Below are 56,520 nucleotides of genomic sequence, written 5' to 3'. Positions count from 1 at the left end.
CTCCGAGTCTGCCTGATGGCAGACTTCTACGCTCAAGAGTCGCCGGATTCCCGCTGCGATCAGGAAATTCCCGGACAGGATCACAATGAACCAAAACAGCGTCTTCCCCGGCGTTTGCTCCCGGATCTTGAGAAAGGAGTAGGGACCGTCCACGAGTCCGATCCCGTTCAGTACGAGGATCGGAAGGCCGTAGAGCAGGGTGAGAAGCAGGGCGAGAAGCGGCATGCTTTTCGGGATCTCTCCTCCCCTCTCAAAGAGCAGGAGAGAGAAGAGGGAGAGAAGCGGCGCGATAAGGTGACTCAGGCTCTTCGTACCCTCCGTGAACTCATAGAGATAGCCCTTCTCCGGGGCCAGAACGAAAAGCACTACGAAGAAGGTCAGCATCAGGCAGCAGCTTGCGAGATAGCGGAGGGAGAGGAGCCAGCCGGGGATGCCGGAGCTTCCTCCCTTCCCGGACAGGGCCCTGGCGAGCACCCCCTTCCCGCTCTGATTCAATTTCCGGAGCGAGAAAAAGCAATAGAGAAGCGAGACCGCACCCGAGAACAGATTGGAATCCGTCGTATAGAAGCGGAGCGTCCTGAGCCCCTCTGAGTGAAAGGCGGAGTTTGCCACGATCAGCTCCGCCAAAAGCAAAAGCAGGTTGCAAAAAAGTGCCGCTCTCTCTCTTCTCTTCGGACTCATCCCTTCGACCGCCTCCCAAGCCCTATCCGGGCGCAGTATACCATCACCATCTCCCATAGAGCCTTTCTCGGCATATAGGGATGACAAAAGCACGGATCCGATATCCTGCCTTCGATCCGCTCCTACAGCAGACAATCCCTTCACGGCAGGAAATCCGTTCGATCATTTTATACCGAGCTCCGGAAAAAAATCAAGGCCATGCCTTTCGACACGGCCTTCCTCTGGAGCCTCTCGCCCCAAATGGCGGGAATCAAAGCACCCTCTCTCCGTTGATTCTGTCCAGCTCCGCCCGGTATGTCCTTAAAATCGTGCTCTGAAGCAGCTCTCTCGTGGAGGAGCGGATCGGATGCGCGATGTCGCGGTACTCCCCATCTGTTGTCTTCCTGGAGGGCATGGCGATGAAAAGCCCCTTCTCGCCCTCGATCACCTTGATATCATGGATGACAAATTCCTCATCAAAGGTGATGGACGCGACCGCCTTCATCTTCCCCTCTTTCTCCACACGGCGAACCCGTACATCCGTAACCTGCATACTTATCCTCCTATCCTTTCCTACCACGCTTCGGATATCAAAGGTGATTTCGCATGCTCCCGCTGCTCCGCCATCCTCAGATCTCATCCCGTCACATGATATATCTTTCGTTTTTTTCAATTACTATTCTGATGTCATCCGGAGTCCCTATGTAAGTCGTATTTGCCCGGATGGTGTCCCGGCTCTCCACAATACAGTTTTCAATGACGCTGTTGTCTCCGATATAAACATCATTTAAAATGACGGAATTTCGGATAATGCAGTTGTTTCCGACATAAACCTTTCGGCAGAGAACAGAATTCTCCACCATACCGTTGATGATGCACCCGCTCGCCACGATCGCATTATGGACACTGCACCCCGGATTATACTTCGCGGGCGGATTATCCGCAAGTCTTGTGTAAACCCCCGGGGCCTCCTTGAAGAAATGATCCCGGATCTCTCTTTTCAGGAAGTCCATATTGGTCCTGTAATAGGACGGAAGCGATGCGATATTGCTCCAGTAGCCATTCATCCGGTAGCCGTAGATATGCTTCAGCTTTTTGTAGCGCACCAGGATGTCCTTCACAAAATCATAGCGGTCCTCATCGTTGGACTTCTCCAAAAGCTCGATCAGCTGCCGCCTTCGGATCACATAGACTCCGCAGGAGATCGTGGTCGCATCCGTCGCCACAGGCTTCTCCTCAAATTCCACGATGCGGTTGTCCTCGTTCATCTTGATGCAGCCAAAGCGGGAGACATCGTCCGCGGGATTGAGCGCGGTGCACACCACCGTGATATCCGCCTTCTTCTCGATGTGGTACTCCAGGACCCTGTTGTAGTCGAGCTTGTAGATGCCGTCCCCCGCGGCGATGATGACATAGGGCTCGTGGGAGGATTTCAAAAAGACGAGGTTTTGGTAGAGGGCGTCCGCCGTGCCGCGGAACCAGTCCCCGTGCTCCGCCGTGATCGTGGGCGTATAGACGTAGAGCCCGCCCTGCTTTCGCCCGAAGTCCCACCACTTCGAGGAGGAGAGGTGCTGGTTCAGAGAGCGCGAATTGTACTGCGTGAGCACCGCCACCTTCTGCACGTGGGAATTCGACATGTTGGAGAGCGCGAAGTCGATGGCCCGAAAGGTGCCCGCCACCGGCATCGCGGAGATCGCCCGCTTGTTGGACAATTCTTTCATCCGCTTGTTGTTGCCGCCCGCAAGGATAATTCCTATCGCTCTCATATTCTGTCGTCCTCCTTGATGATCGCGCCGCCGCTTCGAAGCACAGCGTCCGGGTAATCCTCCGGTGCAGTCTTCCCATAGACCGCCGTGTTCCTCCCGATCGAGACCTGATCCGGAATCACGGAATTCTCTCCGATCAATGCAAGTTCCGAGCAATAGACCCTTTTGTCATAGACGGAATCCGCATACTCTCCGGTCCCGATCACGCAGCCTTTGCCGATGCTGACATTCTGGGCGATAATGGCCTTATTGATCCGGCTGCCCTCCCGGATCACCGAATTGTCCATAATGATGGAATCCGAGATGACCGCGCCGCCCTCCACGGTCACACCGGCCCCGATCACCGAATTGTAGACCTCTCCGTAGATCTCGCAGCCCTCGGAGATGATGGAGCGCTCCACATGGGAGTCTCCGGAAATGTACTGGGGAGCGGGATTGTCCGTCTGCGTATAAATCTTCCAGTACTCCTCGTAGAGATTGAACTCCGGGATGAGCGCGACCAGCTCCATATTGGATTCCCAGTAGGACTGCAGTGTGCCGACATCCTTCCAGTAGCCATTGAATTCATAGGCGTAGATCGGGGCATCCCGATGGAAGAGGTAGGGGATGATATGCTTTCCGAAATCGCAGCCCGGCACATCCCGGTTTTTCAAGAGCGCATCCCGAAGCAGCTTCCAGCTGAAGATATAGATCCCCATGGACGCCAGATTGCTCTTCGGCTCCTGGGGCTTCTCCTGAAAGTCGATGATGCGGTTCTGCTCATCCGTCACGGTGATCCCGAAGCGGCTCGCCTCCTCCATCGGCACCGGCATCGCCGCGATGGTGAGCCCCGCGTTCATCGCCTTGTGATACTCCAGCATGACCTCATAATCCATCTTGTAGATATGGTCCCCCGAGAGGATCAGCACATAGTCCGGGTCATAGTTATCGATATAGGCGATATTTTGGAAGATCGCATTCGCCGTGCCGGAATAAAATCCGGTGTCATCCTGGGACTCATAGGGCTGCAGTACCGTCACCCCTCCCCGGTTCCGGTCCAGATCCCAGGGGATGCCGATGCCGATATGGGCATTCAGGCGAAGAGGCTGGTACTGCGTCAGTACTCCGACCGTATCCACGCCGGAATTGATACAATTACTGAGTGGGAAGTCGATAATAGAATACTTTCCGCCAAAGGAAACAGCGGGTTTTGCGACATTCTTCGTGAGAATACCAAGGCGGGAACCCTGGCCGCCAGCCAAAAGCATGGCAATCATTTCCTTCTTAATCACATCATCACCCCTCTGGTCATCGAGTTTAGCGTCACAGCTGCTGCGGGGAGAACTCCCCTCCCTTCCTCCGGTTCAGAGATAATGCGAAGATCTCCGGCCCTTTGCTCCCGGGGCGATGGACCGGTAAATGCGGACAAAGATACCGCCCTTCCCCTGCGGGAGAGCAGCGTATCTTCTGATGCAGTTCGCCCGAAGCCTTTCGATCTTCAGCGTCATGACTGCTCCGATTGCCTCTATTATAGCACCCAAAGGGAAATAATGAAATACAAATCGGCGGAATAATCCCCAATAACTGTATAAATTTCCATCTTTTCTGCCGTTTTGCCCGCCCGGAACAGGGCAGCTCTCTCAGGCCGCCCTGTCTCGCAGCGCGGGGAGCTATCTTTCATTGAAAAGCCTCTTTTCATCTAGTATAATAATCAGGTCATCAAAGGCTGATCTTGCATGGGGGAGTCCATGCGGCCTCTTTTTCGCATTTTCGCGGGCCTTTCCCCGCCTTATGCTCATAAGGGGCGTATCACATATCCCGCCGCTTTACCGGCGGCGGGACTTCGAAGGCGGAGGCATATCGGGATTCCGCTTTCGGAGCTTTTCGGAAACGCAGGGGGAGGAAGCATGAATTTAAGCAGTTTGCGCGAGCTTTTCAGAGACAGCGCCGCCTACTATGACAGAGAAATCACGGTCGGAGGATGGGTCCGGAGCAACCGGGATAGTAAGTCCTTCGGCTTTCTCGTGATTTCCGACGGGAGCTTTTTTACGCCGCTTCAGGTCGTCTATCACGAGAATCTGGAGAACTTCCCCGAGATCGCAAAGCTCGGCGTCGGCGCGGCCGTCATCGTAAAGGGAAGGCTTGTCGCGACGCCGGAGGCGAAGCAGCCCTTTGAGCTGCAGGCGGAAAGCGTCACCATCGAGGGGCCGAGCAGTCCGGACTATCCTCTCCAGAAAAAGCGCCATACCCTGGAATATCTCCGGAGCATCCCCCACCTTCGCCCGAGGACCAATACTCTTCAGGCCGTCTTTCGCATCCGCTCCCTGATCGCCTTTGCGATCCACCGCTTCTTTCAAGAGCGCGGCTTCGTCTATGTCCACACGCCGATCATCACCGCCTCTGACGCAGAGGGCGCCGGAGAGATGTTTCAGGTGACGACGCTCGACCTCGATCAGCTTCCGAGGACGGCGGAGGGCGTCGACTACGGGGCGGACTTTTTCGGAAAGAAGACCTCTCTCACCGTCTCCGGTCAGCTGAACGGAGAGAGCTTCGCCCAGGCCTTTCGGAATATCTATACCTTCGGTCCGACCTTCCGCGCGGAGAATTCGAATACGCAGAGGCATGCGGCGGAGTTTTGGATGATCGAGCCGGAGATGGCCTTCGCGGAGCTTTCCGACATCATGGACACCGCGGAGGAGATGCTGAAGTTCATCATCCGCCATGTCCTTACGGAGGCTCCGGAGGAAATGGAGTTTTTGAACAGCTTTGTGGACAAGGGTCTTCTCGAAAGGATGCGCTGCATCCTCGACTCCGACTTCGGCCGGATCAGCTATACGGAGGCCGTCGAGATCCTCGAAAAGCACAATGCGGACTTCGAGTACAAGCTTTCCTGGGGGGCGGATCTCCAGACAGAGCACGAGCGCTATCTGACGGAGAAGATCTTTCAGCGCCCGGTCTTCATCACGGACTATCCGAAGGAGATCAAGGCCTTCTACATGAAGCAGAATTCGGACGGAAGGACCGTCGCCGCTGTGGACTGTCTGGTGCCCGGCATCGGGGAAATCATCGGCGGCTCCCAGAGGGAGGAGGACTACGACAGGCTCCTCTCCCGGATGGAGGAGCTCGGCATGGACATCGAGTCCTACCGCTTCTATCTGGACCTTCGGAGATTCGGCACGACCCGGCACGGCGGCTTCGGCCTCGGCTTTGAGCGCGCCGTCATGTATCTCACCGGAATGCAGAATATCCGCGATGTTCTCCCCTTCCCCCGCACGGTAGGAAACTGCGAGATCTAGCCATGAAATTCATTCACACTGCCGATGTGCACTGGGGCATGACGCCGGATCCGGATATGCCCTGGGCCAAGGAGAGGGAGGAGGAGATCCGGGAGAGCTTCCGGCATATCGTATCTCTCTGCAAAGACTTCGGCGCGGACTGCCTCCTGATCGCCGGAAATCTCTTCCATCAGCAGCCCTTAAAGCGGGAGCTCTCCGAGCTGGACAGTCTCTTTCGGACGATACCGAAAACCCATGTCGTCCTCCTGCCCGGAGAGAGCGACCGCATTACGAAAAGCTCCGCCCTCTTAAGCTTTTCCTTTTCCGACAATGTAAGCTGTCTCCTGGAGCCCTCCGGGAGCTTTTTCTTCGATGAGATCCGAACGGAAATCTGCGCCCTCTCCTGCCCGGAGGGAAGCTGGGAGGAGGCGATCCGCGCCTTCCCCCGCTGCCGCGATGAGAGCTCCCGGATTTTACTTGCAAGCTGCTCTAAGAAAAATCCCTTCCCGGAGGATATCTCCTTCCTCAGCTCCCTCCCCTTTTGCTACGCCGCGCTCGGCGGCTCGGAAAGGAGGAGAGAAATGGGGGAGCGGAGAATCGTCTTTCCCGCCTCTCCCGAACCGCTCTCACCGAGGGAAAGCGGGGAGCACGGCGTCTATCTCGGAGAGCTGGATCCCGGCACGGGAGATCTCATGAAGCTTCGCTTCCTCCCGATCGCCAGGCGGCGCTACGTTCCCCTCCAGGTCACAGTGAACCAAAGAACCCGCGAAGAAGCTCTGCTCCGTCTCCTCTCCGAGCGGATGGGGGAGCACGGAAAGGAGCGGATCTATCGGATCCGCATCCGCGGAAAGAGAAATCCGGAGCAGAGCTTTTCCCTCGACTCCCTCCGGGAGCGCTTCCCCATCGCGGAGCTTCTCGATGAATCGAAGCCGGACTACGACCTCGGGGCGCTCTGCCGGGAGCATTCCTCCGATCTCATCGGCTTCTATATTCGGAGCTTTCTCATGGAGGATAAGGAGGAAAGAAGCGAGGAGGAAGAGGAGGCACTCCTCCTTGGGATCCGCGCACTCCTTTTTTCGGAAGAGGAGGAGGAAGGATGAAGCTCATCGAATTGAGGATCCACGGCTTTGGAAAGTTCCATGACTATAAGCTTCCGCTCTCGGACGGCCTGAACCTGATCTATGGAAGGAATGAAGCCGGAAAGTCCACGCTCCATCATTTTCTCCGCAGCATGTTCTACGGTCTTCCAAGCGGAGGAAGCCTCCCCGCCCGGGAATTCCGACTCCATATCCGCCCCTGGAAGAATCCGGAGCGCTTCGGCGGCGAGCTCCTCGTCTCCTATCTGGGGGAGCGCTACCTCATCCAAAGAGATTTTTCCGCTCCGGATGAGGGGCTTTCCATCCTCTCCGAAAAATCGGGAATCCCTCTGGAGGAGCCCGGGCGCTTCCTCTCGGAGCTTCTCTGTCATCTCACGGAGAAGGGCTACCGAAATACCGTATCCATCGCTCAGCTTCACGCAAAAACCGACCGGGAAATGGCCGGAGAGCTCCGGCGCTACGTGAAAAATATGCAGGAGAGCAAAAGCTCCTCCATCTCCGGGGAGCGGGCCCTCCGTTTCCTGGACGAGGAGGAGGGAAGGCTCCGGGAGCTTCTCGACGGCGGCGCGGTAAAGGAGCTCTCCCTCCTTACCGGTGAGATCCGAAATCTGGAGAGAGAACTCGAAAATCCACGCTATGAAAACCGGATCCGCCGCTTTGCCGCTCTCCGGGAGGAGGCCAGGGAAAATCTCACAGAGCTGCAGAGAAGGAAGGAGGAGCTTCTCCGGAGAAACTCGGGGAAGGAGGAGATCCTCCGTCTCTCCGGTCTGAGCGATCAGGAGGAGATCGAAAAAGAGGAGGGAAGGGCCGAGGGGCTCTACCGCGCGCTGCAAGAGGAAAAGAAAAGCTCTGTCCTAAGGCTCCTCCTCTATCCGCTTTCCCGAAGGAGAAAGAGAGAGGAAGCAGAGCGAAGAGAAGCGCTCCGCGCTGTCCTCTCCGCCCGGATCGGAGGAGTGGAGATCGGGGAGGAGAGCATGGAAAGGCTTCGCTCCCGCTACCGGGAGCTCCGAGGGATCCTTACGGAGCTTTGGGAGGGGAGAAGAGCGCTCAATGCCGTTCTCTCCGAGCTGGAGGAGAAGGAGAACGCCGAAAAGGGCTATGACGAGGAGCTTCTACGGCAGCATGAGCTCCAGACCGAGCTTGAGGGAAAGCTGGAGCGTCTCTCGCAGCTTCGAACGAGGGAGCTTCGTCTTCTCTCCTCCGTCCGGGAAAATGAGCGGATAGAGCGGCATCTCGATGCCCTATCTCTCGCAAGAGAGCGCATTTCCGAGCTCTCCCTCCGGATCTCGGAGAGCTTCGGCCGGCATCTCAATGAAAAGGCGGGACGCATGCTCTCCGAGATTACCGGCGGACGCTACCGCTCCCTCTTCGTCGATGACAGCCTGGAGCTCTTCATCGGAAGCGGGGAGCGCATGCTGAAGCTGAAGGAGCTCTCGCTCGGAACCATGGATCAGGTCTATCTCGCCCTCCGTCTCGCCGTATCCTCCCTCATGCAGGAGGAGGCGCCGGAGCGGCTGCCGCTCTTTCTCGACGAAAGCTTCGCGCTCTATGACGAGGAGCGGCTGAAGAGCTGTCTTCATTTTCTCTCTGATATGCCGGGGGAGCAGATCCTCCTCTTCAGCTGTCACAAAAGGGAGGAGGAGCTTCTCACAGCGGAGCAGCTCCCCTTCCGAAAGATCGAGCTTCTCCCGGAGGAGGCGGAGGAAAGGGAGCCGCGATAATTTAGCCGCGCTCTTCCACCTCCTTCTCCGTCCCCCTCTCTGCCTGCTTCCTCAGGGCTTATCCCTTCCCCTCAAGCTTCGTCACGGCATCGATCAGCGAGGAGGCCTCCCCACTTTGAATGAGCTCATAAAGGCGGTCAATCTCCTCCTCCTTCATATGCGCCTTTCCGAGAAGCTGCTCATAGCGAAGGGAGAGCTCCTGCTCCCCGAGCTTTTCCTTCTTTTCCAGCTCCGACCTCCTCCGGCTCGACTCCGCGAGCTGGTCGGACAGCTGATCCAGCTCCGCCTGAGCGGCGCTGTCCATCTCTCCCGTGATGATATTCTTCGTCACCTTCTCAAAGGTGTCCTGCGCACTTTGCATCTCGCGGATCGTCTGCTCCCTCTCCTGCTCGGCCTTCTCGATCTCGGAATCATAGTCCTCCAGATGATAGGGCTCCTCGCTGGAGTCCGAGCGGATTCCGCGCGCGATGTTCCGGATCCTCTTCCGGTTTTTGCGCATCTCATTCAGAAATCCTCTGCCCTCCCGGATCGCTTCCCCGTGCTTTCCCTTCGTCTGATTGCCGATCAGGACATAGAGCCCGCCAAAGATCAGAATATCGAGGAGGTAGACCGCGATCAGATATAGGGTCCTTCTCTCCGGAAGGAGAAGATAGACCCCGATCGGGATCAGCAGGAAGAAGAGCAAAAAGGCGAAAAAGAGCCCCAGGAACTCAGAAAAGCCGCTCGGCTGAAAGAGCATGTAATAAAGCCTCGTCCTGCAGAAAAACGGCGCCTTATCCTTCCGAAGCACTGCCTTGAAGCGGCGCCAGAGCTCCTGATTCTCCTCGTTTACAGGCTCCGTCTCCGTCTCAATCCGTCCCTTCACCCCGAGATTCTTTGCCCTCTCCCTCTGGGAGCGGGCCTTCTTTAAAGCGCCGTCGATCTGTTCGATCTGCCTTTCATAGGTCTTTTTGATCTCCTCGCTCCGGTTCTTTAAGGTCCTTTCCTTCCTCTCCGAGAGCTCCTTACGTGCGCTCTCCAGCGCTCTCGTCGCGCTCTCCTCCTGCTCCCTGGCCTCCCGCAAGGATTCCGACAGCGCTCTTTGATCCAGGAGCGCCTGCTTCGCCTGGTTCAAAAACTCCAAGGGCTTCTCCGTTTCCAGTCCCATATCTCTCCTCCATCTTCTGTATCGCTCTCACTTTGACTTCCTCCCCTCTGAAAGGTATAATGCATGCCCGGAGCACTCTGATCCCGGAGGGAAGAGCAGGCGGTAGAATCCGCCCTGATCCGCCCGTATCCCAAAAAGCAGAGCGCTATAAGGGATCAGGGATCCGAATAGGCAGAGGAAGAAAGGAGCCAAGCATGTTTCGAATGAGCGGAAGCATCCAAAGGGAGGGGCGAACTCTGAGAAGCTGCGTCTCCCGGCAGGAAGATGAGTCCCTATCCCGGACACGCCATGTGATGGAAGCGCTCCGGGAGATCAGCGAGCATCTGGATCTCCCGGTCCCGATCTGGCTTTCCAAAAATATCCGCGAATTCCAGAGGAAAAGCCGGACTGACTTCCGACAGGACAGCTTTCTCGAGCACATCCCCTTCGATGCCCTTCATATCGAGGTTATCGAGGAATAGCGTCCCCCTTGAGTCTCTCCCCGAGCTCCCGGGAGAGCTCCTCATAGCCCGGCTTTCCGAGCAGAGCAAACATATTTTTCTTATAGCTCTCCACCCCCGGCTGGTTGAAGGGGTTCACCCCGTTTAAGTATCCGGAGACGCCGCAGGCGAACTCGAAAAAGTAGAACAGCTCTCCGAGGGAAAAGGCATCCTGGCGCGGGATCGTCACCACGAAGTTCGGGACATTCCCATCGGTATGCGCGAGAATCGTGCCGTTCATCGCGGACTTATTGACAAAGTCCACCGTCCTTCCCGCGAGATAATTCATGCCGTCGATGTCCTCCTTCTCCTCTCTGAGAGAGAGTGTATCGGGGCATTCCTCCACATTCAGAACCGTCTCGAAGAGATTTCGCGAGCCATCCTGGATAAACTGTCCCATGGAATGAAGATCCGTCGTGAGATCGACAGAGGCCGGGAAAATCCCCCTCTGATCCTTGCCCTCGGATTCCCCCATGAGCTGCTTCCACCACTCCGAGATATAGTGGAGAGAGGGCTCATAATTCGCGACGATCTCGATCGCCTTTCCCTTCCGGAGCATAATATTCCTGGCCGCCGCATAGAGAAGGGCTGCATTCTTCTCATAGGGATCCTCGAGGCAGCGCTCCCGCATCGCGGCGGCTCCGCGCATGAGCGCCCCGATGTCCGCCCCGGAGGAGGCGATCGGGAGAAGTCCCACCGCGGTGAGGACGGAGAATCTCCCGCCGACGTCATCCGGGACGACGAAGCTCTCATAGCCCTCCTCGTCCGAGAGCTTCTTCAGCGCCCCCTTTGCGCGGTCTGTCGTCGCATAGATCCGCTTCGCCGCCCCCTCCTTCCCGTATTTTTGCTCGAGGAGCTCCTTAAAGATCCGAAATGCCACCGAGGGCTCCGTCGTCGTTCCGGATTTCGAGATGATATTCAGGGAGAAATCCCTTCCCTCCAGGAGCTCCCGAAGCCCGCAGAGGTACTTCGAGGAGAGATTGTTTCCGCAGTAGTAGATCTCCGGTCCTCCCCTCTTCTCTCTCGGGAGCTCATTATAGAAGCAGGGATTCAGAAACTCATTTGCCGCCCGCGCTCCCAGATAGGAGCCGCCGATCCCGATCACAAGAAGCAGCTCGGAATCCCCGCGGATCTTCTCCGCCGCCCTCTCAATCCGGGAAAACTCCTCCCTGTCATAATTCAGGGGGAGATCCAGCCAGCCCAGAAAATCATTGCCGGCTCCGCTCCCCGTGAGAAGCGTCTTCTCCGCAGAAAGCACCTGCTCCCTGAAATTGGAAAGCTCCTCATCGGAGATAAATCTCTTCGCCCTCGTGAGATCAAACCGTAATCCGCTCATTTCCTTTCCTTCCTTCCTCTCCGCCCCGAAAAACCGGGGCGGGACTCCTTCCTCCAAGCTCTCTAAAGGCACTGCTTCCAGCAGACCCCCCGTTGTACCTCCTTGCTCACCTTACGGTATCGTCTGCCGATCGACTGCTCCAACGAAGGACGCTCTCGCTCCGACTGCCGCGGCCAGCGGACGCATAAGCGATTTTGAAGTACCAAATCGCTAAGCGCCGGGGCGGCAGACGGCCTCCTTATGGAGCAGTCGATCGGCAGACGGAGCCTCCCTCTCACTTTGCCTGCCTGTGCCCCGCTTTTCCGCCGCCCCTTATATCCTTTGCACCATCGCTCTCACGAGCCGGACCGAGTGCATAATCGCCTCCTTTTCAAAGGCCGGGTAATCCAAAATCGCGGACTGATCCGCCTTATCGGAGATCGCGCGGACGATCAGAAAGGGGCAGGAATTCTGCCAGGCGATCTGCGCGATCGCCGCGCCCTCCATCTCACAGCACTTTCCCTGAAACTGCTCCCGGATCCAGCGCTTTGTCTCCGGATCCGATACGAAGCGGTCCCCGCTGCACACCCTTCCCGCGATCCCGCGTATCTCCGGATTCGCCTGCCGGTTCTCCTCCATCGCAATCTCCAGAAGTCTCCTGCTCGCGGGAAAGGAGAGCCTGCCGCTCCTGGGAATCTCACCGAGACGGTAACCGAAATGGGTCGCGTCCACATCATACTGCACCGCGTCCTCGGAGAGAACGATGTCTCCGATATTGATCTCATTGTCCAGGGAACCGGCGATCCCCGTATTGATGATGCAGTCGGGATGACAGAGATCCAGAAGGAGCTGGGTGCAGGCCCCCGCATTGACCTTTCCGATCCCCGAGCGGACGACCGCAAGCTCTTTTCCGAAGATCCTTCCGTAGGAGAAGAGAAGGCCTCCTCTCTCCTCGTCTTTCCTCTCCGAAAGTTCCTTCCGGAGAAGCTTTACCTCCTCCTCCATCGCCCCGATAATCCCTATCATTCTCTCCTCCCTTTCGCCTTTCCGCTCTCCGCCGTCTCGATCAGCACCCTGAGCACGGCATCGAGCCCGCTCGTCTTCTCCGCCTTCTCCATGGAGGCGATATAGCGCGCCCGGTCCCTGTAGAGCTCCTGCACAGAGGAGAGGAGCTTTCTCTCATCCTTTTCGATCTCATGCTGATCCAAAACCATGCTGAAGCCCTGTCTCTCAAAGGACTCGGCATTCAATATCTGATCTCCCCTCGAGGCGTCCCTGGGGAGGGGGACTAAAATATTCGGTTTTTTCAGGGCGAGAAGCTCACAGATCACATTGGCGCCCGCCCGGGAGATCACGAGATCTGCGAGCGCATAGAGATCCCGAAGCCCGTCTGTGAGATACTCATACTGCCGGTATCCCTCTCTCCCCTCCAGAGCGGGATCCGCATTCCCCTTCCCGCAGATATGGACGAGATCGAAGCTCTCCGAAAACTCCGGAAGAAGCTTCCGGAAGGCCCGGTTCAGCGCGAGCGAGCCGAGACTTCCGCCGATTGCCATAAGCACCGGCTTCTCCCCGGAAAAACCCGTCATCGCAAGGCCGGCCTCCCGGCTCCCCTTTAGGAGCTTCTCCCGGATCGGAGACCCTGTGAGCACTGCCTTCCCCCGGGGAAGCTTCGCGACGGTCTCCGGAAAATTACAGCAGATCCTTCTCGCGCAGCGGAGCGTCAGACGGTTTGCGAGGCCCGGCGTCATATCGGACTCGTGGCTCACCACAGGGATTCCCCGGAGATAGGCCGCCCAGACGATCGGCACCGCGACGAATCCCCCCTTTGAGAAGAGGATGTCCGGCTCTATCCTTTTCAGAATCCTCCCCGCCTCGAAAAAGCCCCGTATCACATGGAAGGGGTCCGTCAGGTTCCGGAGGTCCCGGTAGCGCCGGAGCTTCCCCGTATCCACACCATAGTAGGGGACTCCCTCCTTTTCCATGAGCCTCCGCTCGATGCCGTCGTAGGAGCCGAGATAGCTGACCTCCGCTCCCATTTCACGAAGCCTCGGAAGGAGCGCGAGATTTGCCGTGACATGTCCGGCAGTGCCTCCCCCCGTCAATACGATGCGGCCTATGCTCATTGAAGCTTCTCCCCGATCCTCCTGCAAAGCTCCGCTCTCTCCTCCTCCGTGCACTCCCCCGGTTTCCAGAGGAGGAGCTCCTCCTTCCCATACCTTGGGATGATATGCATGTGAAAATGCCGGACCGTCTGCCCTGCCGCCTCTCCGTTGTTCTGCACAAGGTGGAAGCCGGGGCAGGAGAGAGCCTCCTTCATCGCGCGGGCAACCCGGGCGGAAAGGGGGAGAAGCTTCGCGGCCACAGCCTCGTCCAGCTCCAAAAGATCAGCGAAATGCTCCTTCGGAAGGATCAGAAGATGCCCGGGGCTTGCGGGCGCAAGATCAAAAATCACGCGGAAATCCCCATCCTCATAGAGGGTCGTAGAGGGGATCTCTCCGCTCGCAATCTTACAGAAAATACAATTCTCGTCTCTCATAGGAACTGCTCTCCTTTCCGATGCCGAAGCTCCGCGGAGAGCCCGGAAATGCGGGCCTCCGAACGCTTCCAGTATAAGGCCGATCCCGGCTTTACACAAGGGAGAGATGCTGCCGCCCTTTCGGCCGCGCGGATAGAATGCAGCGGATCGATCGCTCAGTGCCGCGAGAGCTCCTCGGAGTCGTAGAGGATGGTGAAGGGGCCATCATTTGTGAGGCTGACCTTCATGTCGGCGCCAAAGCTCCCCTGCTCCACTCTCCGGACCTCCTTCCTGCATTGCTCTATGAAATATTCGTAGAGTCTCTCCGCCTTTTCCGGAGAGCCCGCGCGGATGAAGCTCGGACGGTTTCCCTTCCGGTAGTCCGCATAGAGCGTAAACTGGCTGATGATGAGAAGCTCCCCGGAGATATCGGAAAGGGAGAGATTGGTCTTTCCGTCCCCATCCTCAAAGATGCGGGCGGAGAGAAGCTTTCTCACCATCTTCTCCGCTGTCGCCTCGTCATCCTCCTCCGAAACTCCGAGAAGAATCAAAAGCCCCCTTCCGATGGAGCCGATCAGCGCAGCGTCCACACGCACGGAGGCCTCCGTCACTCTCTGCACAAGACATCTCATAAGTCCCCTTCCTCCCTGAACATCCTAAAAGCGGAAGAGCAGAGGCTCTCCCTCTGCTCTTTTGCGCAAAACGGGCACGCTCCGCCTGCTCCATACACGGCGGCTTCCCGCTTTTTCTAAGCCGTAGGGCCTCCGGATCAAAGGCCGCAGCGCCCCGGCTCCTCCGCCTGCTTCGAAAGACAGGCTCTCGGCTCTCCTCCGTCCACCGGCGAAAAATCAATGCAGCGGCTTGATATTCGTCGCCGAGCTGACTCTCGCCCGGAGCGAATCGGCAAAGTCGACCTCCACTTCCTTTCCGACATTCTCCTTCGCAAGCTTCTTCAGATTTTCGTCATCACTCACGGTAAACTTGAGCTCCGTGCCGTCAGAGGCCTTCAGATAGAGAATGGGGAGATCCGGATTGCTCTCCTCGAACTTCTCGAGCTTTCCCTTGACACCGATCACATTCGAAGCCTCGTCCTCCATCATGTCCTCGGTACAGACCCGATAGGCGACGGCCTTATCCTTCAGGTCCCCGGTATAGCTGACCAGAGCGAAGGCTCCGACCTTCACGCCGTCCTTCGTTACCTCCGTCCCGTAGGCAGCTCTTTCGAGAGTATAGCTGTCCCCCATTCTGCTCTCCGGGCTCACCTGACTGCTTCCCTCGTCGACATCCGCTCTCTCGTCCGGCTGCTCCCGGATCGTGATGCTCTTGTCGTCCACCGCCGTGATCTCCCCGTAGATCGTCGGATCCTCGTTGTAGTCCTCGGAGGAATACTCGAATGGAACCGACATGACAACGGTATTTACCGCCATGCCGTCCGCGGGCTCCGCGCCGTTATAGCCGATCTGAACCTCGTCCCCGGGCATCAGCGTCCAGACCGGATCCATCTTCACCTTTGAAATATCGAAGGTATAGGATTTTCCGTCGTCGGTCTGCACCATCATGCTCCCGTCCCCGATCTTCTGGATCGTCGCGCCCAGGCTGTTCTCCGACGGATCCTCAGAGGCCGACTCGGCAGCCGACGCCGCGCCCTTGTCCGACTTCTTTCCGCAGGACGCCATAGAAAGAGCGAGGAGTCCCAGCGCCGCCAAAAATACGATTTTTTTCATCTGATATCCCTCCAGTTATATTCTTAATGATCTATCATCCCGTTGTCCGGAGCGGTTTCGCATAGGCCCGCTTCGCCCGTCCCGACCGCGTTCTCAAAATCCTAGCATGAAGGAGCGGAAAATGTCTTTCTGATTTTATGAACATTATCTTAAACCGGGGCTTTTCCGTCCCCCTCCTCCGGGAAATGATAGAATTTCCGCTCCCGGAGCGCATCCGGGAGATACTGCTGCTTCACATAATGCCCGGGAAAGTCGTGGGGATAAAGATAGCCGACGCCGCGGGAGAGCTTCTCGTGGCCCCGGTAGTGGGCGTCCCGCAGATATCCGGGGATCGGGAGATTCCCGCTTCTCTTCACCTCCGCCTCCGCCTCCACGATCGCCTTGACGCAGGCATTGCTCTTCGGGGCGGAGGCCACATAGCTTGCCGCCTGGGAGAGAATGATCTTCGCCTCCGGAAGGCCCACCCTCTCGACCGCGAGAAAAGCGCTCGTCGCGACATTCAGGGCCTGCGGATCCGCATTCCCCACATCCTCCGAAGCGCAGATCACGATGCGCCTTGCGATGAACTTGATATCCTCCCCGGCATAGAGCATACGGGCCAGATAATAGACGGCGGCATCCGGATCGGAGCCCCGCATCGACTTAATAAAGGCGGAGATCGTGTCATAGTGCTCATCCCCGTCCCTGTCATAGCGTAAAACCCGCTTCTGGATGCACTCCGAGGCCACGGAGAGAGTGATGTCGATCCATCCATCCTCTCCGCGCTCCGTCGTAAGAGCCGCAAGCTCCAGCGCATTCAGTGCCGCGCGCGCGTCTCCCCCCGCGGCCTCGGAGAGAAAGTCAAGGGCCTCCTCCTCTATCCTGAGCCGGAAAGTCCCAAGACCCCTCCTTTGATCCGAGACCGCCCTCTTTAAGAGAACCCGGATCTCCTCTCCGGTGAGCGGCTTCAGTTCAAAGATCCTTGAGCGGGAGAGGAGCGCGGAATTCACCTCGAAATAAGGATTCTCCGTAGTTGCCCCGATCAGGATGAGGCTTCCGTCCTCGACATAGGGGAGGAGATAATCCTGCTGCGCCTTGTTAAAGCGATGGATTTCATCGACGAAGAGGATCGTCCGCTTCCCGTACCCGCCGAGATTCTTCTTCGCCCTCTCTACGATCTCCTCCATCTCCTTCTTCCCCGCGGAGGTCGCGTTCAGCTGGCAGAATTCCGCCTTCGTCGTCCTCGCGATCAGTCTCGCAAGCGTAGTCTTCCCGGTGCCGGGCGGACCGTAGAAAATCAGCGAGCTGAGCTTATCCGCCGCGATCGCGCGGTAGAGGAGATGCCCCTTTCCGGCGATCTCCTGCTGCCCCACCAGCTCATCCAGATTTTCCGGGCGCATCCTCGCGGCAAGAGGGGCCTCCGCTCCCTTCTGCTTCTCCGCCATATATTCAAAAAGATCCATGCTCCTCCCCTGTCACGCCCCGCCGCCCCGTTGCGCTTTTTCGCCCCGGGATCAGCGCCGGACGGCGGGCTTTCCCTTCCCGAACGAAGCGCCGGATGATATTCCCTGTACACCGGAATCAGCACAGGATCATTCCCCTGCTCTCCGGAATCACTGCCAGGTGATGGGCTTTGTGCGGTCCGGTATGATCTCGATCCAGTAGCCGTCCGGGTCCTCGATGAAGTAGATCCCCATGCCGTGATTTTCGAAGCAGATGCAGCCCATCTTCTCGTGGCGCGCATGCGCCATACCGATATCATCCGTCCGGAGCGCGAGATGGAACTCCTGCTCCCCCAGATCATAATGCTCCTTCCTGTCCTTTAAGTAGGTGAGCTCCAGCCGAAATTCGGTCCTTTTATCCCCGAGGTAGACGATCGTAAAGTCCGACTGATCATTCGTCGTCAGGACATCCAGATCCAGGGCCTCCTTGTAGAACGCGATGCTTCTCTCCAGATCAAAGACATTGAAATTAAAATGGTTGAAACTGAACTCCATGCTCTCCTCCTGTCATCATAAGCGCCGACTCCGACAGAGCGGGCCTTTCCTCCCACTCCTCTTTTTGTTTTAATAGTAATGTACTTTTCCCCGCATTGCAAGGGATGAGCCAAAGACAGCAGAAAGCCCGGCGATTTCTCGTCGGGCTCCCCGCTGTATAGAGTAGTAAGGGTCGATTAAACCTGTTCGACATATTCATTTGCCTCATCGGCATGCTTCGATACTAATACTTTATGGGCAAAATGTCAAGTCATTCCGGGAAAATCTAAAAAATTTGCCATCTTTCCCTTGCGGAAGGCTATATTTATCTAAATATTCTATAATTTATCTCGATATGCTCTTTATTTTACCGTCGATTAGTAATACAATTTAAATGTCTGTATTATTATGGGAGGAGAGTAAGCATGAATTCTGTTTTACTGCATCAATATTCTGTACTGGTGGATTTTCTTGCCGGAACCCTGGGAACAGACTATGAGGTCACACTGGATGACCTCTCGCGCAAGAACCCCTGTACTGTCGCGATCGCCAATGGCTACATCAGCGGCCGATCCGTCGGCGCTCCTCTCACAAAGCTTGCCATGAAGCTGATCAAGGAGCGAAGCTATGAGGACGAGTCCTATCGCCTGAACTACCGGAGCATCTCTTCCAGCGGACGGGTTCTGCGCTGCTCCACCTTCTTTTTAAAAAATGAGAGAGGAGCGCTGCAGGGACTTCTGGGCATCAATTTCGACGACCACCGCTATATGGAGCTCTCGGGGAAGCTTTTCGCGCTTTGCCACCCGGACAATTATGTGAATGACAATATCTCCGTGCATGCGCTCCGGAAGACCGATGTCCCCTTCCTCTCCTCGGAGGAGGGCTCTCTCTACGAGAATGTCAATTCGGAGATCCGCTCGGCGCTCTATGCCGTGATCCGGAGCTCTGAGCTCCCGGCGAGCCGTCTGAAGAAGGCAGAGCGGGCGGAGATCATCCGGATCCTGAACAAAAAGGGGATCTTCATCCTAAAGGGCGCCATCCCTCTGGTCGCGGCCAAGCTCTCCTGCTCCTCCGCGAGCGTCTACCGCTATCTCTCCGAGCTCAAGAAGGAGGAGCAGCGGGAGTATCTGCAGCAGCATGAGGATGAGGAGCTGAACTCCATCCTGGACAGCATAAGCACCGGAGAGGCCGTGGAGAGCATCGGGACCTCGGAGACCTACCGCTCCACGGAATCCGCCTCTGAGGAAAGAGAGCGGGAAGCCGAAGAAAGGCGGAGAGAGGAAGACGGGGAAGAGGGCTTTTAGCCCGGAAGGGAAGACAGAAAAGAACATCGGAAAGGTCTCGAGAAAATAAATGCTCCGCCCATCTCTCAAAAGGATGGACGGAGCATTATTATGACGCGATTATGACGCGGACAAAATCTGCGCCGATACAGCGCATGGAGGCTTATTTCAGAGTGACCTTTGCTCCCTCTGCCTCGATCTTTGCCTTGAGCTCCTCGGCCTCTGCCTTGGAGACACCCTCCTTCATGACCTTCGGAGCAGCCTCGACGAGGTCCTTCGCCTCCTTCAGGCCAAGGCCGGTCGCTTCACGGACGACCTTGATGACCTTGATCTTGTTCGGGCCGATCTCGGTGAGCTCGACATCGAACTCCGTCTTCTCCTCCTCGGGAGCAGCGCCGGCGGCACCGGCCGCAGCCACCACGACACCGGCCGCGGCGGAGACTCCGAACTCCTCCTCACAGGCCTTGACCAGATCGTTGAGCTCCATTACGGAAAGCTCCTTGATCGCCGCAATAAACTCCTCAGTGCTCATCTTTGCCATTTTTGTTTTCCTCCATTTTTACAATTTTTACAATCTGTGATGCTCCGCCATATGGCGAATCCTGTACTTCAGCCCTTTGTCATGACGCCCCGTCAAAATACCTATGCGGCCTCTCCCTCGCCCTTCTCCGCGATCTGCTTCAGAACGCGGGCGAAGTTTGTGACCGGAGACTGGATCGAGCCCAGAAGTCTCCCGAGCAGCTCCTCCCTGGACGGGATCTCCGCCAGAGCCTGGACTTCCTTCTCGTCGTAGAGCTTCCCCTCCACGACAGCTCCCTTCAGCTCCAGCTTCGGAGCCGTCTTTGCGAACTTCGCGAGGATGCGGGCCGCAGCGGTCGCGTCATCCCTCGAGACCGCGATCGCCGTCGGTCCCTCCAGGAATCCGTCCAGCTGCGAAAAATCCGTGCCCTCCGCGGCTCTCTTGATGAGAGTGTTCTTAAAGACCTTGTACTGCACTCCGGCCTCTCTCAGCGTTTTACGAAGCTGAGTATCCTCGGAGACGGTCAGGCCGCGGTAGTCAACCACTGTGGCCGATACCGCGCCGTCCAGAAGCGCCCGGATCTCATCGATGATCGGCTGCTTCAGTTCAACCTTTGCCATTTCGCTTTCTCCCTCCTTATGATACGAAAAACCCCATGCCAAAAGACATGGGGTCTACAAACAAAGCTTGTCTGTATCTTTCCTCGGCAGGCGCGGAATCGACTTTCAATGCCATGCATGACCTGCTGTCTTCGGCTCAATACCTTCGCTATGCTAGCATCCCGGGCTCAAAATGTCAAGCGCCGCCGGAATGCTCTGAAATTCTTCCTCCTCCGCGCCTCGATCAGGCACCAAAGGGCACTGTGTCAAGCCGCACGCCGGGCCCCATGGTGGAGGTGAGCGTCGCGGACTTCATGTACACACCCTTCAGGGTCGCGGGTCTCGCCTTTGCGATCGCGTTCATCAGTGTGTCCAGATTGGACTTCAGCTGCTCCTCTGTGAAGGAGGCCTTCCCCACCGGCACGTGGATGATGTTCGCCTTGTCCAGCCTGTACTCGATCTTACCGGCCTTCGTGTCCTCAATCGCCTTCGTGACATCCATCGTGACCGTTCCGGTCTTCGGGTTCGGCATGAGGCCCTTCGGTCCGAGGAGACGTCCGATCCGTCCGACGACGCCCATCATATCCGGAGTGGCGATCACGACATCATAGTCGAACCAGCCGCCCTGGATCTTCGGGAGAAGCTCCTCCGCTCCCACGAAATCCGCACCGGCTGCCTGAGCCTCATCGGCCTTGGCGCCCTTTGCGAATACAAGGATCCGGACCTTTTTTCCGGTCCCGGCGGGAAGCACGACGGAGCCGCGGACCTGCTGGTCAGCGTGACGGCTGTCACAGCCGGTCCTGATGTGCAGCTCGATGGTCTCATCGAACTTCGCGGTGGCATTCTTCTTTACAAGCTGGATCGCGTCGAGCTCCGCATATTTTGTCTGTCTGTCGACAGCCTTCAAAAGCTCAGCATATCTCTTTCCGGTTTTCATTCGCTTTCTCCTCCCTCTCCTTACTTCTCTACTTCGACGCCCATGGACCGGCAGGTTCCCGCGATCATAGACATGGCAGCTTCCAAAGATGCGGCATTCAAATCCTTCATCTTGGTCTCGGCGATCTTCTGGAGATCCTCCCTGGAGATCGTCGCCACCTTGTTCTTATTGGGCTCGCCGGAGGCCTTCTGCAGCTTGCAGGCCTTTTTGATCAGGACCGCCGCGGGAGGAGTCTTCGTGATGAAGCTGAAGCTGCGATCCGCGTAGACCGTGATAATGACAGGGATGATGACATCGCCTTCATTGGCGGTTCTCGCATTGAACTCCTTTGTGAATGCAACGATATTTACGCCGTGCTGTCCAAGTGCCGGTCCTACGGGGGGAGCCGGGGTCGCTTTTCCAGCCGGAATCTGAAGCTTGATATAACCTTCTACTTTCTTTGCCATTTCAGGCACCTCCTTGTGGTGATTGCGGGTAAACCCTCCCACGAGCCCGGGATCTCCATCCCAGAAGCCGTCGGCTTTGGTCGGACTTCTCCGGGCGGTGGCTATCTTGTGATCCGGGAGCGCTGTCCCGGGGATTCCCATTTATATTTATCTCAGTTTTTGGATCTCTCCATAGGACAGCTCCACCGGAGTGTCCCGGCCGAACATCTCGACATTGATCGTGACGGTTCTCTTCTGCTCGTTGATCTCCGTGATGACGCCGATGGTGTCCTTCCAGGCGCCGGAGGTCACATTGACGGTATCTCCCAGCGCGAAATCCACGAGGATCTCCGATTCCCGGTAGCCCAGTATCCGGATCTCCTCCTCTGACAGGGGCACCGGCTTGGACCCGGGCCCGACAAAGCCTGTGACGCCCCGGGTATTTCGGACGACATACCAGGTCTCATCGTTCATAACCATGTTGACGAGGACATAGCCCGGAAACATCTTCTTGTCGGTCTTCTTCTCGACGCCGTTCTTCATCTCGATGACGGGCTGCATCGGTACGCTGACCTCCAGGATCAGATCCTGAAGTCCGCGGTTCTCGATGGTCTTTTCCAGATCCATCTTGACTTTGTTCTCATACCCGGAATAGGTATGGGCCACATACCAGCGCGCTTCGGAATTCGTTTCTGACATTGTCCCCCACCTTTACTTAAGAATATGTCCGAGCCCCCACTTCATGATGATGTCCAGCCCCGCGATGATGGCACCGATTACGATGCTGACCGCGATCGTCGCCGCCGACTGCTTTGCAACATCCTGTCTGTCGGGGAATACGATCTTCTGGTACTCCGTCTTCAGGCCATTCGTAAACGACTTAAGAAAGGATGTCTTCTCTTCCTGCATTACTTTGTCTCCTTATGAAGCGTATGCTTCTTGCAAAAGCGGCAGTACTTGTTCACTTCCATGCGATCCGGGTGGAGCTTCTTCTCCTTCGTGAGGAAGTAATTCCTCTGCTTACACTCTGTGCATGCTAAAATAATCTTTGTGCGCACGGCTGTTCACCTCCAATGATTTTTAACTCCGCATGACTACGAAATTAGTGCATAAAAAATGGGGCCCTGCCCCTGGAACTGAGAGAAGTGTACCATGGCCGACCCCACAGGTCAAGTATTTCTTGCTGTATCCATCCCCGCCGGACGCCGGAATGTACGCTACAGGACATTCCGGCATCTAATAGGCCAAAGGCATAAAGCCGCAGCACTGCCTTCTTTACAGCGCGGGAGCTTTATTCCCGGAGCGACAGATAAAAGAGCCGTTATCCTATCGCTCCTGTCTTGTTTTCGCCGGGGTGAAAGTCAAAGCGTTCCCCTGCCCTCAGGAGAGATTCGACGGTGTAGCCTGTCTGGAGCCGCTGCCGGATCCCGATCCGCCGCCGGAAGAGGAGCCGCCGCCGGAGGAAGATCCCCCGCCGCCCCCTCTGGAGCCGCTGGAATTTCCTCTCTGCACCACATCATAGCCTCCGACCTTCACATCGGTCTTCTGCTTCGGAACCTCCTTCGTCTGGACCTTTCCGTCCACGACCCAGGCGCCGCCCTCATTTACGAGATAGCCGTCCGGCGTCTTCGTATTCGCGAGCATCCAGCCGTCCTTATCGAAATAGTAGCACTCCGCGATATTGTCCTTGTTTCCGTCGAGCCAGGCCCAGCCATCGTGCGGATAGGTCCCGTCCTCATTGTCAAACCACCAGTCATTCGGGCGGCTGACTCCCTTCTTCCAGCTTCCGGCAAACGCGGCAAAGCTTCCGATAAGCGTAAACGCCATGAGCGAAAGCGCAAGTCTCCTGATTTTCATCTCTTCCTTTCCTCCTTTGATGCCATACCTTTCCATCCCGGAGCTCCCGTCCATGAAACGGACCGGGTCCCTCACTTTGGAGAATCCGCCCGGGATAAAAGCCGCCTGCTTCGGGCCATGCCCTCCGCAGGAGCCGAAGCGATCCGCATTTCGGGCCTTCGCCCTCTTTGCTCCCCGCTGTCGGTCCATCCCCTGGCCATGTGTCGGTACTCATCCATACGGCCAATGTCCCAGATTATAGCACATAAAAGGGAGACTGTCTTTTACAGTCTCCTGTCCTCTCCATTACAAAGCTTTATGCTTTCTTAAGGAAAGAAGTCCCTTCCTCTCTGCGGAAAGCCCTGCTCAGCGCTCTGCCCTCCCCGCGAGGCAGAGACTGTAGATTTTCGCCACACCGGCCTCCCGGAGCGCGGACGAGCAGGCCTCGACCGTCGCGCCTGTGGTGAAGATGTCATCGACGAGGCAGACCGAGCGGAGGCTTTCCGGAATCCTTCCCGGGCGGATCGCTCTTTGCATATCTCTCGCCCTCTCCTCCGGGTTCAGATTCTTCAGGGCCTTCGTATTCCGCACCCGGCGAAGGGCAGCGGGATAGACCGGAAGCTTCAGAAGCTCTCCGATCCGTTCCGCGAGAAGCTCCGCCTGATTGTAGCCTCTCCTCCGAAGTCTTTCCCTGTGGAGCGGAACCGGAACCAGGGCGTCCAATGAGAGCGAGAGAAGCCTCTCTCCGATAAGCCCCGCGGAAAGCTCTCCATAAAAGGAGAGATACTCCCGCCTTCCATGGTATTTGATCCTCGCGATGGACTCGGAAATCTCATCGCTGTATTCGAGCAGGATGAAGCCAAAGTCAAAGCTGAAGCGCCTCTTCCTGCAGTTCTCACAAAGCTCCGCCTCCTCCGAGGCGATTCCTCTCCCGCATTTCAGGCATAGGGGCCTTCGCATCGGCCGGATACAGGGGACGCAGGAGGGACAGATCCTCTCCCCGGGGGAGAGAACCCGGTCACAGATCGGACAGCGGGGCGGGAAAAGGGAGGAGAGAACTGTCTCTCGAAGCTCCCCCAAAAGCGCTCCGCTCCAAGAAGAGATGGGCGGGTCTCCCCCGGGAAATTTCATATCGACCTCCCAAAAGCAAAAATATCCTTAAGTAAAACTACCCTTCCTCGGCCATTCATCCATTCACCGCCGCAAAAAAGCTCTCCCGCGCCGGAGGAAGCGGTCAGCGCGAAGGTGTCCCCTGCCGGGCGTCTGATATAAGTTGATGTAAGTTGATGTGAATTTACGAAAGAGAGCCCGCTGAAAATAGATCTCGCGGTCCGGATGGAAATGCCTCTCTCGATGGATCTCCATTTACGAATTTACGAGGAGGATTCCGCCAAAAAGGGATGCTCCGCGCCGGATGCGAGCTCCCGGAGCTGCTCCGCCAAAGAGGAATAGCGCTTCGCCTCCGTCCCGTTCTCCAGCATGGCCCGAAACGCCCCGGGGTCCCCCACGAGGCAGACGCAGCGCTTTGCCCGGGTCACTGCTGTATAGAGAAGGTTCCGGTTCATGAGAAGCTGCGGCCCCTGATACATCGGGATGACGACCGCCGGATATTCCGATCCCTGGGACTTATGGATCGTGATCGCATAGGCGAGATCCAGGTCCTCGCAGTCCTTAAAGCGGTATTCCACGCTCCGCCCGTCGAAGTCCACCGTCATCGTCTCGCGGAGAGCATTGATCTCCCGGATGATTCCGATGTCTCCGTTGAATACTCCCTCTCCCGTCTCAATGGGGATGCCGAAGCGGCCGCGGAGCTCCCAGACGAGATTATAATTGTTCCGGACCTGCATCACCTTATCGCCGAGCCGAAAGAGAGTGCCGTTCAACTCCTTCTCCGCCTTCTCTCTCCCCGGGGGATTCAGCTCCGCCTGAAGAAGCGGATTCAGACGCTCTACGCCGAGCGCCCCCTTCCTCTGGGGCGTCATGACCTGGATGGAGAGCGGGTCCGTCTTCAGATAGACGGGAAGCTTCTCCAAAAGGAGCCTCGTCACAGACTGCGTGATCTGCTCCGGACTCCCGCTCCGAATAAAGAGAAAGTCCCTTGAGGGTTTCCCGAGATCCACCTCCCTGCCCTCGTTGATCCGGTGGGCATTCACGACGATGTCGGACTCCATGGCCTGCCGGAAGATATGCTTTAGAGAGATCGTCCGGACGAGCTCGGAGGAGATGATATCCCGGAGTACATTTCCCGCCCCGACCGAGGGAAGCTGATCCGCATCTCCAACGAGAATCAGCCGGCAGCCCTGCGGCACGGCCCGGAGGAGTGCATGCATCAGGCGAAGATCCACCATGCTCATCTCATCGATGATGAGCAGCTCGCAGTCGAGGGGATTGGACTCATCCCTCTCAAAATGCCCTCTCCCTCCTCTCTTTCCGCCCTCCTCGTCCTCCGGTCTCCCCTGATACTCGAGCAGGCGGTGAATCGTCTTCGCCTCCCAGCCCGTGGACTCGCTCATCCGCTTCGCCGCCCTCCCGGTCGGCGCCGCGAGGGCGATCGTCTTTCTCTCCATTGAAAAAAGACGGAGGAGCGTCCGGATCGTCGTCGTCTTTCCCGTGCCGGGACCCCCGGTGATCACCAAAAGGCCGGACTCCGCCGCGATGGAGACCGCCTGCCTCTGCAGAGGGTCCAGCTCGATCCCCTCCTCCCCCGTGATTTCAGCGATCCTCCTCTCCGTCTCCTCCTCTTCGCTCCCGCCGAGATTTCGATTCAGAGAGAGAAGCAGGGCCGCAGTCTCTCTCTCCGCATAATAAAGAGAGGATCGGTAGACCCTCTCCCCCTTTACCTTGATCTTTCCCCGCATCTGAAGATCCGAGAGGCAGGCCGGAAAATCCGGAATCGAGAGGGACAGAAGCTCCTCCGCCGTAGTCTGGAGAAGCTTAAGCGGCAGATAGCAATGCCCCTGTATCTCCGACTGCGAGAGCGCATAGAGGATGCCGGACTCCAGCCGGAACTCAGACTCCTCCGCTATCCCCGCACGGCGCGCGATCTCATCGCACTTTTGAAAGCCGATCCCCTCGATATCCTCCGAGAGCCGGTAGGGATTCTCCCGGATCAGATCATAGAGCTTGTTTTTATACTGCGCATAGATCTTTCCCGCGAGATTCACGGAGATCCCGTAGCCCTGGAGGAAAATCACCGCATCCTGCATATCCCTCCGGGCATTCAGAGAGGCGGCGATATCCATCGCCTTCTTCCGCGAGATCCCCCGGATCTCCGAAAGCCGTTCCGGCTCCTCCGAGATGATCCGCATGGTCTCCATGCCGAATTGCTTCACGATCCGAGATGCCGTGGCAGGCCCGATCCCCTTCACCGCCCCGGAGCCAAGGTACCGCTCCAGCGCTTCCTTATCTCCGGGCGCCTCCGCTTCATAGCTCTCTATGACAAACTGAAGGCCGTAGATCGGGTGCTTCGTCTCATGCCCCTTCGCCCGGATCGTCTCTCCGGCCGCAAGGGATGAGACCGTTCCGACGAGTGTGAGCTCCTTTCCGTCCTGCACCGCAGAAAACACGGTGTAGCCGCTCTCCTCGCTCCGAAAGATGATGTGATCGATATAGCCCCGAAACTCCTCCATGGCTACAGATCTTCTTCGTCCCGCGCGGAGATATCGATGAAGCGGCCTGTGCCGATCGCGACGGCCGTCAGCGGATCCTCCGCGAGCATGGTATTGATGCCGGTCTTCTCCTGCATGAGCTTATCCAGGCCGTAGAGGAGAGAACCGCCTCCCGTCATGACAATCCCCCGCTCGTAGATATCCGCCGCAAGCTCCGGCGGAGTCCTCTCCAGGACATTGTGGACGGCATTGATGATCATCGCGATCGGATCGGCCAGCGCCTCCATGATCTCATCCGAGCTCACCACGACCGTCTTTGGAAGCGCTGTCACCAGATTTCTTCCGCGGACCTCCATCGTCACATTCTCCGGCCTCTTGCTCGCGCAGCCGATATTGATCTTGATATCCTCCGCGGTCCGCTCCCCGATCAGGAGGTTGTGCTTCTTTCGCATATAGCGGAGGACGGATTCGTCGAAGTCATCCCCCGCGATCTTGATGGACTCCGATACCACAGGCCCGTCCAGAGCGATCACCGCGATGTCCGAGGTCCCCCCTCCGATATCGATAATCATATTCCCCTGGGGCTTTGAGATGTCTATGCCGGCCCCGATCGCCGCCGCCACCGGCTCCTCGATGATCGTCACATCTCTCGCCCCGGCATGATAGGCCGCGTCTTCCACTGCCTTCTTCTCCACCTCCGTCGCGCCGCTCGGGATGCAGACGGAGAGACGGGGCTTTCGGAGCGTCCGCTTCCCCACCGCTTTATTGATGAAATGCTTCAGCATCTGCTCCGTCCTCGTATAGTCGGAGATCACACCCTTTCGGAGGGGCCGCACCGCCACGATATTCTCCGGCGTTCTGCCGAGCATCAGCCTCGCATCCTCCCCATAGGCCAGAATCTTATCATTGTCCCTGTTTACTGCCACAACAGACGGCTCCTTCAGAACCACACCGCGTCCCTTTATATAAACGAGAATGCTGGATGTCCCCAGATCTATCCCTATATCATTTGAAATAAGTGAAAACATGGCTTCCTCCGCTCAGTTCCAAAATCCTGATTTTTCCTATAAGTATAACGGAAAGCCCTGATTTTTGAAAGCCCCCTTATCCCGGAAGAAGGCGGAATTCTCGTTCGTATTTCCGTCAAGTTTTCTTTATAATTTTTAGAATCCTTTTAGAGCATAGACATACTTTAGACACAAAGAAACTTTATAGTATAAGACAGTTACAGAGATGTAACTGAAAAAGCTTTTCATACTCATACTCTGGAGCCCTCTCCTGAAACCGGGCTCCAGAGCCCCCTTCAAAACGGCATAACGGGTCTTGCTTTTTTCCCCCCTTCCAGCGAGGCCCTTCCTATATTCGATAAATCGAGCCCCGGCGGAGAAAACCACTCCATCGGGGCTCTTTGATTGACTCCGCCGTTCAGTTTCCCCGGCGGACTCTCTCCGCCGAGGAGGCCTCGGTCTCTCTTCCCGCTTCGCCGTTTATCTCGCCCCGGAGAGCCCGAGTGCCGCTGCGAGCGCGGAAAATGCCGGCAAAGATCTCTCGATCACCTTTCCGGGAACGCAGTAGGCAATCCTGACATAGCCGGGGAGCCCGAAGCCGTCGGTCGGCACCACGATGATGCGCTGCTCCTCCGCCGCCCTCGCAAAGGCCTGGGCATCCCCGCCCGGAGCCCTCACCAGGAGATAGAAGGCCCCTTCGGGCTTTGCGCAGTCAAATCCCAGGGACAAAAGCTCCGCGTAGAGAAGACGGCGGTTTTTGTCATAGAAATCGAGCGTGGTCCGGACATCGAGGCACTCCGCGATCGCCCTCTGAAAGAGGGAGGGGGCATTCACGAAGCCGAGACAGCGGTTTGCAATCACAAGGGCCGGCATGAGCTCCTCATAGCCGTCTACCTCCTTTCGGAGAGCGAGGTAGCCGATCCTCTCCCCGGGGATCGACAGGGTCTTCGAAAAGGAATAGAGGTAGATGCTGTTTCGCAGAAAACCCGGGACATAGGGAACCACTCCGCCGTCATAGACGAGCTCCCGGTACGGCTCATCGCAGATCAGATAGATCGGGCGCTCATAGCGCTCCTCCGCCTCCTGCAAAAGCGCGCCGAGCCTCTCCAGCTGCTCCCTGGGATAGAGCGCTCCGGAGGGATTATTCGGATTATTGATGATGACGGCCCTCGTCCTCCGGCCAAGAAGCTTCGGAAGAGCGGAAAGATTCAGCTGGAAGCTCTCCGTGTCCGGCGGCACGACGGAGAGCTTCCCCCCGTAGTTCTCCGCATAGGCGCGGTACTCCGTGAAAAACGGGGCAAAGGCGATGACCTCATCTCCGGGATTTAAAAGAGTCCGGAGAACGACGTTGAGGCCTCCCGCCGCGCCGTTTGTCATAATGATGTCCTCCTTGTCATAGGACATCAGAAAGCGCCGGTTCAGGTTCTCCGCCACCTTCTCCCTCACCTCATCGTAGCCCGCATTTTTCATATAGCCGTGCACATCCTGAGGCTCCTGGTTCTCCAGGATGCTGATGACGGCATTTTTCACCTCATAGGGAACCGGAGCCATGGGATTTCCCAGGCTGAAATCATAGACGTTCTCCCTCCCGAAGGAGGCGGCCAGCTCCTGCCCGCGCTCAAACATCTTCCGAATCGCCGAGTTTCCCTCCATCCGTCTTTCCATACAATCTGATATCAGCATATTCCTGTCCGGAAAGATTCTCTCCTCCCGCCTCCTTTCCCTTCCTACGCTTTCCTCTCATCGCGACCTCCTTCAGATCGGCAAAAGAGGACTTGCCGGACACCGCTTCCGGATTGTTCCGAAGCATGGTCTTCGACCACCAGCTCATCCTGCCGCTCTTATCGCTCCCCCCATCCTGGAGCAAAGAAAGCCTGGCCTTCATCTGTTCCAGCTGCAGCTTTAAGGAATGCTGCGACTCCTCCGGAGAAGTCCCGCGCCCGGTCTTCGCACCGATCGCGGAGAGTCCGGCGCGCACCGTGGAGACCGCCGCGCCCATGGTATTTCCCGCCACGGCCTTCGCCGCCGCCATCTTCCCCTCGCTTTTCTGAATCTCCCGGAAATACTCCGCATTGGCGTTAAGCCCCGCCTTTGCCGTCTCAAGACGGCTGTAGACCTCCTGAATGGAAAGCTTCAGGCTCTGGATCTCCTCCGAGCTTTCCGCCAGCCTGCTGAGCCGGTCCCGAAGGTCCAATGCCCCGAAGACCGATGCCACGGCGTCCTCGATAAAGAGCGTATAAAGCATCGTATTCACCACGAGAAAGGTAGAGTAGGACCAGTTTCTGGAAATCCTCTCCATATGGGGATGAATGAATTCCGTGATGAAAAGCGCAAGGACTCCCCAGCTGATGGCCGCGTAGAGACAGATATAGCCGTGAAAATTAAAGGGATTATGGGAATAATCCCACCACCTCATGTTAAACAGGTGCTCCATGAGAAGCCCCGTGAAAAGCTCCAGCGCCGTGCCGCCGAAAAAACCGGTCAAAAAGACCAAAATGTGCCGGTCCCGATAGGGCCAGACCAGAAGAATCAAGAGCGTCGCGCCGCTCCCGTAGAGCGGCAGCCATGGGCCGTGACAAAAGCCGCGGTTTCTGAGACGCCCGGACTTCAGAGAACAGTAGAATGACTCGAAAACCCAGCCCAGAATGCAGTAGCTCATAAAGAAGATGCTCCACTGCAAAATGCTGTAGCCTTCTATCGTCTCCATCCAAACCTCCTGCACCGGACATAGCGCCGCATCCCTCTCCAGAAGGGCCTTAGGACTTATGATAGAACGGATATCGGTGCTTGTCCAGTCTTTTCGGGAGCCGAAGCCCTTTTTCTCAAACTTTCGTTCTGTGTTTTCGCGCTTCAGCCGCCCGCCTCGGGGGAAGAAGGCCGAGCAGCAGCTCCGGAAAGCCCTGCAGCTTGGAAAAAAAGCCGGTGAGCGAAGAGTGAGAGAGGAGGACGGAGAGAAGCAGGGAGAAAAAGAGCATGAAGACGGTCAAAAGCTTCGGGCAGACGGACATAAGCTTCGGATAGCCCGCCGCAAGGAGCAGATCCCGGATCGGGCGGTGAAGGATATAAATCTGAAGCGTCCTCTCTCCGATCTTCCTGAGAGCTCCCCAAAGAAGCTCCCGCCTCTGAAGGATCGGGATCAGCAGGAAGATACTGAAGGCAATCGAAAGGGAAAAAGGATACCAGAGAAGCCGGAGGAGCCAGGGAAAGGCCCTGAGAGGCTCCGGCATGCCGGAGAAGCCGAGTTTCCGGTACCAGCCCCCGTAAAAAAGCTGAAGATAGGGGGAGAGGAGAGAGCGGGCCTGAAGAGCCGAAAAGAGGGAGAGGGAAAGCCCGGTGAGGATGCAAAGCCCCTCCTTCAGACTCCCCCTCTCCGGGCAGAGCTCCTTAAGGCCCTGCACGCCGAGAAAATAAGCCAGGAAAAAGAAGGGCAGAAAGGCCGTCACCCGGTCCAGGCTCAGCAGGTCCTTTATCCCCTCCGCGTCATCCATGTATCCGAAAAGCAGCGAAAAAAGCAGCAGGAAAACCATGATAAAGCATTTCTCCCCCCTCGTCCGATAGAGAGACAGAGGGAGGATGAGCAGGTACCAAAAGAAAAGGGCGAGCAGATACCAGGGCGCACCGGACTCGTGCAGAAGGTCCGGAAGGCTCCCGCTCGGACCATAGGCGAGCCGCTCCGGAAAAAAGACGATAAGCTTATAGCAAAGATAGAGCCAGAGGAGGGAGAGCGGACGCCCGAAGCGATAATGCCCGTCCTTTATGACGGAGGAAGAAAAAAGCCCGGAGAGGAAGACAAAGGCCGGCATATGAAAGCTGTAGATCCAATAAAAGATGCCGTTGACAAATCCCCCTCCCAGGTCCTTTAGCGGAAGCAGGAAATGTCCCGCCACGACGAGCACGATGAGGAGCCCCTTCATGACATCAAGCCGCTCCTCTCTTTTTCTGCCTTCCATCCCCCCTCCTGAAATCCCCGGCCGCAGACAGAGTGAGGCAGTCTCTTCCCCCGCTCAGGTCTCGGGCCGCTTTCCTTCTCCGCTGCTCCCGCAGTACCGACGGCGCCTCTCCCGGAGCCTTTCCGACTGCCGGAGTAAGCGCATCTCCGCTGCTCCCGCAGTGCCGACAGGGCCTTACGCGAAGTACGGCTTTACGGCAGCGGCCAGCGCCTCCTTCTCCTTCTTCGCCTCCTCGAGATTCTTCCCGAGCGTCGTATAATAGGCCTTGATCTTCGGCTCTGTGCCGGACGGGCGGACGATGACGGTCGCGCCGTCCGAAAGCTCATAGATCAAAACATTCGCTCTCGGAAGTCCGGTCTCCTCCGTCTTCTCGTAATCCTTCACCTTGACGACGGCCTTCCCCGCAAACTCCTTCGGAGGCTCGGTCCGAAGCTTCTCCATGATCGATGCCATCTTATCCATCCCGGAAAGCCCCGGGAACTCAAAGCTGTCCACCGCGTTCAGATACCTTCCGTAATCGCGGTAGAGCTCCTCCAGTCTCTCCTTCAGAGAAGAGCCGACAGAGCGGTAATAGGCCGCCATCTCGCAGATCAGCATGGAGGCGACGACGGCATCCTTATCCCGCACATAGTCTCCCGCGAGATAACCATAGCTCTCTTCAAAGCCAAAGATAAAGCGCTCCGCCTCTCCCGCCTTCTCAAGCTGGAGAATCTGATCCCCGATCCATTTAAAGCCCGTCAAGGTATGCCGAAGCTCTACGCCGTAGTGCTCCGCCACCTTGTCCGCAAGCGGCGTGGATACGATGGACTTCACAGCGACCGGCCGCTTCGGCATGCTCCCCTTCTCGATCCTCCCGGAAGCGATGTAATCGAGGAGCAGGACGCCCATCTCATTTCCCGTCACAAGCTCATATTCCCCGTCCGGACAGCTCACTGCGACCCCTACCCGATCCGCGTCCGGATCCGTCGCAAGCATGAGATCCGCGCCGGTCTCCCGGGCGAGCATAAGGCCCTTTTCCAGCGCCGCATAGATCTCCGGATTCGGATAGGGGCAGCTCGTAAAATAGCCGTTTGGATACTCCTGCTCCGGGACGATCGTGATATCCGAAATCCCGATATCCTGGAGCACCCTCGTGACCGGCACAAGGCCCGTCCCGTTCAGCGGGGAGTAGACCAGCTTAAGCCCCGCCGTCCGGCAAAGCCCCGGCCTCACCTGACGGCTCTCGACCGCCTCATAGAAGGCCGACTTGCAGTCCTCCGAGACGAAGCGGATCAGCCCCTTCTCCACTCCCTCGGAGAAGCTCATATACTTCGCCCCGTTTAAGACATCCGTCTTCTGAATCGAGGCATACACCACTGCCGCGGCATCGTCCGTCATCTGGCAGCCGTCCGGTCCGTAGGCCTTATAGCCGTTATACTGCGCGGGATTGTGAGAAGCTGTCAGCATGATGCCCGCGTTGCAATGATAATAGCGGGTCGCAAAGGACAGCGCCGGGACCGGCATGAGCTCCTCATAGATCCAGACCTTGATGCCGTTCGCGGCGAGAACAGAGGCCGCATCCCTCGCAAAGCTCCAGCCCTTCAAGCGGCTGTCATAGCTGATCGCAACGGTCTGACTCCCGCCCTGCGTCTTCACCCAGTCCGCGACCCCCTGCGTCGCCTGCCGGACCACCCAGATGTTCATCCGGTTTGTGCCAGCGCCGAGCGTCCCGCGAAGACCGGCCGTCCCGAATTCCAGAGACTTCGCAAATCTCTCCCGGATCGCCTCCTCATCCCCCGAAATCTCCCGAAGCTCCCTCTTCAGATCGAAATCGACAAGATCCGCCTCCAGCCATCGCCGATACTCTTCTGTAATCATAGCCCTCTCCCTTCACGAATTCACAGAAACGCTCACAAACGTTTTCTTCATGATACAAAACTCCGCCTTCTCCGTCAATATTCCGAAGGTCTGCACGCCTATCAGAGGCTCCTGTCCCGGTATTCAGCCCATTTCCTCCCGATTAGGCGAGCTGTGATCCCATTCCCATCGAAGCTCCGCTGATTCCGCACAGCTTCTGCTCTTCATCAAGGCTTCTCTCAGCCGGAGCTCCGCTTCCCCCCCGAAAAAAGGACTGCACGGACGATCATTCTGAAAGTGAAAGCTCTCCCCTTTTTACTCAGAGGAGCTTCGCCCCGGGAAGGAGAAGCTTTCGGTAGCTCCCCTGCCGAAACAGAAGGCCATATCCCTTCGCGGTATATTCCCGGGACGATGCAGGCTGGAAGATCCCCACCGCGCCGGGATTTCCCAGCAAAAGTCCGTTGGATGAGCTCCTGAGCCAAGCGGTAAATTCATTCCTCACTCGAAATTTTCCTGCATGGATGCTGATCACCACGCCAACCCCGCTCTCGGAGGCAAGCACAAGCATCTGGAAGAGCTCCAGCAGCTGCATCTTCCACTTCTCCATGAAATCATCGGCATCATCGATAAAAAGCCAGCAGCCTCTTTGATTCTCATAAAATTCCCGCGGCGTCTTCACCTCTCCTGCTGAAAGTGCCGCCTCCAGCGCGCTCTTCCGCCTCGTGCAAAGCTCTGTGACATCATCCACGAGATCCAGCGCCTCCTCCTCACTCTCGATATATCGGACCCGTCCGCGATAGGGAAGGAGGAGAAGGCTCTTCGAATCGAAGAGAGCGATATCGCTCTCCCTTTGAGATAAAAGGAGCTGATCGATCATAGAGAAGAGCACCGTCGTCTTTCCCCTCCCGGCTTCTCCAAGCACAAGGAAGGGGGAATCCATCCTTCCCATCCCCTCCGCCCTCACCGACTCAACATCGAGCCCGATCGGGATCTCGCAGGAATCCTCCTCCCTTCTGTAATTTCGGAACTGCTCCAGCGAAAGCTCTTCCGGAAGGACGACGAGGCGGGGTGCTCTTTTCCCCGGATTCTTCCTCTCGATTTCTCGGATCCGCTCCCGGACTCCCGCATTGTATCCGATCTCATCAGAGAAAGGACAGATGAGATAAAGCTGCATGAGATGGACATCCGTAAGCTTTACATACGCTCTCCCTCTCGTCTCTGTCAGAGGATATCCGCATCTTCCGACGATCCCCGCCGCCTCATGCTCATCGTGGAGAAAGCCTGCGATCTTCAGCTTGAAATTATTCAGGATCGCATACTTCACTGCCGCACTCCGGGTCGCGCTGAAGATAGGGAAGATTCCAAGCCCCGGCCCATCCCTTGTGATTCTCACAAAGAAATCCTCCAGCTCCGGCCCGAGCTCCCGGACAGCGTCAAAGGGATCCACTAAAATCACCACAGCGGGGAGTCTCTCCGAGGAGAGCTCCTGATAAACTCTGAAATTCTGCGCGGCGCTCTCCGCAAAGAGTCTCTTCCTCCGCCGAAGCTCCTCCATAAGCCGCTTTTGGAATTTCAAAAGCTTTTCTCCATCGTCATAGCGGATATAATCCGCTGTATGAGGCAAAGCATCCAACATCACAAGACCGCTGTTTCCAAAATCCAGGACATAGAGATGCAAAAGCTCCACTGGATTTTTCCACGCAAGAGACAGCGCCGCCGTCATCAGAAGGCTCGTCTTTCCAAATCCCGCCGATGCAAAATACAAGATTCCCCCATCCTTCTGAAGATCCGGCCGATAGACCTTTTGAAGCTGCTCCTCCGGGATATCCAAAAGGCCGAGCGGAAAGCAAAGATCGCTTATCTTCCTGTTCTCCCGACTCCCTGATCTGCTCCCGCTTTCCCCTTCGCAAAGCTCCTCCATGAGCGGAGAGACGAGCATCGGCGGAAGAGGAGGAAGCCATGGACGCCTCACAGGACGAATCGAAAGCGTAGAGGAAAGCTCCTTCAGACACTCCACTGTCAGCTCCAGCTCCGTCCTATCCGATACCGCCTGTCCCTGCGAAGAAGAAAGGTCGCTTAAGTCCTGATTCAAAAGCTCCCCCTGTCCCAACGCATTCACCCGATAGACCCTCTCGTCTCCGTCCTTCTCCCCCAAAAAACTCCGAACGGGGGCTCCACTCCACGCGGACTGAAAAAGCTCATAGCGCTCATTATTTCCGACCTTCAGATATGCCCTTCCCGCCCGGGTAATGCCGGCCGCATCCGCGGTTTTCAGGATCTCCCGGCTATCGCTCTCATTTTGAAGCTTCAGGGCGATCTTGAAATTTGAATTCGTCCAGATCTGCTCATCCACAACTCCCGCGGGCTGCTGTGTCGCAAGGATCAGATGCACACCGAGGCTTCGGCCAATTCTGGCGGCGGAGACGAGCTCCTTCATAAATTCCGGCTGCTCCTTTTTGAGCTCCGCAAACTCATCGCTGATGAGGAAAAGCTCCGGGACAGGCTCTGCCGCCTCCCCGAGCTGAAAGAGCCTGTGGTAATCGTGAATATGATTCACATGGCAGTCTTGAAAAAGGCGCTGTCTCCTCGAGAGCTCACTCCGAATCGACGCGAGCGCTCGCATGCTCTCGCTGCCGTCCAGGTTTGTGATCACGCCGAGAAGATGCGGAAGATCCCGGAATACCCCCGCCATTCCGCCTCCCTTATAGTCGATTAAAAGAAAAGAAATCTCATAAGGATGGAAGTGAACCGCCAAAGAGAGAATATATGTTTGAAGAAGCTCTGACTTCCCGGAACCAGTCGTCCCGGCGATCAGCCCGTGCGGCCCGTCCGCCTTCTCATGGAGGTTCAGATACTCGATATCCTGTTTTGTCTGCGCGCCAATGGGAACCGCCAGCGTCTTCCTCGCAAGATTTTTCCTCCAGTTCTCCTCGATCGGAAGCTCCGACGCTTCCCTCACATGGAAAAGCTCAAAGAAGCGGATGCTCTCCGGGATATGAGAGACCATCCTCTGCTCATGGGAGAGCACACTGAGATTCCGCGCGATCCAGGGAAGCTCTGTCTCTCCGACCCGCTCCAGCTTGAACGGAAGTTTCTGCTCTCTCCCCTCCTTCAGAATCAGCTTTGCATGTCCGGAGTCCTCGATCTCATAGACCGTGTCGATATACTCGGGGAGTCTCCCCCCGGACCGCGCCGTATAGATTAAAGAAAAGCCGAGCTCCTCCCCGGGCCGAGAGAGATATTCCATGATCGGATGATCCAGAATCAGCTTCGGCTCAGCGAGAAGAAAGAGATAATGCGGGAGAAAGCGAAAACCCTGGCGCTTCTCCTTCCGTTTCCCGGCGCGCTCCCTGAGGATCTCCGTCAGCCCGCCGAGAACCTGCTCCTTCCCCCTCCCACTCTCCACAAAACTCAGTATATTCATCTCCGGGATCCGACAATGAGGAAACCAGCGCATCCACGAAAAGTCCGCATCCTCCTCCTCGGAAAAGACCGGGACAAGCCGAAGCTCATGATAGCTGTGAAAAAAGCAAAGCTTCGTGGCCAGGATCTTCAGCTGCTCGCAGATATATTTTCTCTCCCCGATCATACCAAGTCGAAGCTTTCCCAGATTCAGAACCAGCGGCTTATGTAGGATCATGGAAAATTCTCTTTGGATCTCCTCCGCCTTTCTTTCAAGAGCCTCCGGATCCCCCCGGAGCGGATCGAGCTTCAGTCGGATGGGAAAATCCGTCGGCGCCTCACAGCAGCCGATACACACAGAGAGGAAATCCTCCTCCGTTATGCTTCTCTCATAAATCCTGCTGTTATATTCCCTCACCATCCGCTCTATCGCTTTGAGAGAAGGGTTATTCCAGCGAAGTACCTCAAGATTCTTTTGATACGCAAGGTAAATTCTCTTTCTGCAGTCGAGAAGATATCTCTCATAGAGCTCCCGGCTCTTCTCATTCTTTTCCCGGCATTCCCTTCTTCCGGAAAAATATCGGGAGACAGACAGCCCCGCTGTCACAAGCGTCATAGAAAGTGACATGAAAATGTAAGCGCCTCGCCGGAAAAGGACGCAGATCGCCGCACTCACAAGCAGCATGAGAAGGGGAGGAAGCAAAAGCGAAAACAAACCGCCTCTTGGCGGGGAGGCCCGCTCCGGCAGCTTCTGGATCTCAATCGGATCTCGAGGAAGCTCCTTGATAAGCCTCGGAGATCTTTTATAGTTCGGGAAATCCTCCCCCGTCTTTTCCCGCTTCGGTAACGGAAGCCGCTCCGTCTCTATTCTCTCCTCCGGGCAACAGATCATTAGATCCGCTCCTTCAAAAAGAAAGAGAGTATCCTCGAGGAAGAGCTCATCTCCCTCATGAAGCAAAAAGAAAAGCTCCCCCCGCGCGCGCCCTTCCCGCTCCCAGTCGATGCCTCGGAGCTTCCTTCCATTCAGAAACAGCGCCTCCTCTTCCCTCTCAAGGAGCAGCCTGCCCCCTTTCAGCATGAAATTATTCGAAAGCTCGAGACGAATATCGCAGCAGCGCCCATTCCCGACCCAAAGCTCCTCTCCGATCGAATAGCGCTTCCCCTCCTTTTCCCCAAAGATGGCCTCCCTCCCATCCGGAAGAGAAAACCAGCGAAAGGGAATGTGCTCCTCCCTTCGAAAAGAGAGAAGCCGCGAAGCCTCCGAAAGAGGGTATTCTATGAGATAATCCGCTTCCCTAAGCCATAAATATTCCATTTTCCGCCTCTCTCCCTTCTCTTTCGAAAAGGCTGAGCCCTTCCCCGGAAATCATAGACGCCGGGACGTTCTCCCCGCTGTCCTTCTGATTTCAAAAGAAAATTACCTGCTCGGCCGAGCTTACTTTTCCATCTGTCAGCGTCACAGAAGCTGCGGGCAAAGCAGAAAAAGGCCCGACCGTCCGGGGAACTCTCTGCCGTTATGGGTGAGTCTGATCCGCCCCCTCTGCTAATGAAGACTCAGCGGATGACGGCAGCGTGCCCCGCTCCTCACTCTCTGCGCTGTCATCCTGTTCCTCTCCGAGAATTCCCTCCGAGAGAGAGGAGATCCTGTCCGAAAGCTCCTTCAGCCGTTTTTCCTTCTCCTCCCCGGAAATCTTCTCGTTCAGCTCCAAAAGATATCTTTCTTTCAGAAGGGCATAGAGCAGAAGCTGATCCTCCGACATCTGCATCGCGAGATTCTCCGCCTCCGACAGCTTCGATCTCCCGTAATTGATCCAGTATTCCAAGAGCTTCGGATTCCCCCTTATGTCAAGTGCGGAAAGAATATTCCCCTTCTGCTCCTCACTGAGATTCTCGCTCTTCACATAGGAAAGCGCCAGGATATACCTCTGATACGGTTTCAGCCGCCTGAGGGATATCCCGGACAGATCATCGATGACTCCCACATAATCCGTCTGGAGATAAGCATATACCGCCTTGTCCACAGCCTTCTCATAAGGCCGCTGATAAAAAAGCTGATATGCAAAAAACAAAAGGAGGAAGAAGGAAAGTATGCCGCTTCCGAGCATCCCGAGCCGCCTCCTTTTTTCGCTTCTCCGATCTACCAGAATCTTATATCTTCGGATCTCCTCCGTTCTTCGCCGGTATTCTGTCTCCAGGATATCCTGGATCTCCCCCGGCGATCCGGCCTGCTCCACTTCCCGGAGAAAACCATGCTCCCGGAGAAGATCTCCGCCGCCTTGAAGGAAGTCCTTGTAACTGTACTTCTCCTGCAGGCTGTATCCGATGAGTGCCTGATATTCTTTTAGAAAACGCTCTTCCGCGCTCTCCTCCTCTTCCTCCGGGAGATCCCGAAAGAGGACATAGGCCCTGTGCCGGATATCAAAGTAAAGATTGTCCGGGGAAAGCGAAAAAGAGAGTCGGGAAAGAGACGAATAAAGCTCCGCGATATCCGAAAGAGCCGAAAGCCTCTCCTCATATCTCTCCTCCCGGATCAGACAAAAAGACCTCTTTCCGGAGATTTCATAGGAAAGTTCCACCTCCTCCGCATCCTCTATGAATTCTCCCGGCAAGAAGCCCGGCGCCCCAGACAGAATCCGGCGGTACTGAAAGCTGTCCCTTGCGCGAAGCTCCGCCTTTCGAAAGCTCAGCATTTTCTCCTTCAGCTCCATAGCTCTCCTCCAACCAGACTCCCATCTCGAAGCAGGATGATATCCCCATTATAAATCCCCGCCTCCCTCCAGCTTAAAAAGGGATTGATAAAACGCCTTCTCCTCAGGCTAAAGACCGGCCTCTCGAAGCTTCGGCATAATCCCTCCGCCTCTGACACCACCTCCAGAGTCCGTCGGATCTGCTGTGTGTCCTCCGCCTGGATATCAATCTCTCTCTCCCTCTCTCCCTGTAAGAAGCGAAGGCTTATGCTCTGTCTCATCTCCCCCTCTCCCTCCTGTCCTTCCGTCCCCAAGATACCGATATTCCTATACAGAGAAAAAAGAAAAGAAGCAGCATTCCGGGCAGGATAATAGCATCCGTCCCGCCATCCGATTGCTGCTTCATCTCCTCCTTTCGATAGACCATCCCCTCCGACAAAAACAATCTATCCCTCAGCTTCCGCTCCTTCTCATCCAGCTTTTTCCCGGGGAGAAAGCTAAGATCCTCCATCAATTCGCTCCTCCGGGCCGCCTCCTCTCTCTTTCTCTCCTCCTGAAGCTCGTGAATCCGATCACTGAAAATCTCTATCCCATAGAGATCCGAAAGAGACGAATAGCTCTCTCTTCGCTCTTTTACGACAGAAGGATCCAAATGCAGCTCCGCCCCATAAAATTCTTCCGACTCCGGATTCTCGCTCTTCCTTCCCATCTCCGCTCTCGTTTCCGTCACTTCTTTATCCTCTGCCCTTCCCCAAAGAACAACCTTCTTCAAGTCAAGACACCGAATATCTCTAAAATGATAATCCCCTCACATACTGCTGTCAGAAGAGTGATCACCGTTAGAGTAAGGGTATATAGTATCAGCTCCCTATTGACGACCTTGGTTCTCCTCATGAAATAGATCAGCTCCCATAGCCTCGCGATATCCAGACTCAGTACCAAGCCGACGGTCCAGAAGGAAGTTATCAGCACAAAGTCCGCATTTTTTTTGCATATGAGATGCCGAATGATATAGGCATAGCAAAACAATGCCGCGCAGATACTATAGACCATGAGGATCAGATCCATAGCTGTTATCTGAAAATCTGTACCCATGTAGACGAGTCTTCGCAGGCTTTCACTCGGCCAGGACAGGTAAATGCCGGTATCCCAGCTCCTTCCGAAGGGTTTTTCCCAGATATCCTGCCAGCTTTTCTCCCGTTTCCGTCTCCTCCAGTTCAGGAAGAGATAGAGACCTATGGTGAGACTAAGGATCAGACCATATTTGAGGAAAAAATTGAATATCTTCGTCAGATTATACTCCATATTCCCTCCATCGATACCTATCAGTCTTCAAAGCGCCGCTCTATCTGCTTTCCGCCGCTGCTGCTTCCATCTGAATTCATTCATAATGATAGCGGAGCTCCGTATGCTTCAAGAGTATATTTCCCATGGTGACACCGGCAGAATATGTAACTGCAAAGCCAGGAAATATGATAAACATCCAATATAAATGAAGCATCCTATCCCTAAGCTCGATCTCCTCTACACTGTAAAACTCCGAGGGATTGGACGGGTTGTACCTGACTGCTGTTCTCTCAAAACTTTCCGTTCTCTCGAATAAAAAGGATTTATGCCGATAGATCTTTCCGTCCAGCTCCATTTCATAGATCGGAAAGCAAAAGAAACTTCCTTTTATGGAGATACAGTCATATCCTGCGACTGATGCTGTATTTTCGGCTGTCACAGCGCTAAAATCGATCCGCATTAGCTTGATCTGCTTATTCAGGCACCAAAACACGCCTCCTACGATAATGATATAGCAAATGCACTCTTTCAAAAACCCATGTTTCCTTTCCATCTTATACCCTCAGTTTGTTATCGGGCAGGCCTTCCTCCGCTCAGCTTAGATCAACGCAGCGGTCGATACCGCCGCTTTCCTCCTGATGATTTAAGCTCTGCTGTTCTTTGCAGTACCTTCCGACACCAGGCAGCAGTCAGATAGGCTCGTCAGGAAGCGATAAGGTCCTTCTGGAATTCAGCTTCCTGATGTATTTCCAGTCCTGCATCGGCAGCAGCAGCTTCTCCGGAATAATCCGAAAACTCTTCTCCTTCTCATCCAGAAGAATATTGAGGATATACTCTCCCATCGGCATTTTCCTGAGAGAAACCGCTCTGCATGACTTAAAACATAAATTATGCAGCTCCCCATCCAGCACAAAGCACATACTGCATGACTCATGATTCTTTTGGATCTGCGCCAGACCCAGATAAACATAATCATCCTCAAAATATTCCAACTTTATTTTTTCTGCTGCCGCAATCCAAAACGCCCCTATAATCCCTATGCCGATAAAAAATAAGGTTTTTCCATCAAACAAAAAAATATCCAATGCACGAATAAAATACAAAAGCATCACCACAAGGAGCGCCGCTGTTCCGCCTCTCAGCATTATTTTTGCTCTTATCTTTCTCGATAATTTCCCCAGGACTTTATTCAGCTTATCCGGATTTTTTTCTAATGCATGTTTCCATAAAAGACGGTTCAGCCGTTGTACTTCCTCTTCCCGTAAATCCCGCCTCCTCTGCTTATTGTCATCCTCTTTCCAATGATAATAACAATACGCATAATCCGGATCGGATAAGCTTCCCTCCGGACAGATTCCCGTCTCCCTCTCTATCCGGTGCATAAGTTCTCTCCACTCTCTTCTTGTAAGTAGGTTCATATCAAAGGAAATCTGACTGCCGTCATCTATTTCAAATAAGATCTCATTGGGAGAATTGAACCTATTGTGATAAAAAAATTCCAGAGGATGCCCCAGGATCTCTTTCGTCAGCCCATAACGTTTTAGCCGGCACAAAGAAATTTCATCTCTTCTCGTCTCGCATTCCCACTGTGGGTTTCTCTTGTCATAAAGGGAGCTCATCCGGCAAACTTTCATTTTCCCATCCTTTATATGAATGCCTTCCCACTTCGATGCGGAATGCAGCAGATATGCCAGACCGCCCCACACAAACACCGGGAAAGCGATACACAAAAGATATGCCAAAAGCACGAACTCCCCGTCCTCGTAAAATGCCTGCGTCTCCGACATCGTCCACAAGAGCCAGCTCAGACCGATCCACAGAAACACCTTTTCCAGCAGTTTGTTTCCCTCTATCCCAAATACTACTTCGGAACTCTGAATTTTTTCCATTGAGACCCTCGCTTGAATACTGTAATCTTTCCACACCCCAATAAATGATGAGATCTCCTTCCCGATAACGCAAGAAACAATTTCCTGTACCTGCGCATTCTCAGAAGTTCATTCTCCGCTGAAAGAATCAGATGTTTTTGATCGCATCCATGCCTATATATCACAGCCAGCCTTCCGAAGCCCCCTCTATCTGCTTATCCATCTCCATCCAAGCTCATTCGTAGTGATAGCGAAGCTCTGTATGCTTCAAGAGTATATTTCCCATGGTGACACCGGCAGAATATGTAACTGCAAAGCCAGGAAATATGATAAACATCCAATATAAATGAAGCATCCTATCCCTAAGCTCGATCTCCTCTACACTGTAAAACTCCGAGGGATTGGACGGGTTGTACCTGACTGCTGTTCTTGCAAAGATTTCTCTTTTTTCTTCAAATAAAAAGGATTTATGCCGATAGGTCTTTCCGTCCAGCTCCATCTCATAGATTGGAAAGAAAAAATTCTTTCCTCTCATGGAGAGACAGTCATATTCCACGACTGCCGCCGAATTTTCGGCTGTCACAGCACTAAAATCGATCCGCATTAACTTGATCTGCTTATTCAGGCACCAAAACACACCTCCTACGATAATGATATAACAAATGCACTCTTTCAGAAAATCCTGCTTCCTTTCCATCTTATTTCCTCAGCGTGTTATCGGGCAGACCTTCTTCCACTCAGATCTCAGCTTGTCAAGTAATGCCTTTAACCCCTTACTTATGGCTTCGCTGATACTCAATGTCGTAGACGCTATGGTTGCAGGCACTCCAAGTTTCACTGCATTCTCTCCTAGCTCTTTTATCAGTCTGCCCAATTCCAGCGAACATAGTACAGGAAATTTTTTCAGCATTTCCATGCTCTCTGCCCGAGTCAGGCCCTCAAAAGCTTGTCTGCTCTCTAACTGAGACAAGGCTGCCAACTGCGATATATTGGCGACACTTCCGGCAATCCTGGCTGCTATCGCGCCGATTATCCCTGCCTCAAGCATCCCCAGCACATGCCCTTCCACTCCCTTTTTCTCCCACCCCTTATTCCAGCTGGTTCTCAAGACGTAGTCTGCCTCCCCCAATATCACTCCATATTTTATCAGTGATGAAGCCCCCATACTGCTTCCGGAAGCCGCTCCCAAAAACATTCCACTCACGGTATCCACGATGATATTCGTCGGATGCCATCCATCTCCTCTTAGATAGGAAATAATTTCACTCACTGTTGAACCGATAAAGGAAAGGCCTCCCCCTATTCCCATGCCGAGTTTCACAGCATTCGTCGATCCGATAAGCCCCTTTGCCATTCCACTGACAGGCGCTGTATTTGCAAGGAAAGTACAGACTCCGGCCCCGATTCCTGCAAAAACTCCCGCAGCCGCTCCGGTAAGTCCGTTGATCAGCGCCTTTTTCGCAGAAATCTTTCTTCCGCTTATCCAGTCATCGACAACGGTCGCTGTGGAACCGACGGCAAATCCCGTTCCCGCACAGATCGCCACCGTCGCTGCCAGTCCCAGGGGCGCCGCGAAAGCCGCTACCACCATTATGGCTACTCCGGTGATAATCTCCACCTTGTGGTCCCCCACCCACTTCCCCACCTTGGAAAGTCCCTGCGAAATTCCCTTTCCGAGCTTTCGGAGGCTCGGAAGCTTGGGAAATGCCCCGTCGGGATCCACAAGCTCCAGCGGATTTCCCCAACAATAGGTATAGCGGTTCAAGCTGAAGGGTGCAGAGAGGAAGCCCCTCACAAGGTCCATTCCGTCGAAGCGCCCGGTCTCCGGGCGGTACTGTCTCGCCTGCGCATAATATGTCCCGGCGACTTCATCCCACAGATAGCCGGTAAAGCCGAAGGGCTGAGAAATTCCCTCTTTCCCTTCGCTCCGCCCCCATTCTCTTTCTGACTGGCCGCAGGCCATTCCAAACTCATCCCGACGATAGAGCGCCCGGTCCCTTCCCGTTTGGTCTGTCAGTCTCTCCACACTCCCAAGCGCATCGCTCAGGTAATAAAGCCCCTCCTTCCTCTCTCCTCTGTCGAGCAGAATAGCGGCTTCCTCTTCCTCATCATAGATATAATTCTGGCAGTGCAAAAGCGCAGGATTTCCTTCCATCTCTCCGCCTCCGCAGATCCTCTCCGTCTTTGCAAGGAGATTATGCCAGACTCTCGTCCCGTCGATGAGATAAGAGCTGCTTCTCCTCTGCCCGGACGGAAGCTTCTCCTCTCCCCGGATTCTCTGTCCCAAGCTGTTATAGCAGTAGCTTATGCTGCTCCCATCCGCATCCTCTGCTCCGCTCATCCTCCCGAAGCCGTCATAGCGATACCGCTTTTGGATGCGCCCCTGTCTCCGGATCTCCGTAAGCTTCCCCCGGTGATCGTAGAAATAGTCTGTCGCACCGCCGTCCTCCTCCCGCTCGGAGATCAGCTGATCCAGCGCATTGTACTGATAAGCGGTCCTTCTCTCCCTTCCCGCGATCTGCTCCGTCTTTTCCGTCCGATTTCCGAAGCTGTCGTAACGGTAATTCCGAAGGCATACTCCATCCTTCTCCACACAGCACAGCCTGCCGAGCGCATCGTAACGGTAGGAATAGATGCCGTTTTCCTCCTCTGCTCCCCTCCGGTAGCGTTCCTCCTCACTTCGGTTTCCCAGACGGTCATAGCGGAAGCGGTAGGATTCTATCCTTTCCTCTCCTCTCATATGGAGAAGCTCTGTCAGCCGCCCCAGCCTGTCATAGCGATAGCTGCTGCGCATGCCGTCTCCATAGCGCTTTTCCGAAAGTCTACCCTCTTTTCCGTAGTGGTATTCGATCTTTTCCGTCCCGGAGGAGAGGGAGACCAATCTCCCCAGAGAATCATAGCGGTACACCGCCTCCGTGCCGTCCGGATAGCTTATGCTGCGTTTTCTTTCCTTCTCATCATAGTAATAAGAAAGCGTATCTCCCTCGGCATTCACCATCCTCCGAACTCTGCCCGCATCATCATAGTCCGCGTGCAGAATCCCGCTCCAGTCCTCCGCCCTCATCAGATTCCCGTGCGCATCATAAAGGAAGCGGGCCTCAAGCTCCCCTCTCCCCGTATCTCCCTCTCTCTTTGCCCGGACAGCGCTCAGATTCCCATCTCTCCCGTAGGAAAAAGCAATGCGATGTCCCTCTGCATCGATCTTCTCCAGTAATCTCCCATAGCCGTCATAGCGGAAGCTTTCTTTCTCCCCCAGTGCATTCTCGATCTCCTCCACCTGTCCGGATAGATTCCGGAGATAACGGGTTACACGGCTTTCCCGATTTCTCTTCCTGGCCCGCAAAAGCTCCGGATCAAGCCCCGGAAGCTCCTCCACCACAGACTGCGCTGCGCCGTCCGCTCTTCCCTTCTGTCTAATTTCGACGAGTTGATCCATCGCATCATAGTGATACTCTGTGAGTCCGCCGAGAGCATCTCTCACGGAGGCGAGTCTTCCGCTTTTCGTATATCCATAGCTTGTCTCCTGCCCCTCCGCATCGATTTGCTTTGTCACACGCCCCAGGGCATCATAACAAAATGTCTTCTTCTCCCCGTCCGGGGCTGTGATCTCTGTAATCCGGTTCAGGCAGTCATAATGATAGCGCAGGATCTCTCCCTTCCCATCTGAGAGAGAGCTGAGATTCCCCTCTTTGTCGTAGCAAAAGCGCTCAAGCTGCCCGTCCGGGTATAAGATCTCCTTCAGTCTTCCGCCTCTTTCATAGGTATAGACTGTCTTATTCCCCTCCGAATCTGTGACACTGGCGATCTGCCCCAGGGCAGTGTAGCTGTAGCATGTCCTTCTCCCAAGGGCGTCTGTCTCCGACAGCAGCTGTCCCGCCGCATCATAGGTATAATGGCTTCCGCGCCCCTCCGAATCGACGATACTCTCCAAATTTCCGTCCGCATCGTATCTTTTTTCTGTCCTTCTCCCGAGAGGATCTATCATGGCTGTCTCCCGATCCAGAGCGTCGTACTCATAGCGGATCCTCTCCCCATAGGCTCCCCTCTCCTCGGTTCGCATCCCGGTGGCATCATAGGCGTAGGAGAGCTCCGCGCCGTCCGGCAGCGTAAGTCTCGTGAGCCTTCCCGAGAGATCATAGTGGTAGCGGATCTTCCCTCCGTTAGGGCGGGTCTCCTCCCTCAACCTCCACATCTGATCATAATGATAGTCCGTCTCCTCCCCGTTCGGATCGATCCATTTGCTGAGCTGGTTTACAGAGTTGTACTTCAGCTCGCTCTTCGTTCCGTCGAAGTCAATCAGTGCACAGAGCTGTCCGTTTTCCGTGTAGCGGAAATACCGGCTGTCTCTGGCGGCATTGGTCACAGCGCTGAGCTGTCCCGCTGCGTCATAACGATACTTCGTGCGGTTCCCGTTCCCGTCCTCACTCTCAATCCTTCGGTTCAGGCCGTCATAGCGGAAGCGCCGCCTCCCTCCGAACGCATCGCGAATTTCCGTCAAATTCCCTCTCTCATCATAAGAAAGTTCGGTCTCACTCCCGTCCATTTCCCGGATCCGTATCGGACGGTCCTCCCCGTCATAGGCAATCTCCCGGCTTCTTCCCAAAGCGTCGATACTACGGATCAGTCTCCCTCTCATATCATAGACATTGGTCTGGCGCCGTCTCCCGTTCAGACTGAACGCAAGAAGTCGATTCCCGCTGTCATAGGTGAAATTCAGTTTTTCCCGCTTTGCATTCACAATCTGTGTGATATTTCCGTGGTCATCGTAGCGGAAGCGCGTTCTTCTGCCTTTTCTGTCTGTCACGAGCGTCCTCTGCCGGAAGCGGTTATATTCATATCGCTCCGTGCCGTCTCGGTCCCGGATTTCTGTGGTGAGGAAATTTTCATCGTGAAGATAGGTCCTCTCGTTTCCGTTTTGCTCTGTGAGAACCACCTCTCTCTTCTCCTCGCTGTAGCGATAGCGCATCCTCCCGCCGTCTGGAAAGTCCTGCCTCGTAGTCCTCCCCTTCTCATCAAAATGATTCCGAACGGTGACGATACCGCTCCGGTTCGTGACTGCATCCATCCTTCCCGCTTCATCATAATGATAGCGGAAACGCTTTCCCAGAACATCCTCCACCTGAGAGAGACGACCGTCCCGATAGAAAAAGCGCACTGTCCTTCCCGCCTGATCGAAGAGCGCAGAAAGACGCGGATTCCCAGAACCCGCTTTCCCCCTGTTCTGGTAACGGTATTCGAAAAAGCTTCCATTTCCGGTGGAGACTCTGTGGAGCCTTCCCTCACGGTAGGAAAAAAGGAGAGAAACTTTCCCCTGCTCCCGAATCTCGGAGATCCACCAGGATCTCCTCTCCTTCTTCCCATCTTCCGGAAGAAAGACATATTCCAACCCCTCCGGAGTGCTATAGATATATTTGTGCTCTCCTTCTCCATCCCCGCAGGGAAGCCGCCGGAGCTTTCCTCTTCTTCCATAGCGGGGAAAATACTCTTCTCCCGACTTCTCCCAGACCTCTTCCTTCCCTTCCTCCATCCGCATCCGGAGGCATCCTCTCTCCTCCCGGATCGAAAGCTCGTAATTATGACTCCAACCAGTTCCGAGCACACCCTCCCTCACATCGGCCGCATTATAGGTCCTCTGAAAGTAAAGGGGGTACTGGCCTCCGATCGAGAGATCCTCCTTTTCATAGTAAAGGTTTCCCGTCGAGAGGTTCACGGGATCCGCGCTGCTCTCACAGACTCCCCTGTTCTCGCCGTTTAAGGAAGCAAGCTTTTCCCTCATTTCCTCCAGGGAGGCGCTGATTCCCTCTTGGAAATCGGACTGCAGCTTCTCGAGGATCCTTGTCATCTCCTCTATCCCGCCGGCCTCTGTTTCTCTGCCGATCATATCCTCCAAAGAGCTTACATAGGAGCTGATGTTCCTCATCCGATCTGCCGCGCTCCGGAGCTTTTCCGCCCCGGCTCTGTCATCAGGAAAGACCGATCCGATGAGAGCAGGAATCTTCTTCTGGAAAAGCTCCGCAGTCTCAAGATATCCTTCGTTCCGAATCGTATCGATCAGATCTGAGGCAAGTTGCCTCACCTCAGATCCATCGATCCCCTCCGGCAGGCGGGATGCCTGTTCCCGGACGGTCCGCAGGTTTCCATGGAACCAGCTGCTCAACTCCTCCGCCTTCTCCATAGCCTTTTTCCCGCGGCCAAGAAGCTCTGTCAGATCCTCTCGATCAAATGCCCGATCCCGCTCTGCCTCCATCTCTCTCCTCCTGTCTGTCTCTTACGCTTTCCCTTGCCTTCCTATCCCTACTCTCTTCCTTCTCCCTGCTGCTTTTCTTCCCTCAGCTTATCTTGTCGGCGGAATAGATCCGATCCAACGCCCGGAACTGAGTCGACGCGCTCTCCAGATGTTTCCCAAGCTCCAGAAGAAGCTTACCGATCAAAAGTGCCGCTTCATGACTGCTCCGGATCGCCGGCTCAATCTCATTGACAAAGCGTCCCCGGGACTGCCGAAGACTCCCCTGTATCTCAGACAGATGCTTCTCCCCCTCCTGCTCTAATCTACTCTTATAGATCTCCTGCAGCTTCGATACCGTCTCCGAAACTTTGCTGTGCTGAATCCTGATATTCATCTTGAGCTTCCCTCCAAATATCGCACCTCTCCCGCACTTTCCTATATGCTGTCATCCTCCGAAAGCTTTTCTCCATAATCTTTGAGATCGGTCTCTATCTCCAAGGCAGTCTCCCGGTATCGATCGAGCGCGGTCTGCAAATGATTCAAGATATTCACAGCAGCCATAGAGCTCAGATCTGCATGAAAACCGTCTTCCCCTTTCAGAAGCTCCCAAAGAGCGGACATCATATCTTCGATGGCCTTCTGCTCAGCTTCCTGCATCTCCTTTGTGAGAGTCTGCACCCGGCTGTACTCCCCCGCGCGGAGATTGACCTGCTCCTCCGCGGGCAGCAGACCACCGGAGGACAGTGCCATCCGGCTCACAATCGGAGTCCATGTATTTCCGTCCCGATTATAGTTCATCATAGAGGGCATCTATCCTTTCCTGCAATTCATCCGCCTTATCCTGAATCCTGTCGATCAGATCCTGCAATGCCTCCGTGAAATTCTCCGCCTCCCTGTTTTTTCCATCCATGTATTCCCGACACTGCACAAAGTCCTCCCGAAAGCGAGAGGCACAATTCCCCTCATTCCTGTTCAGGATCACTACATTATTCGTGATCTCTCTCCCCCTGAGCCCCATGGACTCCCTCTCCCACTCCTGTATCCTCGCGCTTTCCCGATTTTTCTGGGTCTGCAGGGAATATCTCACCATTTCGCATTTTCTTTTTCTCCGGGTCAGATCCCGGATCTGCCGTAAAATCCGTCTTCTGCGGCGCTCTTCTCTATCCATGGGAAATCCCCCCCGATCCTGTCCCTGTTTCTGTCCCTTCGCGGCTGGGAGACCCCGAAAAAGGGCCCCCAAACCGCCGCAAAGAGCTTCTGAAAATGCTCCTAGCTGCTTACCTTCGAAGAAGAGTAGGACTGATCCAGAGCCTGCATATCTCTTGAATAATTCTCCACCTGCGTGCTCAGCTCGTCCACCACCGTCGAGGTCTGCGTCACATTCTTCGCAAGCTTCTCATAATCCTCTCGAAACACCGGACTCGCCGAGGCGGTCCAGTTATCGCACATGCCATTGACATCCGCACTCAGAGATGTCATCAGCTCACGAAGCTGCTCTGCCTTTGCCTTTGCATTCCTGGCCGTTGCCTCCAGCTCGGAATAGCTCATCGCCAGACGGTCTCCACCACCTAATTGCATCTTCAATTCCTCCTTTCCCAAAATCCTGATCTCCTGCCCGGCTCTCCTGAAGGATGCCGAGACAGCTTTTTCTATATCTATAACTCCAAAAGCCGAACAGGAACAAAAGTGACTCGGCAGGCGGAGCTATATTCCTTTTATGAGAAGTCTGCTCCTTCTAAAGCTTTCTCCTTCTTTTCCGAAGTCTCTTCCCAGCGAAAAAGATGCCTGCGGAAGCCGCGAGGCTTCCAATCGCGAGATAGAATGCGCCTTGGTGATGCTGCCCACTTTTTCGGCGATCCCCTCTTATCCCCCCATACTCAGGTTCTTCATCACCGAGTCGCTGAAGCTTCACTGGATTTACCATAAAATCATAGGCCTCGGTGTGCTCCAGTGTTCCCAGCCTGGTATACGAAAGTTTTTCCGAAAACGCCTTCAAAATGATGCTGTTCTCCCGATGGGAGCGCTCTTTGGATTCCCTGATGGAATCGATCATCGAATCGATATTTTCTGCACTCTTCGATTCCGCTTCCGACAGCGCACTCGATGCGGCATCCATGCAGCGCTCTGCCGCGTCACGGGCTCCCTCCTCATATTTCATAGCCTCTTGCTCACGAAGCTCCATCGTGTGCTCTTCCTGCTCCCGCTCTTCTCGAAAGCTATGAACGGCGCTTTTTAAAGCTTCCCCCTCATGATATGAGAAAATCCCGGCCTCCCCTCCTTGTCCCTCCGTCAAGGAGCGAAGTCTCTCCCTCATTTCATCCAGCTTCTCCTTTTTTCGAGAGGATTCCCCTATGGCAGTCCGTCTCTCCTTCCTCTGAACATGCCCCTCTCCTTCCTCCTCTTCCCCAGCGGAATGTACGGCAGAAAAAATACTCTCCGCGGATTTTTGAAGGATGGAATCCTGCTTTAAGAGAGGAGGCAGCGTGATTTCCTGTTTTGGAAGCTCTGCCGCATTCTGTGCGCTCAGCGTAAGGAATACATTTTGCTCCGGACTCCTCTCCGGATCCAGCGCCCCTACGGCAGTCTTTAGAATCGTTTGACAAGGGAAAATCGGAAAAGGCGGAAGGGGCGTTCCATCCTCCAGATTCGAAGCGGTCGATATGGGTAATGCAGGAAAAGAATGCGCTTCCGGCCCCATCAATACGAAGGAGCTTGCGGGCGGGATCACACTTGGCGTAGAAGACTGAAGCTGATACAGCCACCGAGAGAGGGAGCCTTGGTAAATTTCAGAAGCCCGGCTCAGATCCCTTTGATTTTCATTCTGAATTCTTTGTAATTCCCTGTCCGCCTCTCTCTGATAAGAGAGATAGGATGCCTGATTTTCATTCCGGACGATCTCCTGCAGCTTCGGAAGGATTCGCCCGAGCTCTTCCGCGGCGATCCGCTGATCCTGCGCTCTTTGGTTCTCGAGGAGCTCCCGGAGCCTTTCTTCCACAAGCTCCCGCTCTTCCCTCCGGGCCTTCCGATCGGAAGCAGAACGGCTCAGATCCTGTTCTTCCGCTGTGTTCCGCTCCTCATCCCCGTCAATGTGCTCTGTCTCCCTCTCCTCCATCCGATCCAGTGCATTCGAAATCTCCTTAAGAGCTCTGTCATAGTCCTCTCTGGCATCGAGAAAGCCTCGGACAGAACGCTCCAGATTTTCTGTCAGAAGCTCCCCCGCGGAGGATGCGAGATCAAGCGCCGGATAAAATTTTGCAGCCTTTTCTGTCTCCTCTGGAAATCCTAATTCCGAAACAGAGGGAGAAAACAACGGCTTCCAAAGCGGCTCCACCTCCAGGGAAAGGATGTCCTTCAGCTCCTTTTCGTCATTTTTCAGGATAATTTTGCTCTCATCCTGGGCCTCATGAAAATCTCGAAGAATTGCCCTCACGTAAAGATACGAGGTATTCGCATTTAAGCGGGACTGGAAATCCCTGAGCTCCAAAACGGTGTCCGCCTCCCTCTCAGGATCAAGGCTCGGGCTCAAAGCATAGCTGATCGTCGCCTTATCCGGTCTTTTGTTGATACTCTCGACCGATCGGGAAAAGCTTGCCGGAATCACAAGATAGGCAGCGAGACGGCCCTCCCGGATCCCATCCCTTGCCTCGGAAAGAGAAGTGCTGACATAACTCTTATCGTCATAATCGATCAAGGTCTTCGCATAGCAGATCTTCGCTGCTCCCTCTCCGACCCCCTCATCCAGATTAACGACAGCGATTTTTCCACGAAAGGGCTTCAGCACAGATGACAAGTCTTCTGCGGGATACTGTCCTCTCCCTCCCAGGTAAAGTCCGAAGCTGAAGATAGAGAGAGCCAGAAAGGCCGCTGCAATTTTTCGATCCATCGCTCCCGCCATTCTGCCACCTCTCATCCTGTTGCTCTACAAAAAGTACTGTCAAATCATGAAATCGGCATTTTTCTGCTTTTAGACTAGCACTGTCTTCCCTTTCTGAATTGAATATTCTGTTGCAATTTTATTACAATAATATTTTATTTGAATTTTATTTTAATCATATATTTTATAGATAATATCTATATCTTTACCTCTCCCATGACCATCTATAAGAAGAGCATAAAGCTTTCGATCCATACTTTGTCTACCGGCCCGTCATGCGGAATATATTCCTTCCGATCAGGATCAAATCCGAAACGATGAGCAGCTGCTTTCCCCGGGAAGCTAATGTGTACTTCGGTATACCCTATACCCCTCTTTGAGAATAAGAGCGTTGACTGTATCATCAAGATATTACAGTTTATAGAGAATAGAAAAAATGCTCTCTGTTTCTGGAAAATGAACCGAATTCCTCCCCCGGGGATCTTATTAACAGAGGCAGCAAAAAAGCGCAGCAGGAAGGCAGGCTTTGACAGCGGAAAAGCCACACAGCATATGAAGGAAGCACAAAGGAGACCGCCTGATGATGACAGAGATAAAAGACTTCCAGCAGGAAGAGAAAAAAGATTTTTTCGATAGGGAAGCCTTTGACCGACTCTACGAGGAATATCATCTCCTGCTCTACCGAAGCGCCCGCCTCATGCTCGCAAATCCCCATGATGCGGAGGATGTGCTCCAGGAAACCTTCCTCGCGGCCTACCTGCATCGAAAGGAGCTCCGTGACCCCGCAAAGCTTCGAAGCTGGCTTTTTCGCATCATGGTGAATAAAGCGCACCGGATCGGGGCGAAATCTTCCCGTGAAACGGCCATAGAGGATATACGGGAATGGATCGATCGGTATACGGGACCGCAATCCTCCGGGATGTCCGGGCTTGAGGATCTCCCCCGGCGGCTAGACATCAGGGATGCTCTTTTGGAGATGGAAGAAAAGCTGCGCACAGTCCTGGTTCTCTACTATTACGGAGAGATGTCTGTGAAGGAAATCGCGGGAATATGCGGCTGCTTCGAGGGAACCGTGAAATCACGGCTTCACAGAGGCCGAAAGGAGCTCCGAAAAATACTGGATCTTTCAGAGCCGGAAATGCAGCGGGCAGAAGAAGCAGAAAAGGAGGTCAAAAGCCATGCATAAAATCAACTCCGAAGGCGACTTTCTTTCGGATCAGAACATCAGGGAATCCCTCAAAGCCGCGGTCTCAGAATTCCGTCCCTCCGACCTTTGTAAGAGCCGGATCGATGCATCTATCTCCTCTTTACAGGACTCCGAAAAAAGAAAGGATGGCAAGACTATGAACAAGATGACAAAGACCGCGGCGCTCATCGCCGCCTGCGCTCTGATCGGCGGAATGGGCGTCTTCGCCGCCGGAAAGATCACAGGGACCATGGTGAGCAGCTATTCTGATTATGACTACTGCCGCTACAGCGACCTGGAAAAAGCGGAGAAAAAGGCCGGATATCAAATCCAGGCTCCGGAAAAGCTTTCCGAGAGCTGCCCAATGGTTGGAATCCGGCTTCTGGAGATCTCTGACACCGATGACGATGGGAACAGCTACAACGGTCGAAAGGGGATTGAGCTTGAATACCGGGCGGAAAACGGCAGAGGAGAGAGTCTGAGCTTCACTGCGGAGCCGATCCCTGCCGAAGCAAAGCCGCTCTCTGAGGAAAGCTCCTATCAGGAGGTGTGGGAGATCAACGGGCAGAAGGTCTATTATCTTAGAACAAGGACCCTGTTCCTCCCCCCGAATGAAAAGCCGAGCGAAGAGGAGAAAGCCTTGGAAAGAGACGACCCCTTCTTCCAGATCAGCTATGGAAGCGAAAAGAGAGAGCAGATCGAAAGTACCTCTCTCATCTTCCGTTCCGGCGCTGTCCAGTACACCCTTTTCGACTTCGGTGCCCACTTCAGCACCGAGGAACTGCACCAGTTTGCCGAAAGGCTTCTGGAGGAGAAAAAGTCTATTTCATGACTTCCTCGACACTGACCTTTCGAACCTCTCTCAAGGAGAGAGAGACCGTATTAGCAGCGCGGCGATGGCGGCTCAGGCTGCCTCGCCGTTCATCCGAGCCTTAAACTCATCGGGGATCGGAGGAGCACCGTGCATTACGCTCTTAAAAAAACAGAAGAAGTTTTCCGATTAAAGCTTCCTTTCCGCGCCGAGATATCCATTTATCTCCCGGGATAGAGAAAAGTAGGAAATATCAATCCATCGGATGCATTTTCTCCCACTTCTCCATATTTTCCTTATATTTCTTCTTGAGCTTATCACACAGCCAAAAAATCATATCGAAAATAAACAGCCATGCCGCCACACGAACCACGGTCCCCAGAAGCAGTGGACCCAAGAAACCGGAAGGAATATTAGTATCTATAAACATGTCATATAGTGCATATATCGTGATAACAGCCGCGAGTGCACCATCTGTACACGCAAAAATCAAATAAGCAGAGGCATTCACTTTAATTTCTTTGACAATAGCAATCATGATAAAGCATATACATAGAATATATAGCGATGGGATTATAAACAGCAGGCAGAAAATAGATACTTCTGAAAAAAATTCCGTGGAATCCGGCAGATCTGTTACCTTCATCATACCAGCTTCTACACAAGTACACAAAATGGATATTGCTAATAAAGCAAGCGCCCTCCCCCAATATTTCAGCATGTCTTTCCCTTTCTGTCATAGACACCAAGCCCGAAAAATGATCCACTCAAGCTTCTCTTCAAAAAATATGAGGATGAACATAAAATTCGGGAGATCAATGAGTTTCTGAAAAGCCAAATATCATGATCCTCCCCTACTTTCTCCAATATCTTCATTCTCCGTCGGGAGCATGGCTCTGTTGATCAGGATATTCACGATATTGTCCAGAATACTGTTCCCCCTCTTGTCACGCAGGTGATCTGCCTCCGAGCTGAGCTTTACATGTTCTCCTTTGACGTATAAACGAAATCTATTCCTGATCTTTTCATCTTTACATAATCGAAGCCCCATACTAGAGGAAAAAAAAGGGGACCGTTCCGTCTCCGCAAGTTTTCTCTCTCTTCCATTTCCCAAGACTTCTTCTGTCAAGACTGCCTGAATCAGCTTGGGAGCTCCTTCATAGGGTGTTCCCAGAGTGATGATTTTCCCGATCTTAGAACGGATCGAACGGTCAATATACTTTACACTGCGGCTTCCTTTGCTCAAGGGAAGTGCGACATAGCCTGCATAGAGTGCAGAGATTACAAGCCCTCCCATGGAATGCCCGATGAGGTCTACCTTTTCATATCCCTCCCTCTGGCAGAGTGTTTCGATAGATTCGGAGCTGCCAAAGGCCTGGAGGCCTGGCTTTGGGATTTTTTCCCTTCCTGAGAGCTCCTGTCTTTTGTTTACTGCGGTATCAGGCTGAGACAGTTTTCCGTTTTTCGAGGCTTTTCGGCTGGATATAGAGATCTCCCAAAATGCACGGGGGCGGACTCCCCGGGTGGGATAGAAATCCTGAG

At 54.8% G+C, this 56,520-nt stretch carries 52 protein-coding genes and 1 other annotated feature; of the genes, 8 read left to right on the top strand and 44 right to left on the bottom strand.

Going from position 1 to position 56,520, the window contains the following annotated elements:
- The 4 genes from HMPREF1986_RS04700 to HMPREF1986_RS04685 all read right to left on the bottom strand — a co-directional run.
- On the bottom strand, positions 1-681 hold a 681-nt coding region (locus HMPREF1986_RS04700; RefSeq protein WP_081688437.1), incomplete at its 3' end, for a hypothetical protein.
- A gap of 250 nt (positions 682-931) precedes the next feature.
- On the bottom strand, positions 932-1,213 hold the full coding sequence (gene spoVG / locus HMPREF1986_RS04695) for a septation regulator SpoVG (RefSeq protein ID WP_036599341.1): 282 nt from the start codon (positions 1,211-1,213) through the stop codon (positions 932-934).
- Positions 1,214-1,304: 91 nt separating this feature from the next.
- Positions 1,305-2,426: a glucose-1-phosphate adenylyltransferase subunit GlgD gene (glgD, locus tag HMPREF1986_RS04690; protein WP_021773626.1), complete on the bottom strand. Its 1,122-nt coding sequence runs from the start codon at positions 2,424-2,426 to the stop codon at positions 1,305-1,307.
- On the bottom strand, positions 2,423-3,697 hold the full coding sequence (locus tag HMPREF1986_RS04685) for a glucose-1-phosphate adenylyltransferase (RefSeq protein ID WP_021773625.1): 1,275 nt from the start codon (positions 3,695-3,697) through the stop codon (positions 2,423-2,425). Before HMPREF1986_RS04685 ends, glgD begins: the two co-directional genes overlap by 4 nt.
- A gap of 615 nt (positions 3,698-4,312) precedes the next feature.
- Here HMPREF1986_RS04685 and asnS point away from each other — a divergent pair.
- Genes asnS through HMPREF1986_RS04670 form a run of 3 tightly spaced genes read left to right on the top strand, consistent with a single transcriptional unit; the run spans position 4,313 to position 8,498 of the window.
- Positions 4,313-5,701 carry an asparagine--tRNA ligase gene (gene asnS, locus HMPREF1986_RS04680; RefSeq protein WP_036599356.1) on the top strand — a complete coding sequence of 463 codons (1,389 nt, stop codon included), beginning with the start codon at positions 4,313-4,315 and terminating at the stop codon, positions 5,699-5,701.
- Positions 5,702-5,703: 2 nt separating this feature from the next.
- Entirely contained in the window at positions 5,704-6,780 is a 1,077-nt protein-coding gene (locus tag HMPREF1986_RS04675) for a metallophosphoesterase family protein (RefSeq protein ID WP_021773621.1), read from the top strand.
- Entirely contained in the window at positions 6,777-8,498 is a 1,722-nt protein-coding gene (locus HMPREF1986_RS04670) for an ATP-binding protein (RefSeq protein ID WP_021773620.1), read from the top strand. The genes HMPREF1986_RS04675 and HMPREF1986_RS04670 overlap by 4 nt, the downstream gene beginning before the upstream one ends.
- A gap of 58 nt (positions 8,499-8,556) precedes the next feature.
- On the opposite strand, the gene HMPREF1986_RS04665 is transcribed toward HMPREF1986_RS04670, so the two are convergent.
- A complete protein-coding gene (locus HMPREF1986_RS04665) occupies positions 8,557-9,645 on the bottom strand; it encodes a hypothetical protein (protein WP_021773619.1) in 1,089 nt (362 codons plus the stop codon).
- A gap of 194 nt (positions 9,646-9,839) precedes the next feature.
- Between HMPREF1986_RS04665 and HMPREF1986_RS04660 the strand changes: the two genes are divergently transcribed.
- Positions 9,840-10,106, top strand: a complete 267-nt coding sequence (locus tag HMPREF1986_RS04660; RefSeq protein ID WP_021773618.1) for a hypothetical protein — start codon at positions 9,840-9,842, stop codon at positions 10,104-10,106.
- Here HMPREF1986_RS04660 and HMPREF1986_RS04655 read toward each other — a convergent pair.
- The 8 genes from HMPREF1986_RS04655 to HMPREF1986_RS04620 all read right to left on the bottom strand — a co-directional run bounded on the left by HMPREF1986_RS04655 (position 10,093) and on the right by HMPREF1986_RS04620 (position 17,657).
- Positions 10,093-11,460 (bottom strand): glucose-6-phosphate isomerase, encoded by a 1,368-nt coding sequence (locus HMPREF1986_RS04655; protein ID WP_036599354.1) that lies wholly within the window; start codon positions 11,458-11,460, stop codon positions 10,093-10,095. The two genes, HMPREF1986_RS04660 and HMPREF1986_RS04655, sit on opposite strands and share 14 nt — an antisense overlap.
- Before the next feature lie 312 nt (positions 11,461-11,772).
- On the bottom strand, positions 11,773-12,465 hold the full coding sequence (locus HMPREF1986_RS04650) for a 5'-methylthioadenosine/adenosylhomocysteine nucleosidase (protein ID WP_021773616.1): 693 nt from the start codon (positions 12,463-12,465) through the stop codon (positions 11,773-11,775).
- Complete coding sequence (locus HMPREF1986_RS04645; RefSeq protein ID WP_021773615.1) at positions 12,462-13,565, bottom strand: undecaprenyldiphospho-muramoylpentapeptide beta-N-acetylglucosaminyltransferase; 1,104 nt, start codon at positions 13,563-13,565, stop codon at positions 12,462-12,464. Before HMPREF1986_RS04645 ends, HMPREF1986_RS04650 begins: the two co-directional genes overlap by 4 nt.
- Positions 13,562-13,978, bottom strand: coding sequence for an HIT family protein (locus HMPREF1986_RS04640; RefSeq protein WP_009213787.1), 417 nt, complete (start codon positions 13,976-13,978; stop codon positions 13,562-13,564). The genes HMPREF1986_RS04645 and HMPREF1986_RS04640 overlap by 4 nt, the downstream gene beginning before the upstream one ends.
- A 155-nt stretch (positions 13,979-14,133) precedes the next feature.
- Complete coding sequence (gene dtd / locus HMPREF1986_RS04635) at positions 14,134-14,589, bottom strand: D-aminoacyl-tRNA deacylase (protein ID WP_021773614.1); 456 nt, start codon at positions 14,587-14,589, stop codon at positions 14,134-14,136.
- Between the two features lie 216 nt (positions 14,590-14,805).
- On the bottom strand, positions 14,806-15,681 hold the full coding sequence (locus tag HMPREF1986_RS04630; RefSeq protein ID WP_021773613.1) for a hypothetical protein: 876 nt from the start codon (positions 15,679-15,681) through the stop codon (positions 14,806-14,808).
- 149 nt (positions 15,682-15,830) lie between these two features.
- On the bottom strand, positions 15,831-17,123 hold the full coding sequence (locus HMPREF1986_RS04625) for a replication-associated recombination protein A (protein ID WP_021773612.1): 1,293 nt from the start codon (positions 17,121-17,123) through the stop codon (positions 15,831-15,833).
- A gap of 150 nt (positions 17,124-17,273) precedes the next feature.
- Entirely contained in the window at positions 17,274-17,657 is a 384-nt protein-coding gene (locus HMPREF1986_RS04620; RefSeq protein ID WP_009213781.1) for a VOC family protein, read from the bottom strand.
- 404 nt (positions 17,658-18,061) lie between these two features.
- On the opposite strand from HMPREF1986_RS04620, the gene HMPREF1986_RS04615 reads away from it, so the two are divergent.
- Complete coding sequence (locus tag HMPREF1986_RS04615; RefSeq protein ID WP_021773610.1) at positions 18,062-18,940, top strand: helix-turn-helix transcriptional regulator; 879 nt, start codon at positions 18,062-18,064, stop codon at positions 18,938-18,940.
- 142 nt (positions 18,941-19,082) lie between these two features.
- Here the strand turns inward: HMPREF1986_RS04615 and rplL are convergent, their stop codons facing one another.
- From rplL to HMPREF1986_RS04470, 29 genes are all read right to left on the bottom strand, one after another.
- Positions 19,083-19,460 carry a 50S ribosomal protein L7/L12 gene (gene rplL, locus HMPREF1986_RS04610; protein ID WP_009213777.1) on the bottom strand — a complete coding sequence of 126 codons (378 nt, stop codon included), beginning with the start codon at positions 19,458-19,460 and terminating at the stop codon, positions 19,083-19,085.
- A gap of 101 nt (positions 19,461-19,561) precedes the next feature.
- Positions 19,562-20,059, bottom strand: a complete 498-nt coding sequence (rplJ, locus tag HMPREF1986_RS04605; RefSeq protein WP_009213776.1) for a 50S ribosomal protein L10 — start codon at positions 20,057-20,059, stop codon at positions 19,562-19,564.
- Between the two features lie 15 nt (positions 20,060-20,074).
- Positions 20,075-20,212: a sequence feature (ribosomal protein L10 leader region), on the bottom strand.
- A gap of 70 nt (positions 20,213-20,282) precedes the next feature.
- Complete coding sequence (gene rplA / locus HMPREF1986_RS04600) at positions 20,283-20,975, bottom strand: 50S ribosomal protein L1 (RefSeq protein ID WP_009213774.1); 693 nt, start codon at positions 20,973-20,975, stop codon at positions 20,283-20,285.
- A 20-nt stretch (positions 20,976-20,995) separates the two neighbouring features.
- Positions 20,996-21,421 (bottom strand): 50S ribosomal protein L11, encoded by a 426-nt coding sequence (rplK, locus tag HMPREF1986_RS04595; RefSeq protein WP_036599340.1) that lies wholly within the window; start codon positions 21,419-21,421, stop codon positions 20,996-20,998.
- A gap of 147 nt (positions 21,422-21,568) precedes the next feature.
- Positions 21,569-22,099 carry a transcription termination/antitermination protein NusG gene (gene nusG / locus HMPREF1986_RS04590; RefSeq protein WP_009213772.1) on the bottom strand — a complete coding sequence of 177 codons (531 nt, stop codon included), beginning with the start codon at positions 22,097-22,099 and terminating at the stop codon, positions 21,569-21,571.
- A 12-nt stretch (positions 22,100-22,111) separates the two neighbouring features.
- On the bottom strand, positions 22,112-22,309 hold the full coding sequence (secE, locus tag HMPREF1986_RS04585) for a preprotein translocase subunit SecE (protein ID WP_009213771.1): 198 nt from the start codon (positions 22,307-22,309) through the stop codon (positions 22,112-22,114).
- Positions 22,309-22,458: a 50S ribosomal protein L33 gene (gene rpmG / locus HMPREF1986_RS04580; RefSeq protein WP_009213770.1), complete on the bottom strand. Its 150-nt coding sequence runs from the start codon at positions 22,456-22,458 to the stop codon at positions 22,309-22,311. Before rpmG ends, secE begins: the two co-directional genes overlap by 1 nt.
- A 322-nt stretch (positions 22,459-22,780) precedes the next feature.
- Positions 22,781-23,257, bottom strand: a complete 477-nt coding sequence (locus tag HMPREF1986_RS12545) for a choline-binding protein (protein WP_155978771.1) — start codon at positions 23,255-23,257, stop codon at positions 22,781-22,783.
- A gap of 345 nt (positions 23,258-23,602) precedes the next feature.
- Positions 23,603-24,367 carry a ComF family protein gene (locus tag HMPREF1986_RS04570; RefSeq protein ID WP_051273877.1) on the bottom strand — a complete coding sequence of 255 codons (765 nt, stop codon included), beginning with the start codon at positions 24,365-24,367 and terminating at the stop codon, positions 23,603-23,605.
- Positions 24,368-24,609: 242 nt separating this feature from the next.
- Positions 24,610-26,865, bottom strand: coding sequence for an SF1B family DNA helicase RecD2 (recD2, locus tag HMPREF1986_RS04565; RefSeq protein WP_021773606.1), 2,256 nt, complete (start codon positions 26,863-26,865; stop codon positions 24,610-24,612).
- 2 nt (positions 26,866-26,867) lie between these two features.
- Positions 26,868-27,872 (bottom strand): rod shape-determining protein, encoded by a 1,005-nt coding sequence (locus HMPREF1986_RS04560; RefSeq protein ID WP_009213762.1) that lies wholly within the window; start codon positions 27,870-27,872, stop codon positions 26,868-26,870.
- A 459-nt stretch (positions 27,873-28,331) separates the two neighbouring features.
- Positions 28,332-29,504 (bottom strand): pyridoxal phosphate-dependent aminotransferase, encoded by a 1,173-nt coding sequence (locus HMPREF1986_RS04555; protein ID WP_242837350.1) that lies wholly within the window; start codon positions 29,502-29,504, stop codon positions 28,332-28,334.
- Positions 29,470-30,558 carry a putative ABC transporter permease gene (locus HMPREF1986_RS04550; protein ID WP_021773603.1) on the bottom strand — a complete coding sequence of 363 codons (1,089 nt, stop codon included), beginning with the start codon at positions 30,556-30,558 and terminating at the stop codon, positions 29,470-29,472. Before HMPREF1986_RS04550 ends, HMPREF1986_RS04555 begins: the two co-directional genes overlap by 35 nt.
- A 115-nt stretch (positions 30,559-30,673) precedes the next feature.
- On the bottom strand, positions 30,674-31,801 hold the full coding sequence (locus HMPREF1986_RS04545; RefSeq protein ID WP_021773602.1) for an acyltransferase family protein: 1,128 nt from the start codon (positions 31,799-31,801) through the stop codon (positions 30,674-30,676).
- A 174-nt stretch (positions 31,802-31,975) separates the two neighbouring features.
- On the bottom strand, positions 31,976-33,658 hold the full coding sequence (locus HMPREF1986_RS04540; RefSeq protein WP_021773601.1) for a phospho-sugar mutase: 1,683 nt from the start codon (positions 33,656-33,658) through the stop codon (positions 31,976-31,978).
- Between the two features lie 298 nt (positions 33,659-33,956).
- A complete protein-coding gene (gene essC, locus HMPREF1986_RS04535; protein ID WP_021773600.1) occupies positions 33,957-38,354 on the bottom strand; it encodes a type VII secretion protein EssC in 4,398 nt (1,465 codons plus the stop codon).
- Positions 38,355-38,553: 199 nt separating this feature from the next.
- The gene (locus tag HMPREF1986_RS04530) at positions 38,554-39,747 is read right to left on the bottom strand and encodes a type VII secretion protein EssB/YukC (protein WP_021773599.1); all 1,194 of its coding nucleotides are present in this window, start codon (positions 39,745-39,747) and stop codon (positions 38,554-38,556) included.
- The gene (locus HMPREF1986_RS04525) at positions 39,738-40,007 is read right to left on the bottom strand and encodes a hypothetical protein (protein WP_021773598.1); all 270 of its coding nucleotides are present in this window, start codon (positions 40,005-40,007) and stop codon (positions 39,738-39,740) included. The genes HMPREF1986_RS04530 and HMPREF1986_RS04525 overlap by 10 nt, the downstream gene beginning before the upstream one ends.
- Positions 40,004-40,456 (bottom strand): hypothetical protein, encoded by a 453-nt coding sequence (locus tag HMPREF1986_RS04520; protein WP_155978770.1) that lies wholly within the window; start codon positions 40,454-40,456, stop codon positions 40,004-40,006. The genes HMPREF1986_RS04525 and HMPREF1986_RS04520 overlap by 4 nt, the downstream gene beginning before the upstream one ends.
- 38 nt (positions 40,457-40,494) lie before the next feature.
- Positions 40,495-41,031 (bottom strand): hypothetical protein, encoded by a 537-nt coding sequence (locus tag HMPREF1986_RS04515; protein WP_021773596.1) that lies wholly within the window; start codon positions 41,029-41,031, stop codon positions 40,495-40,497.
- Positions 41,032-41,107: 76 nt separating this feature from the next.
- Positions 41,108-41,545: a hypothetical protein gene (locus HMPREF1986_RS04510; protein WP_155978769.1), complete on the bottom strand. Its 438-nt coding sequence runs from the start codon at positions 41,543-41,545 to the stop codon at positions 41,108-41,110.
- A 157-nt stretch (positions 41,546-41,702) separates the two neighbouring features.
- On the bottom strand, positions 41,703-42,902 hold the full coding sequence (locus HMPREF1986_RS04505) for a hypothetical protein (RefSeq protein ID WP_021773594.1): 1,200 nt from the start codon (positions 42,900-42,902) through the stop codon (positions 41,703-41,705).
- 214 nt (positions 42,903-43,116) lie between these two features.
- Positions 43,117-43,578, bottom strand: a complete 462-nt coding sequence (locus tag HMPREF1986_RS04500) for a hypothetical protein (RefSeq protein WP_021773593.1) — start codon at positions 43,576-43,578, stop codon at positions 43,117-43,119.
- Positions 43,579-43,587: 9 nt separating this feature from the next.
- A complete protein-coding gene (locus HMPREF1986_RS04495) occupies positions 43,588-49,128 on the bottom strand; it encodes a DUF6531 domain-containing protein (protein WP_021773592.1) in 5,541 nt (1,846 codons plus the stop codon).
- A gap of 82 nt (positions 49,129-49,210) precedes the next feature.
- The gene (locus HMPREF1986_RS04490; RefSeq protein WP_021773591.1) at positions 49,211-49,501 is read right to left on the bottom strand and encodes a hypothetical protein; all 291 of its coding nucleotides are present in this window, start codon (positions 49,499-49,501) and stop codon (positions 49,211-49,213) included.
- 41 nt (positions 49,502-49,542) lie between these two features.
- On the bottom strand, positions 49,543-49,908 hold the full coding sequence (locus tag HMPREF1986_RS04485; protein WP_036599332.1) for a hypothetical protein: 366 nt from the start codon (positions 49,906-49,908) through the stop codon (positions 49,543-49,545).
- The gene (locus HMPREF1986_RS04480; RefSeq protein ID WP_155978768.1) at positions 49,895-50,275 is read right to left on the bottom strand and encodes a hypothetical protein; all 381 of its coding nucleotides are present in this window, start codon (positions 50,273-50,275) and stop codon (positions 49,895-49,897) included. The genes HMPREF1986_RS04485 and HMPREF1986_RS04480 overlap by 14 nt, the downstream gene beginning before the upstream one ends.
- Before the next feature lie 101 nt (positions 50,276-50,376).
- Positions 50,377-50,685, bottom strand: coding sequence for a WXG100 family type VII secretion target (locus tag HMPREF1986_RS04475; RefSeq protein ID WP_155812543.1), 309 nt, complete (start codon positions 50,683-50,685; stop codon positions 50,377-50,379).
- A 157-nt stretch (positions 50,686-50,842) separates the two neighbouring features.
- Positions 50,843-53,002: a hypothetical protein gene (locus tag HMPREF1986_RS04470; protein ID WP_021773589.1), complete on the bottom strand. Its 2,160-nt coding sequence runs from the start codon at positions 53,000-53,002 to the stop codon at positions 50,843-50,845.
- Between the two features lie 324 nt (positions 53,003-53,326).
- On the opposite strand from HMPREF1986_RS04470, the gene HMPREF1986_RS13375 reads away from it, so the two are divergent.
- The 3 genes from HMPREF1986_RS13375 (at position 53,327) to HMPREF1986_RS04455 (ending at position 54,999) form a co-directional block, all read left to right on the top strand.
- Positions 53,327-53,617, top strand: coding sequence for a hypothetical protein (locus tag HMPREF1986_RS13375; protein ID WP_207636977.1), 291 nt, complete (start codon positions 53,327-53,329; stop codon positions 53,615-53,617).
- Complete coding sequence (locus tag HMPREF1986_RS04460) at positions 53,562-54,167, top strand: RNA polymerase sigma factor (protein ID WP_021773587.1); 606 nt, start codon at positions 53,562-53,564, stop codon at positions 54,165-54,167. The genes HMPREF1986_RS13375 and HMPREF1986_RS04460 overlap by 56 nt, the downstream gene beginning before the upstream one ends.
- A 157-nt stretch (positions 54,168-54,324) precedes the next feature.
- Positions 54,325-54,999 carry a hypothetical protein gene (locus tag HMPREF1986_RS04455; protein WP_155978767.1) on the top strand — a complete coding sequence of 225 codons (675 nt, stop codon included), beginning with the start codon at positions 54,325-54,327 and terminating at the stop codon, positions 54,997-54,999.
- 232 nt (positions 55,000-55,231) lie between these two features.
- Here the strand turns inward: HMPREF1986_RS04455 and HMPREF1986_RS04450 are convergent, their stop codons facing one another.
- Both HMPREF1986_RS04450 and HMPREF1986_RS04445 read right to left on the bottom strand, forming a co-directional pair.
- Entirely contained in the window at positions 55,232-55,699 is a 468-nt protein-coding gene (locus HMPREF1986_RS04450) for a hypothetical protein (RefSeq protein WP_036599330.1), read from the bottom strand.
- Between the two features lie 120 nt (positions 55,700-55,819).
- Positions 55,820-56,520, bottom strand: a 701-nt coding sequence (locus HMPREF1986_RS04445; protein ID WP_021773584.1) for a lipase family alpha/beta hydrolase, incomplete at its 5' end; no start/stop codon positions are given.

This window comes from Oribacterium sp. oral taxon 078 str. F0263 (assembly GCF_000469565.1).
In the GTDB taxonomy this organism is placed as follows: domain Bacteria; phylum Bacillota; class Clostridia; order Lachnospirales; family Lachnospiraceae; genus Oribacterium.
Note: the sequence above shows the minus strand (reverse complement) of the source record. Positions and strands in the feature narration are given on the sequence as shown.

Excerpts from the sequence above, each read along its gene's own strand:
- nusG (WP_009213772.1), bottom strand. The coding sequence starts at position 22,099 with ATGTCAGAAACGAATTCCGAAGCGCGCTGGTATGTGGCCCATACCTAT.
- HMPREF1986_RS04460 (WP_021773587.1), top strand. The coding sequence starts at position 53,562 with ATGATGACAGAGATAAAAGACTTCCAGCAGGAAGAGAAAAAAGATTTT.
- HMPREF1986_RS04470 (WP_021773589.1), bottom strand. The coding sequence starts at position 53,002 with ATGGCGGGAGCGATGGATCGAAAAATTGCAGCGGCCTTTCTGGCTCTC.
- HMPREF1986_RS04665 (WP_021773619.1), bottom strand. The coding sequence starts at position 9,645 with ATGGGACTGGAAACGGAGAAGCCCTTGGAGTTTTTGAACCAGGCGAAG.
- HMPREF1986_RS04525 (WP_021773598.1), bottom strand. The coding sequence starts at position 40,007 with ATGAGACAGAGCATAAGCCTTCGCTTCTTACAGGGAGAGAGGGAGAGA.
- HMPREF1986_RS12545 (WP_155978771.1), bottom strand. The coding sequence starts at position 23,257 with ATGAAAATCAGGAGACTTGCGCTTTCGCTCATGGCGTTTACGCTTATC.
- HMPREF1986_RS04500 (WP_021773593.1), bottom strand. The coding sequence starts at position 43,578 with ATGGAAAGGAAGCAGGATTTTCTGAAAGAGTGCATTTGTTATATCATT.
- HMPREF1986_RS04515 (WP_021773596.1), bottom strand. The coding sequence starts at position 41,031 with ATGGAGTATAATCTGACGAAGATATTCAATTTTTTCCTCAAATATGGT.
- HMPREF1986_RS04540 (WP_021773601.1), bottom strand. The coding sequence starts at position 33,658 with ATGATTACAGAAGAGTATCGGCGATGGCTGGAGGCGGATCTTGTCGAT.
- HMPREF1986_RS04495 (WP_021773592.1), bottom strand. The coding sequence starts at position 49,128 with ATGGAGGCAGAGCGGGATCGGGCATTTGATCGAGAGGATCTGACAGAG.
- dtd (WP_021773614.1), bottom strand. The coding sequence starts at position 14,589 with ATGAGATGTCTTGTGCAGAGAGTGACGGAGGCCTCCGTGCGTGTGGAC.
- spoVG (WP_036599341.1), bottom strand. The coding sequence starts at position 1,213 with ATGCAGGTTACGGATGTACGGGTTCGCCGTGTGGAGAAAGAGGGGAAG.
- HMPREF1986_RS04475 (WP_155812543.1), bottom strand. The coding sequence starts at position 50,685 with ATGCAATTAGGTGGTGGAGACCGTCTGGCGATGAGCTATTCCGAGCTG.
- asnS (WP_036599356.1), top strand. The coding sequence starts at position 4,313 with ATGAATTTAAGCAGTTTGCGCGAGCTTTTCAGAGACAGCGCCGCCTAC.
- rplK (WP_036599340.1), bottom strand. The coding sequence starts at position 21,421 with ATGGCAAAGAAAGTAGAAGGTTATATCAAGCTTCAGATTCCGGCTGGA.
- HMPREF1986_RS04640 (WP_009213787.1), bottom strand. The coding sequence starts at position 13,978 with ATGAGAGACGAGAATTGTATTTTCTGTAAGATTGCGAGCGGAGAGATC.
- HMPREF1986_RS04480 (WP_155978768.1), bottom strand. The coding sequence starts at position 50,275 with ATGGATAGAGAAGAGCGCCGCAGAAGACGGATTTTACGGCAGATCCGG.
- HMPREF1986_RS04490 (WP_021773591.1), bottom strand. The coding sequence starts at position 49,501 with ATGAATATCAGGATTCAGCACAGCAAAGTTTCGGAGACGGTATCGAAG.
- HMPREF1986_RS04675 (WP_021773621.1), top strand. The coding sequence starts at position 5,704 with ATGAAATTCATTCACACTGCCGATGTGCACTGGGGCATGACGCCGGAT.
- HMPREF1986_RS04555 (WP_242837350.1), bottom strand. The coding sequence starts at position 29,504 with ATGGAGGGAAACTCGGCGATTCGGAAGATGTTTGAGCGCGGGCAGGAG.
- HMPREF1986_RS04650 (WP_021773616.1), bottom strand. The coding sequence starts at position 12,465 with ATGATAGGGATTATCGGGGCGATGGAGGAGGAGGTAAAGCTTCTCCGG.
- HMPREF1986_RS04570 (WP_051273877.1), bottom strand. The coding sequence starts at position 24,367 with ATGAAATTTCCCGGGGGAGACCCGCCCATCTCTTCTTGGAGCGGAGCG.
- HMPREF1986_RS04655 (WP_036599354.1), bottom strand. The coding sequence starts at position 11,460 with ATGAGCGGATTACGGTTTGATCTCACGAGGGCGAAGAGATTTATCTCC.
- HMPREF1986_RS04545 (WP_021773602.1), bottom strand. The coding sequence starts at position 31,801 with ATGGAAGGCAGAAAAAGAGAGGAGCGGCTTGATGTCATGAAGGGGCTC.
- HMPREF1986_RS04485 (WP_036599332.1), bottom strand. The coding sequence starts at position 49,908 with ATGATGAACTATAATCGGGACGGAAATACATGGACTCCGATTGTGAGC.
- essC (WP_021773600.1), bottom strand. The coding sequence starts at position 38,354 with ATGGAATATTTATGGCTTAGGGAAGCGGATTATCTCATAGAATACCCT.
- HMPREF1986_RS04625 (WP_021773612.1), bottom strand. The coding sequence starts at position 17,123 with ATGGATCTTTTTGAATATATGGCGGAGAAGCAGAAGGGAGCGGAGGCC.
- glgD (WP_021773626.1), bottom strand. The coding sequence starts at position 2,426 with ATGAGAGCGATAGGAATTATCCTTGCGGGCGGCAACAACAAGCGGATG.
- HMPREF1986_RS04660 (WP_021773618.1), top strand. The coding sequence starts at position 9,840 with ATGTTTCGAATGAGCGGAAGCATCCAAAGGGAGGGGCGAACTCTGAGA.
- HMPREF1986_RS04550 (WP_021773603.1), bottom strand. The coding sequence starts at position 30,558 with ATGGAGACGATAGAAGGCTACAGCATTTTGCAGTGGAGCATCTTCTTT.
- HMPREF1986_RS04455 (WP_155978767.1), top strand. The coding sequence starts at position 54,325 with ATGAACAAGATGACAAAGACCGCGGCGCTCATCGCCGCCTGCGCTCTG.
- rplL (WP_009213777.1), bottom strand. The coding sequence starts at position 19,460 with ATGGCAAAGATGAGCACTGAGGAGTTTATTGCGGCGATCAAGGAGCTT.
- HMPREF1986_RS04645 (WP_021773615.1), bottom strand. The coding sequence starts at position 13,565 with ATGAGCATAGGCCGCATCGTATTGACGGGGGGAGGCACTGCCGGACAT.
- HMPREF1986_RS04615 (WP_021773610.1), top strand. The coding sequence starts at position 18,062 with ATGAATTCTGTTTTACTGCATCAATATTCTGTACTGGTGGATTTTCTT.
- HMPREF1986_RS04530 (WP_021773599.1), bottom strand. The coding sequence starts at position 39,747 with ATGGAGCTGAAGGAGAAAATGCTGAGCTTTCGAAAGGCGGAGCTTCGC.
- HMPREF1986_RS04670 (WP_021773620.1), top strand. The coding sequence starts at position 6,777 with ATGAAGCTCATCGAATTGAGGATCCACGGCTTTGGAAAGTTCCATGAC.
- secE (WP_009213771.1), bottom strand. The coding sequence starts at position 22,309 with ATGCAGGAAGAGAAGACATCCTTTCTTAAGTCGTTTACGAATGGCCTG.
- rplA (WP_009213774.1), bottom strand. The coding sequence starts at position 20,975 with ATGAAAACCGGAAAGAGATATGCTGAGCTTTTGAAGGCTGTCGACAGA.
- recD2 (WP_021773606.1), bottom strand. The coding sequence starts at position 26,865 with ATGGAGGAGTTTCGGGGCTATATCGATCACATCATCTTTCGGAGCGAG.
- HMPREF1986_RS13375 (WP_207636977.1), top strand. The coding sequence starts at position 53,327 with ATGTGTACTTCGGTATACCCTATACCCCTCTTTGAGAATAAGAGCGTT.
- rplJ (WP_009213776.1), bottom strand. The coding sequence starts at position 20,059 with ATGGCAAAGGTTGAACTGAAGCAGCCGATCATCGATGAGATCCGGGCG.
- HMPREF1986_RS04505 (WP_021773594.1), bottom strand. The coding sequence starts at position 42,902 with ATGGAAAAAATTCAGAGTTCCGAAGTAGTATTTGGGATAGAGGGAAAC.
- HMPREF1986_RS04450 (WP_036599330.1), bottom strand. The coding sequence starts at position 55,699 with ATGCTGAAATATTGGGGGAGGGCGCTTGCTTTATTAGCAATATCCATT.
- HMPREF1986_RS04630 (WP_021773613.1), bottom strand. The coding sequence starts at position 15,681 with ATGAAAAAAATCGTATTTTTGGCGGCGCTGGGACTCCTCGCTCTTTCT.
- HMPREF1986_RS04560 (WP_009213762.1), bottom strand. The coding sequence starts at position 27,872 with ATGTTTTCACTTATTTCAAATGATATAGGGATAGATCTGGGGACATCC.
- HMPREF1986_RS04620 (WP_009213781.1), bottom strand. The coding sequence starts at position 17,657 with ATGGAGTTCAGTTTCAACCATTTTAATTTCAATGTCTTTGATCTGGAG.